Source organism: Duganella sp. CF458 (assembly GCF_900113115.1).
GTDB lineage: Bacteria > Pseudomonadota > Gammaproteobacteria > Burkholderiales > Burkholderiaceae_D > Rugamonas.
In genome coordinates this window covers 163,907-221,577 of record NZ_FOOF01000005.1, presented here as the reverse complement: position 1 = coordinate 221,577, position 57,671 = coordinate 163,907, and the positions used below count along the sequence as shown (strand labels likewise).

At 63.1% G+C, this 57,671-nt stretch carries 51 protein-coding genes (2 of these 51 running past the window's edge); 23 read left to right on the top strand and 28 right to left on the bottom strand.

Annotation, left to right across the window (positions count from 1 at the left end; translation table 11 throughout):
* The 9 genes from BM269_RS09790 to BM269_RS29395 all read right to left on the bottom strand — a co-directional run.
* Positions 1–673: the 5' portion of an ABC transporter permease gene (locus BM269_RS09790; RefSeq protein ID WP_090436833.1), read on the bottom strand. The gene continues 437 nt to the left of window position 1, outside the view; only the first 673 of its 1,110 coding nucleotides appear in the window; it begins with the start codon at positions 671–673; its stop codon lies off the left edge, out of view.
* A complete protein-coding gene (locus BM269_RS09785; protein ID WP_090436832.1) occupies positions 670–3,000 on the bottom strand; it encodes an ATP-binding cassette domain-containing protein in 2,331 nt (776 codons plus the stop codon). The genes BM269_RS09790 and BM269_RS09785 overlap by 4 nt, the downstream gene beginning before the upstream one ends.
* Positions 2,997–3,854 (bottom strand): SagB/ThcOx family dehydrogenase, encoded by an 858-nt coding sequence (locus tag BM269_RS09780; RefSeq protein WP_090436831.1) that lies wholly within the window; start codon positions 3,852–3,854, stop codon positions 2,997–2,999. Before BM269_RS09780 ends, BM269_RS09785 begins: the two co-directional genes overlap by 4 nt.
* A complete protein-coding gene (locus BM269_RS09775) occupies positions 3,851–5,179 on the bottom strand; it encodes a YcaO-like family protein (protein ID WP_090436830.1) in 1,329 nt (442 codons plus the stop codon). The genes BM269_RS09780 and BM269_RS09775 overlap by 4 nt, the downstream gene beginning before the upstream one ends.
* A 3-nt stretch (positions 5,180–5,182) precedes the next feature.
* Positions 5,183–6,157 (bottom strand): TOMM precursor leader peptide-binding protein, encoded by a 975-nt coding sequence (locus BM269_RS09770; RefSeq protein WP_090436829.1) that lies wholly within the window; start codon positions 6,155–6,157, stop codon positions 5,183–5,185.
* A 95-nt stretch (positions 6,158–6,252) separates the two neighbouring features.
* Entirely contained in the window at positions 6,253–6,390 is a 138-nt protein-coding gene (locus tag BM269_RS29400; protein WP_154668206.1) for a hypothetical protein, read from the bottom strand.
* Positions 6,391–6,546: 156 nt separating this feature from the next.
* Positions 6,547–7,410: a class I SAM-dependent methyltransferase gene (locus tag BM269_RS09765; RefSeq protein WP_090436828.1), complete on the bottom strand. Its 864-nt coding sequence runs from the start codon at positions 7,408–7,410 to the stop codon at positions 6,547–6,549.
* 6 nt (positions 7,411–7,416) lie between these two features.
* Entirely contained in the window at positions 7,417–7,776 is a 360-nt protein-coding gene (locus BM269_RS09760; RefSeq protein ID WP_090436827.1) for a hypothetical protein, read from the bottom strand.
* A gap of 67 nt (positions 7,777–7,843) precedes the next feature.
* Positions 7,844–7,981: a hypothetical protein gene (locus BM269_RS29395; RefSeq protein WP_170860333.1), complete on the bottom strand. Its 138-nt coding sequence runs from the start codon at positions 7,979–7,981 to the stop codon at positions 7,844–7,846.
* Positions 7,982–8,155: 174 nt separating this feature from the next.
* Here BM269_RS29395 and BM269_RS09755 point away from each other — a divergent pair, with 174 nt between their 5' ends.
* The gene (locus BM269_RS09755) at positions 8,156–8,341 is read left to right on the top strand and encodes a hypothetical protein (RefSeq protein WP_090436826.1); all 186 of its coding nucleotides are present in this window, start codon (positions 8,156–8,158) and stop codon (positions 8,339–8,341) included.
* Positions 8,342–8,493: 152 nt separating this feature from the next.
* On the opposite strand, the gene BM269_RS09750 is transcribed toward BM269_RS09755, so the two are convergent.
* From BM269_RS09750 to BM269_RS09720, 6 genes are all read right to left on the bottom strand, one after another.
* Entirely contained in the window at positions 8,494–10,371 is a 1,878-nt protein-coding gene (locus BM269_RS09750) for a sensor histidine kinase, YfiR-like protein-associated (protein ID WP_090436825.1), read from the bottom strand.
* Complete coding sequence (locus tag BM269_RS09745; RefSeq protein ID WP_090436824.1) at positions 10,371–10,964, bottom strand: TOL_0243 family YfiR-like periplasmic protein; 594 nt, start codon at positions 10,962–10,964, stop codon at positions 10,371–10,373. Before BM269_RS09745 ends, BM269_RS09750 begins: the two co-directional genes overlap by 1 nt.
* A 4-nt stretch (positions 10,965–10,968) precedes the next feature.
* The gene (locus tag BM269_RS09740; protein WP_090436823.1) at positions 10,969–12,888 is read right to left on the bottom strand and encodes a TOL_0244 family TonB-dependent receptor; all 1,920 of its coding nucleotides are present in this window, start codon (positions 12,886–12,888) and stop codon (positions 10,969–10,971) included.
* 294 nt (positions 12,889–13,182) lie between these two features.
* Positions 13,183–14,274, bottom strand: coding sequence for an SMP-30/gluconolactonase/LRE family protein (locus BM269_RS09730; RefSeq protein ID WP_229204571.1), 1,092 nt, complete (start codon positions 14,272–14,274; stop codon positions 13,183–13,185).
* 98 nt (positions 14,275–14,372) lie between these two features.
* Positions 14,373–18,098, bottom strand: coding sequence for a pectinesterase family protein (locus BM269_RS09725; RefSeq protein ID WP_090436820.1), 3,726 nt, complete (start codon positions 18,096–18,098; stop codon positions 14,373–14,375).
* A gap of 1 nt (position 18,099) precedes the next feature.
* Positions 18,100–21,009, bottom strand: coding sequence for a TonB-dependent receptor domain-containing protein (locus BM269_RS09720; protein WP_090436819.1), 2,910 nt, complete (start codon positions 21,007–21,009; stop codon positions 18,100–18,102).
* 172 nt (positions 21,010–21,181) lie between these two features.
* Here BM269_RS09720 and BM269_RS09715 point away from each other — a divergent pair, with 172 nt between their 5' ends.
* The 4 genes from BM269_RS09715 to BM269_RS09700 all read left to right on the top strand — a co-directional run bounded on the left by BM269_RS09715 (position 21,182) and on the right by BM269_RS09700 (position 28,725).
* Complete coding sequence (locus tag BM269_RS09715) at positions 21,182–21,838, top strand: FadR/GntR family transcriptional regulator (RefSeq protein ID WP_090436818.1); 657 nt, start codon at positions 21,182–21,184, stop codon at positions 21,836–21,838.
* Positions 21,839–21,848: 10 nt separating this feature from the next.
* Entirely contained in the window at positions 21,849–23,711 is a 1,863-nt protein-coding gene (locus BM269_RS09710) for a glycoside hydrolase family 28 protein (protein ID WP_090436817.1), read from the top strand.
* A 37-nt stretch (positions 23,712–23,748) separates the two neighbouring features.
* A complete protein-coding gene (locus BM269_RS09705) occupies positions 23,749–25,725 on the top strand; it encodes a site-specific recombinase (protein ID WP_229204570.1) in 1,977 nt (658 codons plus the stop codon).
* A gap of 138 nt (positions 25,726–25,863) precedes the next feature.
* Positions 25,864–28,725 (top strand): response regulator, encoded by a 2,862-nt coding sequence (locus BM269_RS09700; RefSeq protein WP_090436816.1) that lies wholly within the window; start codon positions 25,864–25,866, stop codon positions 28,723–28,725.
* Here BM269_RS09700 and BM269_RS09695 read toward each other — a convergent pair.
* On the bottom strand, positions 28,722–29,237 hold the full coding sequence (locus BM269_RS09695; protein WP_229204569.1) for a DUF4256 domain-containing protein: 516 nt from the start codon (positions 29,235–29,237) through the stop codon (positions 28,722–28,724). The two genes, BM269_RS09700 and BM269_RS09695, sit on opposite strands and share 4 nt — an antisense overlap.
* A gap of 239 nt (positions 29,238–29,476) precedes the next feature.
* Between BM269_RS09695 and BM269_RS09690 the strand changes: the two genes are divergently transcribed.
* Positions 29,477–30,493, top strand: coding sequence for a glycoside hydrolase family 53 protein (locus BM269_RS09690; protein ID WP_090436814.1), 1,017 nt, complete (start codon positions 29,477–29,479; stop codon positions 30,491–30,493).
* A 1-nt stretch (position 30,494) separates the two neighbouring features.
* On the opposite strand, the gene BM269_RS09685 is transcribed toward BM269_RS09690, so the two are convergent.
* Together BM269_RS09685 and BM269_RS09680 are read right to left on the bottom strand one after the other, a co-directional pair.
* Complete coding sequence (locus BM269_RS09685) at positions 30,495–31,127, bottom strand: glutathione S-transferase family protein (protein ID WP_211482678.1); 633 nt, start codon at positions 31,125–31,127, stop codon at positions 30,495–30,497.
* Between the two features lie 67 nt (positions 31,128–31,194).
* Entirely contained in the window at positions 31,195–31,713 is a 519-nt protein-coding gene (locus BM269_RS09680; protein WP_090436813.1) for a hypothetical protein, read from the bottom strand.
* A 116-nt stretch (positions 31,714–31,829) separates the two neighbouring features.
* On the opposite strand from BM269_RS09680, the gene BM269_RS09675 reads away from it, so the two are divergent.
* A complete protein-coding gene (locus BM269_RS09675) occupies positions 31,830–32,726 on the top strand; it encodes a LysR family transcriptional regulator (protein ID WP_090436812.1) in 897 nt (298 codons plus the stop codon).
* Here the strand turns inward: BM269_RS09675 and BM269_RS09670 are convergent.
* Positions 32,723–33,124 carry a thermonuclease family protein gene (locus BM269_RS09670; protein ID WP_229204568.1) on the bottom strand — a complete coding sequence of 134 codons (402 nt, stop codon included), beginning with the start codon at positions 33,122–33,124 and terminating at the stop codon, positions 32,723–32,725. The genes BM269_RS09675 and BM269_RS09670 overlap by 4 nt on opposite strands.
* A 105-nt stretch (positions 33,125–33,229) precedes the next feature.
* A complete protein-coding gene (locus BM269_RS09665; RefSeq protein ID WP_170860332.1) occupies positions 33,230–35,245 on the bottom strand; it encodes a TonB-dependent receptor plug domain-containing protein in 2,016 nt (671 codons plus the stop codon).
* Between the two features lie 161 nt (positions 35,246–35,406).
* Here BM269_RS09665 and BM269_RS09660 point away from each other — a divergent pair, with 161 nt between their 5' ends.
* Positions 35,407–36,525: a sensor histidine kinase gene (locus BM269_RS09660; protein ID WP_170860331.1), complete on the top strand. Its 1,119-nt coding sequence runs from the start codon at positions 35,407–35,409 to the stop codon at positions 36,523–36,525.
* Entirely contained in the window at positions 36,522–37,280 is a 759-nt protein-coding gene (locus BM269_RS09655; RefSeq protein WP_090436808.1) for a LytR/AlgR family response regulator transcription factor, read from the top strand. The genes BM269_RS09660 and BM269_RS09655 overlap by 4 nt, the downstream gene beginning before the upstream one ends.
* Here BM269_RS09655 and zwf read toward each other — a convergent pair.
* On the bottom strand, positions 37,264–38,727 hold the full coding sequence (gene zwf / locus BM269_RS09650) for a glucose-6-phosphate dehydrogenase (protein WP_090436807.1): 1,464 nt from the start codon (positions 38,725–38,727) through the stop codon (positions 37,264–37,266). The genes BM269_RS09655 and zwf overlap by 17 nt on opposite strands.
* 129 nt (positions 38,728–38,856) lie before the next feature.
* On the opposite strand from zwf, the gene BM269_RS29030 reads away from it, so the two are divergent.
* Positions 38,857–39,543, top strand: coding sequence for a hypothetical protein (locus tag BM269_RS29030; protein WP_139232702.1), 687 nt, complete (start codon positions 38,857–38,859; stop codon positions 39,541–39,543).
* Here BM269_RS29030 and BM269_RS09640 read toward each other — a convergent pair.
* Both BM269_RS09640 and BM269_RS09635 read right to left on the bottom strand, forming a co-directional pair.
* Positions 39,438–40,331 carry an NAD(P)/FAD-dependent oxidoreductase gene (locus tag BM269_RS09640; RefSeq protein ID WP_090436805.1) on the bottom strand — a complete coding sequence of 298 codons (894 nt, stop codon included), beginning with the start codon at positions 40,329–40,331 and terminating at the stop codon, positions 39,438–39,440. The genes BM269_RS29030 and BM269_RS09640 overlap by 106 nt on opposite strands.
* A gap of 36 nt (positions 40,332–40,367) precedes the next feature.
* Entirely contained in the window at positions 40,368–41,828 is a 1,461-nt protein-coding gene (locus BM269_RS09635) for an efflux transporter outer membrane subunit (protein ID WP_090436804.1), read from the bottom strand.
* Between the two features lie 89 nt (positions 41,829–41,917).
* Between BM269_RS09635 and BM269_RS09630 the strand changes: the two genes are divergently transcribed.
* From BM269_RS09630 to BM269_RS09600, 7 genes are all read left to right on the top strand, one after another.
* On the top strand, positions 41,918–42,535 hold the full coding sequence (locus BM269_RS09630; protein WP_090436803.1) for a TetR/AcrR family transcriptional regulator: 618 nt from the start codon (positions 41,918–41,920) through the stop codon (positions 42,533–42,535).
* A 79-nt stretch (positions 42,536–42,614) separates the two neighbouring features.
* Positions 42,615–43,733, top strand: coding sequence for an efflux RND transporter periplasmic adaptor subunit (locus BM269_RS09625; RefSeq protein ID WP_090436802.1), 1,119 nt, complete (start codon positions 42,615–42,617; stop codon positions 43,731–43,733).
* A complete protein-coding gene (locus BM269_RS09620; protein WP_090436801.1) occupies positions 43,730–46,846 on the top strand; it encodes an efflux RND transporter permease subunit in 3,117 nt (1,038 codons plus the stop codon). Before BM269_RS09625 ends, BM269_RS09620 begins: the two co-directional genes overlap by 4 nt.
* Positions 46,847–46,877: 31 nt before the next feature.
* Positions 46,878–48,200, top strand: coding sequence for an OmpP1/FadL family transporter (locus BM269_RS09615; protein WP_090436800.1), 1,323 nt, complete (start codon positions 46,878–46,880; stop codon positions 48,198–48,200).
* 16 nt (positions 48,201–48,216) lie between these two features.
* Positions 48,217–49,023 (top strand): oxidoreductase, encoded by an 807-nt coding sequence (locus BM269_RS09610; protein ID WP_090436799.1) that lies wholly within the window; start codon positions 48,217–48,219, stop codon positions 49,021–49,023.
* A gap of 83 nt (positions 49,024–49,106) precedes the next feature.
* Entirely contained in the window at positions 49,107–49,565 is a 459-nt protein-coding gene (locus BM269_RS09605) for a MarR family winged helix-turn-helix transcriptional regulator (protein WP_090436798.1), read from the top strand.
* A complete protein-coding gene (locus tag BM269_RS09600) occupies positions 49,553–50,050 on the top strand; it encodes a GNAT family N-acetyltransferase (protein ID WP_090436797.1) in 498 nt (165 codons plus the stop codon). The genes BM269_RS09605 and BM269_RS09600 overlap by 13 nt, the downstream gene beginning before the upstream one ends.
* 21 nt (positions 50,051–50,071) lie before the next feature.
* Here BM269_RS09600 and BM269_RS09595 read toward each other — a convergent pair whose 3' ends face one another.
* Genes BM269_RS09595 through BM269_RS09580 form a run of 5 tightly spaced genes read right to left on the bottom strand, consistent with a single transcriptional unit; the run spans position 50,072 to position 53,986 of the window.
* Complete coding sequence (locus BM269_RS09595; RefSeq protein ID WP_090436796.1) at positions 50,072–51,253, bottom strand: MFS transporter; 1,182 nt, start codon at positions 51,251–51,253, stop codon at positions 50,072–50,074.
* A gap of 10 nt (positions 51,254–51,263) precedes the next feature.
* The gene (locus tag BM269_RS09590) at positions 51,264–51,785 is read right to left on the bottom strand and encodes a sterol desaturase family protein (protein ID WP_229204583.1); all 522 of its coding nucleotides are present in this window, start codon (positions 51,783–51,785) and stop codon (positions 51,264–51,266) included.
* Positions 51,680–52,156, bottom strand: coding sequence for a hypothetical protein (locus BM269_RS29780; RefSeq protein ID WP_229204585.1), 477 nt, complete (start codon positions 52,154–52,156; stop codon positions 51,680–51,682). The genes BM269_RS09590 and BM269_RS29780 overlap by 106 nt, the downstream gene beginning before the upstream one ends.
* Before the next feature lie 14 nt (positions 52,157–52,170).
* On the bottom strand, positions 52,171–53,628 hold the full coding sequence (locus BM269_RS09585) for an NAD(P)-binding domain-containing protein (RefSeq protein ID WP_229204567.1): 1,458 nt from the start codon (positions 53,626–53,628) through the stop codon (positions 52,171–52,173).
* 46 nt (positions 53,629–53,674) lie between these two features.
* On the bottom strand, positions 53,675–53,986 hold the full coding sequence (locus BM269_RS09580) for an ArsR/SmtB family transcription factor (RefSeq protein ID WP_090436793.1): 312 nt from the start codon (positions 53,984–53,986) through the stop codon (positions 53,675–53,677).
* A gap of 139 nt (positions 53,987–54,125) precedes the next feature.
* On the opposite strand from BM269_RS09580, the gene BM269_RS09575 reads away from it, so the two are divergent.
* From BM269_RS09575 to BM269_RS09550, 6 genes are all read left to right on the top strand, one after another.
* Positions 54,126–54,452: an ArsR/SmtB family transcription factor gene (locus BM269_RS09575; RefSeq protein ID WP_090436792.1), complete on the top strand. Its 327-nt coding sequence runs from the start codon at positions 54,126–54,128 to the stop codon at positions 54,450–54,452.
* Positions 54,449–54,928, top strand: a complete 480-nt coding sequence (locus BM269_RS09570) for an arsenate reductase ArsC (protein WP_090436791.1) — start codon at positions 54,449–54,451, stop codon at positions 54,926–54,928. Before BM269_RS09575 ends, BM269_RS09570 begins: the two co-directional genes overlap by 4 nt.
* Positions 54,925–55,647 carry an MIP/aquaporin family protein gene (locus BM269_RS09565; RefSeq protein ID WP_090436790.1) on the top strand — a complete coding sequence of 241 codons (723 nt, stop codon included), beginning with the start codon at positions 54,925–54,927 and terminating at the stop codon, positions 55,645–55,647. The genes BM269_RS09570 and BM269_RS09565 overlap by 4 nt, the downstream gene beginning before the upstream one ends.
* 3 nt (positions 55,648–55,650) lie before the next feature.
* Positions 55,651–56,364, top strand: a complete 714-nt coding sequence (gene arsH, locus BM269_RS09560) for an arsenical resistance protein ArsH (protein WP_090436789.1) — start codon at positions 55,651–55,653, stop codon at positions 56,362–56,364.
* 289 nt (positions 56,365–56,653) lie between these two features.
* Complete coding sequence (locus BM269_RS09555; protein ID WP_090436788.1) at positions 56,654–57,253, top strand: type IV toxin-antitoxin system AbiEi family antitoxin domain-containing protein; 600 nt, start codon at positions 56,654–56,656, stop codon at positions 57,251–57,253.
* Positions 57,250–57,671: the 5' end (the start) of a nucleotidyl transferase AbiEii/AbiGii toxin family protein gene (locus tag BM269_RS09550; RefSeq protein WP_090436787.1), read on the top strand. 490 nt of this gene lie beyond the right edge of the window; the window shows 422 of its 912 coding nt (coding positions 1–422); it begins with the start codon at positions 57,250–57,252; its stop codon lies off the right edge, out of view. Before BM269_RS09555 ends, BM269_RS09550 begins: the two co-directional genes overlap by 4 nt.

Here is a 57,671-nt window from a genome sequence, read left to right as displayed (position 1 = left end):
TGATGACGAGGCGCGACAGGCACCAGGCCAGCACCACCGCGCCGGTCGGCATCGGGAACAGCTGGTACAGGCGGAACATGCCGCCTTCCCTTGCGGCGACCAGCGGGCCGGCGAAGCCCATCAGGCTGGTGGACAGGATGACCAGGCCGGCCAGGCCGCTGACCAGGAACAGGCGGTAATCGAGCGCGCCTGCAGCCGGCGCCGGCGGCGCGGGCAGTACCACGCGTGGTGAGTCCTGCAGGCCCGCCAGGTTGTATGCGTCGCTGAAGCCGCGCAGCATGCCATAGCTGGCTTCCAGCGTGGGGCCGGCGGTCAGCGTGGTGGCCAGCTTCATTTCGGTGCTGCGGCCCGCCCGCACGGCTTCGGCGAAGCCGGCGGGGATGGTGAGCTCCAGGTCCGGCTTTACGCCCAGCGCCGGCGCGACCACGCGGAATTCGACGCTATGTTGCAGGCGCAGGCCGCGCGCCAGTTCGCCGGCATAGCTCGCGCTTTCCGTGCTGCGGTCCATATCATGCAGCACCAGCGTCACCGGACCGAGCTTCGCTTCCTGCCCGAACAGGGCCATCTGCATCATCAGCATCAGCAGCGGGAAGGCAAAGGTCCAGAACAGGGCCAGGCGGCCGCGCAGGAACAGCGCCAGGTCGGCGCGCACCAGGTGCAGCAGGTTCTTCATGCGTTGTCACCTTTGGTGAGGTCGGCCAGGAAGTCTTCGATGCTCGACGCTTCCAGGCTGAAGTTGGCGATGCCGTGCTGCTCGATGAAGCGCCGGAAACCGGCATCGAAGCCTGGTTCGCCCCGAAGCTGCCAGCCCTCTTGCGTTGCTTCGGCACGCAATAGTGCCGGCAGCGCATGCATGGCTTGTGCCGCCTCGCCTCCCAGGACCTGGCCGATCCGGGCCTTGAAGCGGCCGACACGGCGCGCCAGCAGTTCATCGAGGGTGCCGCTGTCGACCAGCCTGCCCTTTTCCATGCAGAGGATGCGGTCCATGCCGAGCAGGTCGGCCGGGATGTGGGAGATCTGCAGCACGGTGGTCGGCATGCCGGCCAACAGTTCGCGCAGCGCGCGGGCGTGCCATTCGTCGAGGCCGAGCGAGGGTTCGTCGAGCAGCGCCAGCGCGGGCACGTGGGACAGCGCGAGCCAGAGCATGACGCGCTGCTTCTGGCCGCGCGAGAGCTGCTGCCAGAGTTTGCTGCGCAGTTCTTCCATGCCGAGGGCGCGCGTCACCGCCGGCTCGGTGCGGGCGTAGATCGTTTCGTGCATCGTCATGATTTCGCCGACGCGCATCTGGCCCGGCAGATCGGCGCTTTGCAGCAGGCCGCCCAGTTGTTGCCTCACCTTGGCGTTGCGCGGGTCGCCGATCGCCAGCCGGATCTTGCCGCTGTCGGGTGCGCGCAGGCCAAGCAAAGCCTCCAGCAGGATGGTCTTGCCGCTGCCATTGGGGCCGACCACGGCGACGCGCTCGCCCTGGTACAGCACCAGGTCGCCCGGTGCCAGCGTGAAGCCGGATGGCAGGCGCAGCTCGATGCCGCGCGCTTCAAGAGCGAGGGCGGCCTGCTGTGCCGGCAGCGCTGCCGGCTCGGGTGCGGATGGTGCAATGGCCACCACTTCGTCGCCGGGATCGATGTCGTTCTCGAGCAGCATTTCGCGCGCGTGGGCGCGGTACAGCGGGTGCTGCATCGCTTCGCGCAGCATGCCTGCGCCCCGGTCGCGGTCACCGCCGTAATTGGGCGGGGCGTGCAGCAGCAGCGAGGCATGGTGAATCAGCAGGTCCGGGTCGCCGGCAATCAATTCCTGCGCCTTGCCGAAGGCGTGCAAGGCGTTCTGCCCCGCCGTCGCGACCTTGATGATATTGGGCTGGGCCAGCAGGATGGCGAGGATGGCGCGCACGCCACGCCACAGCCATTGGCGGCCGGCGGGCAGGATGTCCGTGGCCTTAAGCAGGGCGTCAATGGCAGCCTCCTCTTCGGGCGCCAGCTTGGCCCCGCCATGGACGTGGAGCAGCGCCTGGTTCAGGCGGGCGCCGAGCAAGGCGTCCAGCAAGGTGGGCTGGGTGAACACCGGTTCCGCTTCGAGCAGCGCGATGCTATCGGACAGCTCCTCGGCGCGCTTGCTGCTCCAGGCGGCAAAGATGGCTTGCTGCGATTGTTCGATCAAGGCGGCATAGCCGCTGCCTGCGCCAGCACCGGGGCCCGCGTCCTGCGGGCCCGCTGCGGCGACCGGCAGGCCGCTGGCCTGCACTGCCAGCTCGGCAATCCGGGCATCCGTCGCGGCGCGCGTGACGTCGCGGAACAGCGCGACGATGGCCGCGGGGCCGCCGCGCGCGTCGACCGACTCCAACAAGTCGGCGCCAAGCCGGCATGCGGCGCGATAGGCATCGACGCCGGCGCCGGTGGACGCGCCAAACATGGCATTGCCGTCGCGGGACAGCATTGCCCGCAGCGGCGGCGACAGTTCCGGGCGCCGCGGCAATGGCGTGGCCCCGCCGAAGCGGTTGGCAAACAATTGCGCCAGGCCCTCGTCCAGCAGGCGCACGCCACAAGTCAGGAAGCAATGCGCGACTTCGTGGAATACCACGGCGCGCAGGCCGTCGGCATATCCGTCCGACTGGGTGGACAGGCGCACCATCGCCAGGCCCGGCAAGCTCTCCATCGTCAAGTGCATGTCGCGCTCGGACGGCACGCATTGCAGCAGGATGCACGGTGGCGGCAAGCCGAGGAAAGCAGCGCAGGCGCTGACCGCCTCGTCGAAATTGCGCAGCAGCGCAGGCGGCAGCTCGGTATCGCCCAGCGCATGGACGCTGCCGCAAGCGCGCCACGCGCGCCGCCCGGCCAGCATGTCCTGCAGGACCGGGTAGGCATGGAAGCGCCCACGCAGCGCGAACAGGCGCTCCAGCGCCTGTTCCGCGCCTTCGCTGTCGCCGGCCGCAGCCAGCCGCAGCACGGCGCCGGCCGCATCGCGCAGCCACAATTCGCTATCCTGCCAGCCGGGAGCGTCGTTCATTCGTCCTCGCTGGCGGCAGGTGCAGGCGGCGCTTCGCGGCCCAGCAGCATGACGGAAGCCACGGTTTCAGTCACGCCGTCGATATCGAGCAAGGCGGCAAGTTCGTCGTCATAGTAGGCGCCGTAGACCAGGGAGCCAAGCCCGAGGCCTTGCGCAGCCAGGCACAGGTTCTGCGAGGCGTGGCCCGCCTCCAGCAGCGACATGCGGTAGCCGCGCGCACCGTATTTGGCGGTGGCGCGCTGCGGCACGCTGGTCATCACGCAGACTACCGGCGCCTTGACGCCCGACTCGCCCGATTTCACTTCCGCGCTGCCGAAAGCGTCGTCCTGCTGCGGCTTCAAAACCCGCAGCAAATGGTTGCGGGCGTCGTAATGCGCGATGCAAGGCGCGACACCTTCCACCTCATTGAGGAAGAAATAGAATTCGGTCGGATACAAGCCGCCCGGCGACGGGTAGGCTCGGAAAGCCAGCTTTACGTGCGGCGCGATATCGCTCTTCGCCATGCGGCGCACGCGCAGCGAATGATGCAGCAGGCTGGAAAGCTCCTGCAGCGTCATGGCGCCGGCAAAGGCGCGCGCACTCTTGCGCTGCTCCAGCGCCTGCGCCAATTCGCCCAGCGCCAGCACCGGCTCCGGCAAATCGATCGCCGGGCAGGACGGATAGGCGTTGTAGCCGGCCGCACCGCGCGCGATGTACGCCGGGTGGCGCAGGAAGCGCACGATGTTCTTCACCTGCCCCATCAAGGTGGCGCGGTGGAACTTGGTCTGCTCGTGCAGGATCTCGGCCGGGTCGTCGATATCGAACTGGCCCGCCATGGCCTGCGGCGGCAGCAATTCCTGAAGTGTCTTGGTCATGGGAACGGATGCGGTTCGAGGTTAGGTTCAGGCACGCCCGGCAAGCCCCAGTGCGCGGCGATGGCGCGCAGGCGGCGCTCGTCGCGGCTCACCAGGCCGTCGCCGAACAGCAGCGGATGCAGGCCGGGAATGAAGGCGCGCAGCACGCAGAAGCCCAGGCTGGCCACGTCGGCGGACGTCACGTCCACCGCCAATGCGCGCAAGCCCATGACTTTCAGGCGCGCCAGCAGGTCGGCCATGCCGGACAACTGGCGCAGCGAAGCGTCGTCGGAGGAAACCGTGGCCGCGTTGGTGAACAGGAAATCCATCGCGCCCTGGCGCGAACGGTCCAGGAAGAAGGCGAAATGGTCGCCCGGATTGCGGATCGCGCTCTGCTCCGGCAGCGGCGCACCGGCCGCCAGGATCGAGCTGCCCCACACATACCCGTGGAAGGCTTCCACCACGGCCTTGTTGATGGCGGTCGCCACGTCCAGATGGGCGCTGGCGCCGAGCGACATGGTGCCGTCGTTGCGGCTGCGCGCCAGGCACAGCACCACCGGCATGCCGACGTCGGTGGTGATGTCCCACAGGTGCACGTCCAGGCTGGGATGCGCCAGCTGGCGGCGCACGCCTGGCAGCAGCCGTTCCATGGTGGACGGTGCAATCACCAGCTTGCGCGGCGCATACTTCATCTGCCACATGGCGGCGAAGGCATCACGCTCGATCACTTCAGCCAGGCCGCTCAGCAGCGCCCTGCCCTCGTCCATGCCCGTCGCCAGGCCGGTGGAGGAAGACTGCATCACGATCTCGCGCTTGTCCTTGACCTGCATGCCGAGGTAGACCATCTGCGCCGGCACATAGGTTTCGCGCGCGGGGTCCATCAGGTCGGCCGCCGGCGCCCAGGCGCGCACCACCGAGGTGTCGTCGGCCGCGAACTCAAAGCCCTCGCCGTATTGTCCGGGCGCGAACAGCACGAACTGGCCCGGGCCAACCGCCGCGTCGCCCAACTCATCCTGCGAGGCGTACATCACCTGATCGTCGAAATGCGCAGCCGCCGCATAGCGTTCCACCGCTTCGCCGAAGGCAGCCCACAGGGCCGACGTGCGGTCGAATGCCGCGCCGGAACCGGCCAGGCTGGCGCGGTCGGTATTCGGGTTATTGGCTTTGCCGCGCGCAGGGTCGATCATCATGCTCTTGATGTCCACCATCAGGGCATTGAAGACGAACAGGCCGCGCGCATCGGGGTGTTCGGTTTCCTCCAGCAGCGAGGTGATGATGCCGTGGCGCCGGTGCACCAGGGCGTCGTGTACCAGGGCCAGCTGGCCCGCGTCGGACAGGCGCTCCATGGCTCAGGCCCGACGGCGCAACAGCGCCTGCTGGAACACGCTGCCCACCGGGCGCTCGGTGCTGGCGGTACCGCACACCTGGCAACGCGGCAGGCGCAGCACGCGGGACCGCACAATTTCGCCGCTCGCGCTGTCGATCTCGCTGAACACGCTTTGCTGCAAGCCTTCCAGCGTGCCGGCCAGGAATTGCAAGGCCACGCGCGACGCTTCGGCCACGCCGAACTGCACGGCCAGGCGGCTGGGCAGCGCGTGGTACAGGATATTTTCGGACTGGCTGCGCATATCGAATTCGGCCACGAACTTGCGGGTCGAGCGCACGCGGTGGAAATAGCATTCGTAGCAGCCGGTGGCTTTCGGCAGCACCAGCGGGCCGCAATGCACGGTGTTCCAGTCGATGCCGACGAACAGCGCCGGCCAGCCGGCGGCAACCGCCTTGGCATTCATGGCGCGGAACAGCGCGATATCGTCGAAATCGGACGCCACCAGCAGCAGCGCGCGGCGTTCGCCCTTGTCCGGCAAGGGGCCGTCGCGCACCACGCGCTCGACCCGCACACCCAGTTCGGTCAGCGATGCAGCCAGCGCGTCTGCGCAGGAACCGCTGCCGGCCAGCGCCAGCACCCAGTTCGACTTGTCGTATTGCGGGCGCTGGGCCGGGCCGGACATGCCATCCTGCTCGCGGCGGTGCTGCAAATGATGGAAAGTGGCGTCGCCGCCGCTGCGGCCGTTCTGCTTCAGCAGCACGCGCGCTTCGACCAGGGCATTGACCGCCGCTTCCACCGCCTCGGGCGGGAAGCTCTCGGCGCGGTCGTCGAGCAGTTGTTTCAGCGTGACGCCTTGCGCGGCGTCCGCCAGGATGCTTTTCAGGATGCCGACCCGGTCTTCCACCGTAAAACGGCGCCCGACAACGGAAATGGCAATCTTGTCTTCGCCCAGCGTGGTCACTTCGGCCAGCGGCGAGATGTACAGGGACTCACTCATTCTGACTCACTCATTCTGTTAACCAATCTCAGAAAAAAGGCATGGCACCGGCGACGGTGCACGAGGCATCGACGCCGGTGTCCGGACTTAACCGTTTAGCAGCAGCAAGAGCAAGAGCAGGTGCAGCAGGAGACGCTCACGTCGGCCAGGGCGCCGCTCATGTCGTCCATCAGGTATTCCGGCTCGGTGGAGTCGGTGATCTGGATGTGGGTGGTTTCAATCAGAATGGTCATTTCTCTGCTTCCTTTTGAGTTTTTAAGAGAATGGACGCGCCATATGCGAAACCAGCATAAGCAAATGCGGATTCCGCATTGGGCACGACCGCTCAGGAAGGTAGCATGAAACTAAACTACAACCAGTAGAAGAAACATTCCAAAAATTATAACACTTTAGTTGCTAGCAAGCATTAAATGAGTGCCGCCGCCGAGCCGCAGATTGTCGCCACGCCCTGCAAAATAGCGGGTTTCCAGGGCGTCGCGCCCAAAATCTTGCACTGTGGAAAAACTTAAATCGCGCAGCCGTGCACACAGTTCGGCAGGATCAAAAAACGACAACCAAGGCTCGCCCTGCTCGGCATACCGGCGCGCAAAATACTCGACGCCCGCCTTTTCCATCGCATCGAGCAGCTCCGGCTTGACGCCGTAATCGAACACGATGCCGCTGCCGGACGGCAGGCTGGCCACCAGGCGCAGGGTGTCGAAAATGGCCGGCTCGCTCAGGTAGAGCGTGACGCCAAGCCAGGAGAAGAACACTGGCTGGTCCAGGCGGCAGCCGGCAGCGCGCAGCGCATCGGCCAGCGCATCGCGCTCGAAATCGACCGGCACGAAGCGCAGGCTATCCGGCACGGTGATGCTGCTGGCGGCCAGCAGCGCGCGCTTCCACGCCTGCGTGGCGGGATGGTCGACCTCGAACACCTGCAGCGCCGCGTCATGCTGGTGGCGGCAGGCAAAGGTATCGAGGCCGGCGCCCAGCACCACGTATTGCCGCACGCCGGCGGCGGCGGCGCGCGCCAGCTCGTCTTCGGCAAACCGGCTGCGCACGGCCATGGCAGCGCGCAGGATGCGGCTGAAACCCGCGTCGTAGGAACGCGCATTGGACTGCACTTGCACGCAGTCTTGCGGCCCCAGCACCGGCAGCGCCAGCGGGTCGTCGAAAATGGCAGGGGTGTCCAGCAACTGGTGGGCAGCGCGCAGGCGCGCCACCATCAGCGCGCTGCGGCTGGGCTGGCCTTCGCTGAGCAGGTGGCTGGACATGGGCGCCTACATGCCTTGCGCTTCGATGTCGGCCAGCGACTCACGGCCTTTCTCGGTAATGGCGAAACCGTCGGCGGTCGCCACGATGTGCGACTTCTTGCCGAGGAACAGTGCCACGTCCTGGTCCGCCACCGCGCCCGGTGCTTCGGCCAGCGCGCGCAGCGCCATCACGCAACGGCGCAGGAACAGCTGCTGGCGGCCGGCATCGGTCAGGATGATGGCGCCGCTGCGCTCGAATTTGATGAACTTGATGCCGGACAGGCGCTTGCTGTTGCGGCCGACGCAAGCGCTGGGCTTGCCCTTGATGCCGCGGGCAATCTCTTCCAGCGCGTTGAATTCGTCGGTGCTCAGTTTTTCGTTTTTCATTGCTCGTATTCCATGATGGTGCCTTTGCAACCCATCATGGTACGCGCCCGCACCCGGCGCGGCAAGCTTACTTGAGCGCGCGCAGCGCCAACCACACTAGCGCAAGGCCTGTCACGGCACTCGCACAGACCAGCGCCTGGATACGGCGGCTGTGCAGGTCAATACGGCGTTTGAGGTAGATCTTGTTGTGCAAGGAATTGCCCATCGCGGCCTCCGACGAAGAAAAAGCGTGTGTCGATGACCTATTATAGATAGACGATCGTGACCCGCTCGTGACAGTGCAAAATATATTCTGCTCGCACAACACTTATTTCCTTTTAGCAAGCAAGCGACAGCGGGCGTGGCGCACTGGTAGCATCGGCAACAAGGAGGGTCCGACATGGAACAGCCAGCAAAACCGCAACCTGAAAAAGGCCGCCATCTGATCGAGGAAGCCGATATCGGCAGCGGCGAAAAGACGCCGGGCGAACAGGATACCGACGAGCAGATCCGCCAGATCCCCCCGTTGCCCGAACCCGAGGTCAAGCCTGCATCGGCGGCGGTTTCGGCAGCGGTTCCTCGATAGGCGGCTCGCTCGGCCGCGGCAGGTCGTCCGGCGGCGGATCTTTTTCCGGCTCAGGCGGCGGTGTTTCCGGGTCGGGTGTGGTATGCGCTCGCATGGCATTACTCCTCGATTAACATTGCCTGTAAAAGCAGATCGGGCATTTTCCCGATATATCAAGGGCCGCTCTGGGACAGGATTTCCTGGAACTGGTCGATACTGACCGGCTTCACCAGGTGATGGTGGAAGCCCGCTTCGAACGCCTGCTGGCGGTCCTTCTGCTGGCCCCAGCCGGTCACCGCCACCAGCACCGTGTGGCGCAGCGCGGGCAAGCGCTTCAGCGCGCGCGCCAGGTCGTAGCCATTCAATTCCGGCAAGCCGATATCGAGGAAGGCGAATTCGGGCGCGAACGATTCGGCCGCCGCCAGCGCTTGCTTGCCGTCGTGCGAGATATGCACCTGGTGGCCCATCGAGCGCAGCAAGCCACCGATGCCGTTGACGAAATCCACATTGTCGTCCGCCAGCAGGATGCGGTGCAGGCGCGCATCGGCCGGCAGCGCTGCCGCCGCAGGCGCGGCGGCGCTGGCATCGGCCAGCAACGGCAGCGTGACGGTGAAGGTGCTGCCCTGCCCTTCGCCATCGCTGTCGGCGCGGATGCTGCCGCCATGCAGTTCCACCAGCTTGCGCGCCAGCGACAGGCCGACACCCAGGCCCGCCGTGCTGCGCTCGAGCGAAGAATCGGCCTGGATGAACATCTCGAAGATATCGTGCAGCAGCGCCGGCGCAATGCCGATGCCGTTGTCGCGCACGCGCAGCTCGACTTGCCCCGCGCGCAACTGCGCTTCCAGCGCGATGCTGCCGCCGCGCGCCGTGTACTTGGCGGCGTTGTGCAGCAGGTTGGAAACGACCTGCGCCAGGCGCGTCGCGTCGCCCACCAGGTAGACCGCCTGCTCCGGCACCTGCACATGCAGCGTGTGGCCCTGCGTAGCGATGAAAGGCCGCGCCAGCTCCAGCGCATCGTTGACCACGTCCTGCAGCATGAGCTGCTCGCGGCGGATGGTCAGCTTGCCGGTGTTGATGCGCGACACGTCCAGCAGGTCGTCCACCAGCCGCACCATCTGCTTCAACTGGCGCTCCATGATGGAACGGGCGCGCTCGCAGGCCACCGGATCGCTGGCATTGATGCGCATGATGTCCAGGCCGGTGCGGATCGGGGCCAGCGGGTTGCGCAATTCGTGGGCCAGCGTGGCCAGGAATTCGTCCTTGCGGCGGTCGGCCAGCAGCAGCGCGCGCTCGGCGCCCTGGCGCACGGTCATCTCATGTTCCAGCGTGCGGTTGGCGTCTTGCAGCGCGTTCGAGCGTCGCGAGATCTCGGCCAGCATGTCGTTGAAGGCATCGATCAGGGTGCCGATCTCGCCGGCGTCGCGCTCCGCGACACGCAGCGAATAGTCGCGCCGCAGCATCACGGCGCGCGCCACGTCGGTGACGGCCAGCAGTGGGCGCGTAATGGTCTGCTGCAGCCGGTGCGCTACCAGCGCTGCCAGCAACAGGCTGCCCAGCGTCACGCCAAGCAGGATCAGGGCATAGCTTTGCACGCGGTCCAGCAGGCGATAGGAGGCGCTCAGGTAGACCGTGCCGATACGCTCGCCCTCTTCCACGATCGGGTGCGTCACCACCATATGCCCGCCTTCGATCGCATAGCCGAGCGGGCCGGGCTTGGGCGGCAGGGTTGGCACTTCGGCCGGCGCGTGCACATACGAGGCAAACAGCGCGCCGTTGGCGGCATAAATGGCGCCAGCCTCGATTTGCGGCCGCACGCGCAGCAGCCCCAGGTTCTGGCGCGCCGCGCGCGGGTCGTTGAAGGAGAGCGCCGGCGCCGACGCCGTGGCGACCAGTTCGGCCTGCGTAGTCAGGTCGTCGACCCAGCCTTGCTGGAAGCTTTGCAGGTCGTACACCAGCATCGACACCGTGGTCACTACCAGCGCCACAAAAGTAGTGGCCAGTGCCGTCAGGATCAGTTTGATGCGAACCGATCCTGCCGCCTTGGCGATCATCACTGCCCGCCTTTCTGCACGTAATAGGCGACCGACAACAAGCGTGAACTGAGCCGCACATTGCAGCGCTCGGCCGCCGGCAGCGACACTTCAAAACGCACGCGCTCATCGACCAGGCGGAAATTGATGACACTACCACTTTGCAATCCACCGTCGCGCTCGGTGACGATCACCGTACCGTTCTTTTCCGCCGCGCGCTGTGCCGCTTCCGGCAAGGCCGCGTCGCCGCCGACAAACAGCAGGTTCAGGCCGCCCAGCGCATCGCCTTCGCCCAGCTTGCGCACGCTGATGCTGCGATTGCCGACGTTGCGCCCGCTGGTGATCTGCGCCAGTTCCGCCGCCACGTCGTCCGCGCCCAGCACGCCTACCGCCAGGCTTGGCCCGGGGTCGGAGGGAAACTCCATGTAGCCCAGGAATTTATACAAGAAGGCAGCTTTGACGCTGCGCTCCAGCACGGGCGTAGCGCCCTGCTGGGAGCCTACCGCCAGGCAGCTGAAGGCGAACAACATCATCGCCAACGCCGCAAGGCGGGTTCGCCAGCCGCCCGCCGTGAAAGGCGGCACGCCAAATACACCAAGGCTTGCGCTTGCCATCTCGTTAGTACCGCATCGTCAATTTCAGGACCGCGCGCCGCTCGAATACATTGCGGCCGGGGTAACCGCCCCACTCGCCATGCCGCGCATGCAGCAGGTTCTGTCCAGCGAGCGCAACGTCAATATGCGGACTGGCTTTCCACACCAGGTGCGCATCCAGCTCATGATACGACGGAACATGGGGATTCGGCATGCTGCCGTTGTAACGTAATGTCCAGTCGAGCTGCACGTGCTCGCCAATTTCGTGGGAAGAACGCAATTGCCAGTAGCTGTGCGGGTCGTTGATGACGAGGCCGACAGCGGTGACGTCCTGGCTGCCTGGCTTGAGCTCGGTGTCGACGTCCTGCACCACCAGGCCGGCATTCAGGCGCCAGCGCAGCATCGGCTGCCAGCGCGCCCAGAATTCGAGGCCGCGCGTACGCCCTTGCGCCAGGTTGCGGAATTCCAGGATGCCGCGGTAGGGGCCGGCAGTAGTATTCGGCTCCAGCGTGCGCAGCTTGTCGTAATCGGCGTACCAGGCCGTGACCGAATAGGACCAGTTCTGCACGGGTTGCGCGCGGTAGCCCAGTTCCAGCACATTGGCGACTTCCGACTCGAATTCGGGACTGGTGCCGATGCTGAAGCGCGGCACGCCGCCGATCATGACCGGCTTGGGCGGCAATACGAAGTCGCGGTCGCTGCGCGCCGGCGCGCGAACGGTGCGCGACAACGCGCTCCACACGGTATGCGTCGTATTCGGGCTCCAGGCCAGGCGCAAGGTGGGCAGCCATTCCGTGCCGGTGTAGGTGTTGTGCTCCACCTTCACGCCGCCGGTGGCGCGCAGATTTTGAGTCAGCGCCACCTCGTCCTGCGCGAACAGGTTGCCCCAATGCAGATTGCGCTCGTAAGGCCAGAAGCCGAAGCCGCCGGGCGTGTTGTCGTCGCGCGAATGGCGGTAGCCGCCGCCCCAGGACAGCTTGTGGGGGCCGAGGCGCACGTCATGCTGCCCTTCCAGTTCCACAGTGTCGAGGCGGTCGATATACGCGCCGGGCTGGTTGCGCTCGGTGTGGTCCAGCACCAGTTGCACGCGCAGCGCATTGCCGTCGGCCAGTTGGCGCATGTAACGCCCGACCAGGTTGGCGCCGGACAGGCGGATATCACGGGTGCCGATCTGCCCCAGGTTGGCCTGGTAAGCGTCGCCCGACACCGCCAAGCTGCCGTCGCGCAGGCCCCAGTCGGCGCGGAAGCCGGCCTGGCGCCGCTGCATGCCGGTCAAGGTGTCGACGCCGGCCGCGGTATCGGTGTCTTCGGCGGCCATGGTTTGCGCATAGGCGCGGTAGTAGCCGTTGTTCGACAGGCGGCCGCCAAAGCGCAGGCTGGCATCGCCCTCCCCGCTTGATGCCGCGACAGACAGCAGGGTGCCCTGGCTGTCCTTCGCATTGCGCGTGATGACGTTGATCACGCCGTTGACCGCGTTCACACCCCAGATGGTGGAGCCGGGGCCGCTGATGACCTCGATGCGTTCGATATCTTCCATCACGACCGACTGGGCGTCCCAGAACACGGCGGAGAAGAATGGCGAATAGACGCTACGGCCGTCGATCAGTACCAGCAGCTTGTTGGCGAACGGGCCGTTGAAGCCGCGCGCACTGATCGCGTAATTGCGGGCGTCGACGCGCGCCACTTCCAGGTTCGGCGCCAGGCGCAGCGCTTCCGGCAAGCTGCGCGCGCCGCTGCGGCGGATGTCGGTGGCACTGATCACGAACAGCGACGCGGCAGCATTGCTGAGCCTCTCCTCCTGCCGCGACACCGACGTGACCACAATTTCGTTGAGTTGTTCCAGCGTGAGGTCGGCGATATCACCATCCCCCAAGCCTTCAGCGCGCGCACCCGGCGCAATGGACAGCACGGCCAGCAACAGCAAGGGAGTAGGTTTCCGGTACATGGCTAGGAGGCGAATTGTCGTAGGGAATTATAAACACAACTGCCAAGCGCACGATGCACGTTGTGTGTGTTGGCAACATCAAGTGCTTGCAAACTTGCCAAGACTCCCCATATGTGCCCAAGTCCTCCAAGGAGATGCCATGTTCCCCAAACCGCCCCGCCCTGAACCGCCGCGCAAAGCGGTCGCCATGCAAGTTGTGCAGCAGCGCGTCGCAGGCGCAGTCGATACCACGACGATCGTGCTCCCGGTTCAGGCAGCGCCGGCGCCGTCGCCGGCGGCGGACCTGCCGCTGGATCAGGGCCGGGGCAGCCAGCCGATATAGGCGGCGTGCAGGCTCTGGACGTAGAGACGATCGGGGGTTTCCAGGACTGCCGTGGTTTCCGGATAGGCACCGGAAGGGTCTTGCAGGTCGGCCAGCACTGTTCCGTCTTCGCTGAAAGCGAACACGTGGCCGTACGCTTTCGGCACCGGCCACAAGACGCGCGGTAGGCGCAGCGTAAGCTTGCGCATGAAAGGCTTTTGCGCCAGCTGGTCGATGGTGGGATTGCGCGGCTTGACCAGGCCCACCCAGATCTTGCCGTCACGCCCGCGCATCAGGTTATCGGGATAGCCCGGCAGGTTGTCGAACAGGACCTCGCGCTTACCGCTCTGCGCGTCGATCTTCCAAATGCGGTAACGGCCAGTCTCGTTGACGAACAAGGTGCGCCCATCGCCGGACAATGCAATGCCGTTGGCGAACGACAGGCCGCCGGCGAGAACGCGTGTCGTGCCGTTCGCCGGGTCGTAGGCCAGCACGCGGCCGGTCGACGACTGCTCGAGAATGTCCAGCACGCTGGCTTCGAAGGTACCGCCCCATTCGGCGGGAGCGAAGCGGGTCGAGGCATCGGTGAAGTAGATCATGCCGCCGGGCGCCACCACAACGCCATCGGCATAGCGAATCGGATCGCCCGGCGCGACTTGCGCAGTCAGTACTGTGACGTTGCCGTCCGCAGCGATCGCCAGCAGGCCTTTCATCGCATCGGCTGCAATCAGGCGCCCGTTGGCGTCGAAGTCGAAACCAAGCACGCGGCCACCGGTGCTGGCGAACACTTCGCGCTGGCTGCCGTCTGGCGCCATGCGCAGGATCTTTCCGCTGGCGACAGCGGCGTACAGTTTGCCGTCCGGGCCCAGGGCCAGGTGCTCAGGTCCCTGCTCGGTACCGATGTCGATTTTCCGCAGGCCGGCCAGCTTGGTGTTGGGCGCGTGCGCGCCGGCATATCCCGGCGCCTGTTGCGGCATCCACGAGACCGGTTCGGCAGGTACCGGCCACAGGAGCAGGTAAGCCAATAATCCAGCCAGCGTCAGGCCGGCGCCCGCTGCGATCTTATGTCCCTTCGAGCTTTCCAAGCGCATCTCCCCACGAGAAAGTTTGCCGACATTTTTAACTAATTATTAACTTTCGTCGAGCAATTTCGCTGCGGGCCCGCCGCCTCCACCGGAGAGTTTCACGGCACCCTGATCAGGCGCAAAGCCATGTAGGGGCGTGCGGGCAGCGTGATGCTGCGGCCGTCCTTGTCGGCAAAGCTGTAATTGTCACGCTTGCGGATCTCGAACACGCCCGCCATCGGCGCGACCGTCATATTCCAGGTATCTATCACCTCGGCCCTGAATCTCATGCCATCCGCCAGTCCAGGCGTGGCGAGCACGAAGGGCCAGCTGGCGGGCGCCTGGCGGCCGAAGTAGCCCAGGTAGTACTGGCCCGGTTTGCCGGCGAAGGGATTTCCCTGCCATTTATCGATCGGTTCCAGCCCCTCGGCCGGACTTTCGGACAGAATCCTGCGGAAGAACGCCAGCCGCGCCGGGCTCTCGCCGCGCATGGTCCCACCCTTGCCCAACCAGGACATATCGCCAGGATCCTGGAAGATCTCGCTATGGCCGACATAAGTGCCGGCGATCGCCCCCATCCAGAAGCGCAGCACCATTTCCTGCCCCGACAACTGGCCCCAGCGGCGCTCGATATTGCCCTCGTATTTCACTTCATCGTAGACCACCGGCTTCGCATACACATCGCGCAACAGAACGGCGCGTTCGAAGTCCTCGGCAATGGCGCCGCTTTGCACGCTGACATGGGTTACCCAGGGCTTGGTATGGTTGTACAACACCATGGCGTTGTGGATCGAGCGCAGGTGCTGGTAGGGATCGCGCGCCTGGACGATTTCGAAGTAGCGGTCCCACTCCGCCATCTGTTTTTTGGTCAAGTAATCGAATTCGTTCGCCATCGACCACCACACATTGCGGTAGGACGCGAGCCGCGCCACCACATAGCGCAGATAGCGTTCATTGACTTCGGCCGGCATCTGGTCGAATCCCCAGTATCCTTTGTCGTAAGGGTGGAACAGGATGACGTCGGCCTCGATGCCAAGTTCGCGCAGGTCGCCAACCCGCTGCTCAAGATGGCGGAAGAATTCGGGATCGAAGCGCGTGAAGTCCCATGCCTTGGGCGTTGCGCCTTCGAAGGGGAAGCGCGGCGGCTGGTGCTTGACGTCCTGGTTCGGGAACACCAGCATGCGGATCTTGTTGAACGGCCCGGCCGCGAGCGTCGCCAGGGTCTGGCGTTCGATAGCTTCCGGCTGGTGGGTCCAGCCATAACTGGTGGTGCCGACCTGCCAGAACGGCGTTCCGTCAGCATAGGCAAAATGATGCACGCCCTTCACGCGTACCGGGCCATGATTGCCGGGCATCGCAGCAATCACCATGAACTTGCCGCGCTTGCCGTCCAGTGCTGCGCGATTGCTGTGGGTCTCGTACTCCCACTCGCCCACCGTGTCGGGCATGAATCGTAGTTTGTACTGGCCTGCTCCGTCGTAAAAACCGTCTACCGCCAAGGTACGCGCGCCCTGGCGAAAAGTAGCCGAGAGCTCCACCTCGGTGAAAGGATTGCCGTCGCGCGGCCCGGCCAGGGTGATCTCCTTGCTGCCCCAGCGCTCGACAGGATCGTGATCGTGCGCCAGGGCTGGCTGAGGATTCCATCCTCTCCCGTTTGCGAATTGCGCGAATACCTTGGCGCGGCTGTCGTAGCGCGCGGCCTCGGCCGGCGCGAGCAAGCGCCCTGCCACGCGCTGCGACAGGTCAAGTGACTTGCCCGCCGGGTCAGTGCTGCCGCCCTCTTCCCAGCCTTTGCCGTCACGCGGCTTGCCGTGCCAACCCTGCGCACTGATGTGCGGGCCGACGCTGCAATTGATGTAGCGGACGTTATCCCATGCCGTCACGACACCCGGCCGCGCGAGGAAGCTCGCGCCCGGCGCCACGTCGTTGCCTGCGGGGCCGGGGCCGTGCGTCAGGCGGCTGTTCAGGAAGACGAAGCCGGGATCGTCTTCGGCCACGGTGCGCGCCTGCACCAGGTAGCCTCCGCTCGCTGGGTTGGCACTATCGCCGACAGAACGGATCTCGGACTCCTCAAACAGGGCCGCGCGGTTGTAGCCCCAGATGAAATCCACATTGCCCGCGACCAGGCTGCGGTAGAACCAGGCATAGCCCTTGACCTGGATGGTGTCCTGCTCGCTGAAGAAATCGACTTCATTGGCGATGAGGCGGCCTTCGCTGCTGAAATTGAGCGCTTCGGCCTGCGCGCCGATGGTCTTGCTGCGCCAAGTGGTGTTGATCAGGGTGAGCGTATCGAGGCGCAGCAGGTCGGCGTTTTCGACCAGGAATACCGAGCGGCCACCGGTGGCGCCGGGAGCAAACGGTAACTGGCCGGCGCCGCTGCCCGGGTTGATGCCGTCGCTGTTTTCGCCCGTGATTTGGGCGCCATGACGGCTGTCGCCGCGCAAAGTCACATTGTCTTTGCCACGCAGGTAAAGCAAGCCTTCGTAGCGGCCGTCGGCGAGACGGATGGTCACCGGCTGTTCACGCGGGACCTCCCGCATCGCGTGGTTCAAGGCGCCCTGCACCGTGCGGAAGTCGGCCTTTCCTGCCACCGCCACGCGCAGCGTCGCGCCGCGCGGTGCCCGCTCACGGATACGGAACGCCCAGGCGGTCCGCGTTCCGATACCATTAAACCGCGCACCACCCAGCGTGGCGCCAGCGAACAGATGACCGTCGACCAGAACGTAATAGTCGGTGCCATATGTCAGCTTGCCATCGTGCGGGCGGATTGTCGCTGCGGTGCCGTCGACCGAAATTGCCTTATAGCGGACGACGCGCTTGACGCCATCCCGCGTAGCGCCGATTTCATCCAGCTCCATGCCGGGCCGGATCACGTCGACCGTCACATTGTCTTTCGCGCGGACGATGCGTACCGAGCCGTTCTCGCCGATGGTTGGCGCCTGGTCGAAGCGAATTTCCAGGCGCGCGTCGACAGGGACGTCACGCTCATTCGCCGCCGGCGAGACCCTGCCAGCTGTCAAAGGCACGCTGCCTGGCGGCGCGGCGAACGCCGGTCCGACGCGCACCGCCAGCGTCACCGCCACGTTCGGATCTTCAGCGCTGATGAGCGTGACTGCCGCGTTGCCGATGCCACGCGGCGCCAGCAGAAGCTCGCCGCCATCCACACTGGCTTCCACCACGGATGCATCGCTCGAGCTGGCGGAGAAAGGCAAGGCTCGCACCTCGCCCCGGCTGGATGCGCGAACCGCAAACCGCTGCGGCGCATCGCCAAGCTGCAAGCTTAGCTGCTTATGCCTATGGACCAGCCCCATGCTGGTGGGCGCTTGCGTGATGTCTCCGACACGCAAGCCGTTGATCTCAAACCGGCCGCCTTGCGCCAGTATGCCGATGCGCGGCGGCAGCGCAGTGGGCTCGTCGACGCCAATCAGGCGCGTGCCATTGAGATAGGCCGTGAGGGCCGCACCATCCACGTCGAGGCGAATCGTATAGAACGCATCGCCTGGATCGGGATCAATCCTTACCTGCTTGAGGAACCTCGGCTCGCCATCGACCAGGCGAACGATATTGACTGCCAGCTTGCCGGCTGCGGCGACATCGAGGCCGAAGCCAAGCCAGTTGCGGTCATCACGGTACCGGACAATGACAAGGCCCTGCCCTGCACCGCCGGACACCGCGCGCATGCGCGCTTCGACGAAGTACGGGCCGGAACTCGCGGCGGCGGCTTCCGCCGCCGGCACGAGTTTCACCGCCTCCGACGGCGCTGACGGCTCAGCATACGCCCCTGCTGTCGACATCAGCAGGAAGCAGGCCAGCAGCAGAGGGGGCAGCAGGCGGTGCAGCAGCATCTTAGAACTTGTACTCCACCGAGAAGCGATAGACACGGCCCAGCATATCGGCCATCGACGTCACATAGCCGCCGCTGTAGGTGCTGTTGGAGGTCAGTGGCGGCCATTCCCCGGTCAGGTTGTTGACGCCGAAGCTGATGGTCGTGTTCTTGAAACCGGTGTAGTTCACGTTCAGGTTGTACTGCTTATAGGCTTCCACTTCGGTCAGGGTCGAACCGGCACGCGGGGTGACGTCGGTCACGCTGGAGTTGTAGCGCTGCGACAGCGTGCCGGCCCAGGCGCCGTTGGTGTAGGTAACCGAGGCGGTATGTTTCCAGCGCGGGTTGATCTGCGGCAGTCCGGCCAGGCCGGCGTTCGGGCCTGCGCTACCGTAGCGGCCATCGTTGGTGATGATGCCCACGTTGCTCAGCCAAGGGCCGCTCTTCTCGGACTGGAACTCATACTTGTCCATATAGGTGCCGTCCAGCTTCGCATCGAAGGTACCAAAGCTGGTTTTCGGGAAGCGGTAGCTGGCCGACAGGTCCAGGCCGCGGATGCGGGTCTGGCCGCGGTTGGCCTGGCTTGCCACGATATGGTCGATGGTACCGTCCGCATTGCGCACGAAGTTCACTTCGTACTTGGCCGGATTCTGCTGGATCTCGGCGATGGTCACGGCGCCCAGCACGTCGCGCAGTTTCAGGCCCCAGTAGTCGACGGTGATCGACAGGTCCTTGACCGGCTCCAGCGCGAAACCAAAGGAGAAGCCACGCGATTTTTCCGGTTTCAGGAAGTCGTTGTTCGGCGATTTGGTCCAGTAGTTGGTGGCGACGTTGCAGACCTGGTCAAAGGTGTAGCCGGACTTTGGCGTGCCGGTGCCGGCCACCAGCGGCTGCGAGCTCGGGCACAGGACCGGATCGTCCATCACCTGGTTGCGCACTTCCGGCGTCGGGTTCTGGATGTCGATGATCGACGGCGCGCGGAAGCCGGTATTCACGTTGCCGCGCAGGACCAGTTGCTGGAACGGCTGCCAGCGCGCGGCCAGCTTTGGATTGACTGTGGTCTGTTTCAGGTCGTAGTAACGGTCGGCGCGCACCGCGGCGTTGAGCAGGAACTTGTCGGTGATCGGGGCTTCCGCTTCCATCAGCAGCGAAGCGATGGTGCGGTGGATCTTCTTGGCCACGCCTTGCGGGGTTTCGCCTACCAGGTCGGACTGCACGACGTTGCCGGCGGCGTCGATGTGGTAGCTGCCGTCAGCCTTTTTCAGCACATAGTCCAGCGGCGCATTGAAGGTCTGCGCGCCGTCGCGGCGCAGTTCGCCGGAAACCGCCAGGGTCAGCGGACCGCCCGGCAGCTCCCACAGGCCTTTGGACAGCGTCACGTCCACGCTCTGGTTGTAGGCCTTGTTCAGGCGGTAGGTATAGTCTTCCGCCTGGATGCTTTGCAGGTAGGCCAGGCCGGCCGCGTCCTGCAGGCCGAAGGGATTCAAGGTGCCATTGTTGAAGCCTTCCTGCGCCTTGCTGTAAAGGATATACCCCTCACCGGCGCGGGTGTCGCGCTTCGATTCGCCGTAATTCAGGCCGGCGCGGTAGTCCCAACCCAGCACTTCGCCTTCTGCGGTCAGCACGATGCGGTCGTTCGACTGCTTGTCGTCGCGGTACGCCGGGCCAAGTTCGGCGGGCCCCCACTGGAAGTAAATGGTCCGGTTGTTCATATTCAGGTCGCTGACCGTGCCCGGCGTTTTGCCCGGGTCGATGAACATGGTCGGCGTGTTGCTGCCGGTATTGCTGCCCACCACCGGCACCGCCGGGGTGATGCCTTTGCCTGGATAGTATTTGCTGCTCGCCGGCAGCGAATAGGTGGTGAACGGCTGGGTGGTCCCGGGTACCTGCATGCCGCGATACTTCTGGACCGTGAATTCGGAATGCAGGATGTCCAGGTCCAGCTTGTGGCCGCCCGACAGGTTCAAGCTCGCGCGGCCGCTGACGTTGATGATTTCGCTGCCGTCCGTCACCGCATTCCAGAACAGCGGATTGCGCACGCAGCCTGGCGCGTAGACCGGGGTTGCGGCAGTGCTGTTGTTGCCGAGGGTCGGCGTGGCGTATGGCGCCAGGCAGCCGGTGGCGAAAGTCGGGTTGTAGTTCGAATTGGCGTTGCGCGCAAAGCCGAAGTTGGCAACCGGGGTCGGGTTGCGCGCATCGGGCGTAATGCCAAGGCCCAAGGTGCGCAGGACGGCCGGATCATGCTGCTGCGGGCGGTCGCCCTGGAACAGTGCATCCTTCTTCTGGTAATCGATCGCGAGGTAGGCATTCCAGCCGTCGCGCGACAGGTTGCCGGTACCCAGGATTGCGCCGACGCTGGTCGAATCCGCCCCGCCCTTTTGCGTCGGCGCGTACTCGGCCTTGACGGAGACGCCTTCGAAACCGCGCTTGGTCAGGAAGTTCTGCACGCCGCCGATGGCATCCGCACCGTAGATCGAAGCGGCGCCGCCGTTCAGGGTTTCCACCCGGTCCAGCGCCATGCGCGGCATCACGTTGACGGAGACATACTGGTCCTGCAACGGCTCGTTGGCCAGGCGGCGGCCGTTCAACAGGGTCAGTGTCCGCATCGGGCCGAGGCCGCGCAGGTTGATGATCGGACCGGCCGCACCGCTATTGGTGCCCAGCGACAGCGATTGGGGCATCTCCAGTACCAGGTCTTTCAGCTCGGTGTTGCCGCGCGCCTGGAGCTCGCTCGACTTGATGGTGACCAGCGGGGTGGCGCCCTCATTGGCAACCCGGCGGATCAGGGAACCGGTGACTACCACGGCAGTCATCGCTTCCTCCGCCGGGGCTGCGGTTTGTGCGGCTGCCTGGTTCGCCATTTGCAAAACGGCTGCTGCTACAGCTGCGGCCAATACGGCGCGCTTGGTCTGGGGGCCTGCAAGGTAATTCATGAGTCTCCTCCATGTGCGATCAAATTGGTTTGATCGATCTTCAGTTTTGGTATAACCAAAGACTAAAGTGGTTAGGCCAATTTAACAAGAAAAAATTCCAACCTTGTGCAAAAAAGCCACTTTTGGCCAGTCCACATTGTTGTTTTGGCCTGACCAAATTAGAATTGACCAGATGGAGACCAGACTATATAAACAGGTGGCGGACAAGATCCAGGCGATGATCGCCACCGAAGGATTTGCCTGCGGCGATCGCCTGCCGTCGGAACGCGAGCTGGCGGCCAAGCTGGAAGTGAGCCGCGCTTCCCTGCGCGAGGGGCTGATTGCGCTGGAGTTGACCGGCGTGGTCGAGGTACGCAGCAATTCAGGCGTCTATATATGCGACCGCCCCGGCCACGCGCCCCTGCCGGAAGTCGGACCCGGGCCATTCGAGGTACTGTCCGCACGGCGCGTCATCGAGTCCGAGATCGCGGCGATCGCAGCGCAGTTGGCCACCGACCGCGCCATCGACGCCATCCTCGTCGCGGTGGAGGCCATGGAGCGCGACCACGACGACGTAGCCACCAATGAACAGGCGGACCGCAACTTCCACATGGCGATCGCCAATGCCACCGGCAACAGCGCACTGGTGGGCGTAATGAACCACCTGTGGGACCAGCGCGGCCATCTTTGGCATAAGCTCAAGGAACACTTCCAGACCGAAGAGCTGCGCAAGGAAACCCTGGGCGACCACCGCGCCATCCTGCAGGCCATTGCCAGCCACGACCCGGCCGCCGCGCGCAAGGCGATGCGCGTGCATCTGGGCCGCGTTACCCGAACCTTCTCTGCCTAGGAGACTTACCTTGACCGCATCCCGACAACTGCGCCGCCGCAGCCTGCTGCAAGCCGGCGCCGCCGCCCTCCTCGCGTCCCAATGGCCGGCGCTCGGCGCGGCGCGTTCCGGCGGCGCTGCCGCGCGTGCCGCAGCCTGGCGCCGCGCCGACGCCATCGTTGCCGCGCTGCGCGCGCCCGTCAGTTTCCGCAAGGAGGACTTCCCGGTCACGAACTTCGGCGCCCGGCCATGCGCCACCAGGCAAGTCAAGGCCTGGGTCACCCACGACGACCAGCAACTGGTGCCGAGCCAGGCCGACGACGCCCACGACTGCTACGCCGCCTTCAAGGCAGCCATCGACGCCTGCGCTGCGGCAGGCGGTGGCCGCGTCGTGATCCCACAAGGCTATTGGTACTGCGCCGGCCCGCTGGTGCTGCGCTCCAACGTCCACGTCCACCTGCAAGCCGGCGCCCACATCCTGTTCTCGCAAAACCCCGAGCACTACGCCCGCTATGGCGAATTCGATTGCGGCGCCAACGGCATGCTCACGCTCTCGCGCTGGCAAAGCAACGACTGCCTGAACTACTCGCCAATGGTCTACGCGCTCAACGCCAGGAATATCGCGCTGACCGGCGAAGACTGGACCTCGAAACTGGACGGCCAGGGCGGCGTCGCCTTCAAGGAAGCCGGCGACTGCTGGTGGTCCTGGAAAGGCCGCAACCGCACCATGAACGCCGTTTCGCAGACCACCGCGCCCGGCTACAAGGAAGGCCAGCCGACGCAAGTGGTGCCCAATCCGCTCAACAAGCCGCTGTCGGAAATCGCCCCGGGCCTGAACCCCGCGCAGCGCATGCTGATCGAGGGCGACGGCGACAAATGGCGCAGCGACGAGCGCTACCTGCCGGCCCTGTCCGAAGCCGGCGTACCGGTCGAACAGCGCGTGTTCGGCAAAGGCCACTACCTGCGCCCGCCGATGATCCACTTCATCAACTGCACCAACGTGCTGCTTCAGGGCTACCATGTGCAGAACACCCCGTTCTGGCAGCACCACCCGGTCAACTGCCGCAACCTTGTGATCCGCAGAGTCCATGCCGAAAGCCGTGGCCCGAACAGCGACGGCTTCGACCCTGAAGCCTGCGACCACGTACTGGTGGAGGATTGCGTCTTCGATTCCGGCGACGACTGCATCGCCATCAAGGCGGGCAAGAACCGCGACATCCAGTACGGCCCGACGCGCAATATCGTGATCCAGGGCTGCACCATGCACAGCGGCCATGGCGCCGTCACGCTCGGCTCCGAAATGGCCGGCGGCATCGAACATGTCTACGCCCGCGACCTGGTGTTCGAGAACGTGCACTGGGAAACCGACCCGCTGAATATCGCGATCCGCCTCAAGACCAATATGAACCGCGGCGGCTACCTGCGCCAATTCTACGTCAAGAACATCAGGATCCCGAACGGCGTGCAGCTTAGCGCCTCGCATTACGCCTTGCTGCCCGGCTCCCCGATCGACACCAAGGGCCTGGCCACGGCCGCGGGCACCGTGGTCTCTTTCGACTGCGACTACCAGCCATCGGCCGACAGCGTGCGCATACGGCCGCCGGAGGTGTCCGACGTCCACATCGAGAACGTCACCGTCGGCAACGTCAGCAAAGGCGGCACCACCGGCTCCTGCTACCAGGCCGTCGCCATCCTCGGCCCGGTGGCCAGCGACTACAACGGGCCGCAGCCCGCGCCGCCTGTGCTGCCGGTACGCCGCGTCACCATCAGCAACTGCGACTTCGGCAACCCCGTCAACGCCGCCCAGCCGATCTGGCTGTACAACGTGTCCGACCTCACACTGGAAAATGTCACCATCGGCGGCAAGGTCCTTAAGGCTACGCTAAGGTCCTGATTGGACAATCGTAGCGAACGCCAGTATGCTTTCGCGAATGATGATGGACAGCATACTGGCGCGCATCCAGGCTACGGCCCCCTCGCGCGATACGTCCCTGCTGCAGGAACTGATTGGCGCGGTACGTCCCCAGCATGCCAACGACCTGCAACAGGCTACCAACCGCCTGCGCGCCCTCGCGCACCTGCTTGCAACGCGGCCCGATTGGGCCCAAGCCCTGCGCGACTATCTTGCCGAAGTGATCGGACAGCGCAAGCTGGTGCACCTGCTTACCGATACGGGCGTCCTGCAGAACCAAGGCTTCTTCGGCGAGTTATGGCGCCGCCTGAATCACAAGTGGCTGCCGCCGACCGTCAACGACGCCTACCTGAAAGACGTCTTCGGCCAGGTCTTCAATCACCAGGACGATCACGAGTGGGTCAACGGCATCGAACCCGCGGTCTGGCTGGACTTGCTCAATGCCCTCCAACTGCCTCCGCATGGATGGTTGCAAGGCCAGGTGCTGGGTGAGCTGCTGGAAGCCGTACAGGTGCTCTCCTACCGCATCAGCGCCATTGGCCTGGAGCCTGAATTGGTGCGCATCCATCCGGACATCGAACGCTTCGAGTCGCCCTTCCTGCGGCAGAACGCCGAAGTGGTGCAGCTGACCGAAGCCTGGCGCAGCCGCCTGGTCGACGCGCAAGCCGAAGTGCCGGACGCCCGCCACCTCGACGTGCTCCTCAGCCAGTGCGAGGAAATCATCGGCCGCGTGCGCAAGACGGCATCCGTGCAAGGGGTGTCGGTCAGCTTGACCCGCCTGCTGTTGCGCTTGACGCAAGGCATCGACCGCCTGCGCATCCTGCTGGACCTGCTGGAAGCGCCTTCGCTGCAGGAAGCCCTGCCTACCGCGCTCGGCCTGTTCCGGCAACTGGTGGAAGCGGACAACCGCAAACTGAGCCTGGTCGACCTGTTCCAGACCAATACCGAATTGCTGGCATTGCAGGTAACCGAACACGCCGGCCGCTCGGGCGAGCACTACGTGGCAAGCTCGCGCGCCGAATGGCTGTCGATGATGCGTTCCGCCGCCGGCGCCGGGTTCATCGTCGGCTTCATGGCAACGCTCAAAATACTGATGGCCCGCCTGCTGCTTGCCCCGGTCGGCTATGCGGCGCTGTATAGCCTGAACTACTCGCTCGGCTTCATGCTGATCCACGTGCTGCACTTCACCGTGGCCACCAAGCAGCCGGCGATGACGGCGGCGCGCATTGCCGCCGCCATCGACGAAGGCCAGAAGAAGCTGGACGAACTGGCGGAGCTGGTCGTCAAGGTGTTGCGCTCGCAATTCGTGGCCATCGTCGGCAACGTGGCGCTGGCGATGCCGACCGCCTTCGTCATCGCGCTGGCCTGGCAGGCCGCTTTCGGCCAGCATCTTACCGGCGCGGAAAAGGCGCAACACCTGCTGCACGATATCGATCCGCTCCATAGCCTGGCATTGCCGCATGCCGCCATTGCCGGCGTATGCCTGTTCCTCTCCGGCCTGATTTCGGGCTATTACGACAACAAGGCGGCCTATAACGATATAGCCCCGCGCTTGCGGCAACTACGCTGGCTGCGCCGGCTGCTGGGCGAACAGCGGCTGGCACGCGTCACCGACTACATCGGCCGCAATCTTGGCGCGCTGGCAGGCAATTTCTTCTTCGGCATCATGCTGGGCACCATCGGCACCCTTGGTTTCGTCCTGGGCTTGCCGATCGATATCCGCCATGTCACCTTCTCCAGCGCCAACTTCGCCTTCGCGCTGGTCGGGCTGGACTACCAGCTCACCACGGAGCAATGGCTGCTGTCGCTGGCGGGTATCGTGCTGATCGCGCTGACCAACCTGGCGGTAAGCTTCACATTGGCCCTCATGGTCGCGCTGCGCTCGCGCCGCGTCAGCTTCGTTCGCGGCCGCGCCTTGGCTGGCTTGGTATGGCAGCGTTTCCGCCTGTCGCCGCGCAGCTTCTTCCTTCCGCCGCGCGAGGTGGAGCCCGGTTGAGCCCCAGGCGATGCGCGTACGGGCGCACAGACTTTCCTGACAACTGTACAATGCCATGACCGACTTACCACTCGCCCATCTGAAGGAAGATGCGACTTGGCTCGACCCAGGCAACCAAGGCGGCCTACCCTGCGCCGCATGCTGTTCGCACTCGTGCTGGCATGCACTTTGCCAGCGACTGTCGGCTTCGGCCTGCTGATCCAGCACTTCTATACCCGCGAACGCGCCCAGGTTGAGCGAGACTCCCTGTTCGTGGTCCGTTCCATGATGCAGGCGGTCGACCGCGACCTTGATCTCGGCGTCGTCGCGGCGCGGGCACTGGCCATGTCGGCGGAGCTTGACCACGGCGACCTGGCAGGCTTCCATCGCAAGGCGGTTGGCATTGTCAATGCCGGTTTTCCGGGCTCGAATATCGTCCTCAGCACACGCGACTCGGTCCAGCTGCTGAATACCCTGCGCCCGTTCGGCGCACCGATTGCCGATCCCGGCAGCCGCGAGCGCATCCAGCGCGTGTTCGAAACGGGACAGGTGGTGGTGTCCGACGTGTTCATCGGCGGTGTCACCGGCAGGCCGCTGGTCGCGGTGCACGTGCCCGTCATACGGGGCGGCCAGGTCGTCTACTGCCTATCGGTCGGCTACCAGCCGGCCCATCTCGGCCGCGTGCTCGCCTCCGGGACCTTGCCCAAGGACCGCGTGATCGCCATCTTCGACCGCAATGGCACAATCATCGCCCGCACCCATGAATCGGAGCGTTTTGTCGGAAAGCCCGGTTCTGCAAGCCTGGTGAAACGCTTGGCTGAAGTGGATGAAGACGTGTTCGAATCCACCACACTGGAAGGCATTCCCGTCTATACGGTTTTCACCCGCTCCAGCCGCAGCGGTTGGGCGGTTGCCGTTGGCGTGCCGCGCGCGACCATCCTGCAGGAACTGCTGGCATCGGTCACCTGGCTTACCTGGATCGTGCTGGCATTGCTGCTGGCGGGCTTCGGCCTGGCATGGTTCATCAGCGGCAAAATCCGCCAGCTGGAAGGCCTGATCCACGAGCGCACCGACCAGCTCGAGGATGCCAACCTGCGCGTCAGCACCGTGGTCGACAGCGTTGGCGAGGGCATCGTCACCATCAACGAAAAAGGCCAGGTCGAGACCTTCAACCGCGCGGCCAGCCAGATTTTCGGCTATTCGGCGGAAGAGGTCATCGGAGCCGGCATCGAGATGCTGATGCCGGAGTCCATGCGTTCTGCGCACCAGCATGGCATGCAGCGCTTCCTCTCCGGCGGGGCGCCGCACGTGATCGGCAAGGGAGCGGTCGAACTGCCGGCCCTGCGCAAGGATGGCAGCGAGTTCACCGTCGAATTGACCATCAGCGCCATCATCGACGAAGGCCAGTACCGCTTTGTCGGCGTACTGCGCGATGTGACCGAGTTGAAAAAGTCGCAGGCTGCCTTGCGCGAGGCCGTCAAGGAAGCACAGGCGGCCAACGCGGCAAAGAGCTCGTTCCTGGCCAATATGAGCCACGAACTGCGCACGCCGATGAACGCCGTGCTGGGCATGGCGCACCTGATGACCACCACCCCGCTGTCGCTGGAACAGCGGCGCTACCTGACCATGCTGCGCACCTCGGGACAATCGCTGCTGGCATTGTTGAACGACATCCTCGATTTCTCCAAGATCGAAGCGGGCAAGATACAGCTCAACGCCACCCGCTTCGAGCTCGATTCGGTATTGCACTCCGTGTCGACCATCATGAGCGTGAACGCGGGCGAGAAAGAACTGGAACTGGCCATCGGCGTGGAGCCGGACGTTCCGCGCATGCTGGTCGGCGACCCGCTGCGCCTGCAGCAGATACTGGTCAACCTCACCAGCAACGCCATCAAGTTCACGGCACGCGGTGAAGTCAGCCTCAAGGTCGAATGCGCGGAGTGCACCGAAGAGCTCAGCGTCATGCGTTTCATCGTGCGCGATACCGGCATCGGCATTTCGCTGGAACAGAAGGTCAATCTGTTCGCGCCCTTTGTCCAGGCCGACGAATCGGTCACCCGCAAGTACGGCGGCACCGGGCTTGGCCTGGTGATTTGCCAGCGCCTGGTCGAACTGCAAGGCGGCAGCATCGCGCTCGACAGCAGTCCCGGTGAAGGCAGCACGTTTACCGTCACCCTGCCGTTCGGTACCGTGCCGGAGCTACAGCAGCAAGCGCCAACCGGTGCCGGCTCGCGGCCGTTACGCGTGCTGGTGGTCGACGACCATTTCACCAGCCGCGTCTACCTGTCCAAGACGTTGCAAGCCTGGGGCTGGAGCGTCGATGTGGCTTCCTCCGCAGTCGAAGCGGAAAAGATGCTGGCCCTGGCCGGCCAGCGCGCCCTGCCTTATGACGTGATACTCGCCGACTGGAGCATGCCCGACGAGGACCGGCGCTATATCGATTCGCTGCGCCACGCGGAACAGGCGACGGCCCCCGTGATACTCATGGTCAGCGCTTATGAACGCAGCAAGATGCTGGAAGAAGACGCCGACCGCAAAGGGCTGGTCACCAAGCCGATCACCGCTTCCACGCTGTTCGATACGGTGCATGAAGTGCTGGACAGGGCCGACATTCTTGAGGTGCACGCCGACGCGCCGCCGGCTCCGCGCCTCAGCGGCCGCTTGCTGCTGGTGGAAGACAATGCCATGAACCAGCTGGTTGCCGTCGGCATCCTGGAACGTGCCGGCGCAACCATCGAGGTTGCCAACAACGGCGAAGAAGCCGTGCGCATCTTGCGCGGCGCGCCCGATGCCTACCGCCTGGTCCTGATGGACGTGCAGATGCCGGTCATGGATGGCTATACGGCGACCCGCGTCATCCGACGGGAATTGGGCCTGACACTGCCGATCATCGCGATGACCGCCGGCGTGATGGAGTCCGAGCGTGCCGATTGCCTGGCAGCCGGGATGGACGACTTCATCCCCAAGCCGCTCGATATCGACGAGATGATGCAGACTTTGGAACGCTACCTGCCGCCTTAAACCCGCAAGATGCCCCGGAAGCCGCGCGCCGCGTAATACGAATCGGCGCCGTTGTGGTACAGGAAAACGTGGCCATAGCGGCGATCGCAGAACAAGGCGCCGCCCTGCTTGCGGATATCGGCCGGGGTCTGCACCCAGCTCGACGTCTTGCGATCGAACTCGCCCAGCGTCTGAAGGTGGCGGTATTCGGCCTCCGTAAGCAGGCTGACGCCCAAGGTCCGCGCGACTTCCAGTGCGCTGCCGGACGGTTTGTTTTCCTTGCGCCCATCGAGCGCAAACTGATCGAAGCACAGGCTGCGGCGCCCCGCCGGGCTTTCAGGAGAACAATCGCAGAACACCACTTCGCCTGTCGACGGGTCCACGCCGACGACGTCCGGCTCGCCGCCGCTACGCTCCATCTCCGCCAGCACTTCCAGCTTGCCCTCATCGAGCCTTGCCCGTACCGTTTCCCACGCCAGCCCGGCATGGCGCTGCATATTCCGGCTAAACCGTTGTTCAAGGATTGCAAGCATTTTGACACCTCCCCGTTGAATCACCCGCATGGCCCTGCCCATAATTTGCGCACGGATTTTTTTCTCAATCAGATCATGCAGTTAGCTGAGCAATCGAGTCATTGTTAACAGAGTTTTCCACAGAATCCGTTAACAACTTCCGGCAGCAATATTAAATCGTCATGCGCCACGCTCAAATCCACATACCTTCCCGGTCTGGCCCGGCGCTAGCATCGTGTTTTAAGCAATGGACAGAATATATGAAGAAAAAACTTGCTGCGCTGCTGGCGGCGCTTATCGTGTTCGCGGTACCTGCCAGGGCCGGATCTTTCGCCAAAGGCGCCGACATCGGCTGGCTGCAACAGATGGAGGCCAGCGGCTACAAGTTCTACAATGACCACGGAAAGCAGGAAGACGCGCTGCAGATCCTTAAGGACCACGGCATCAACACGGTACGCCTGCGCACCTGGGTGAATCCTTCGGACGACAGGACCAATGGCCACAATAGCAAGGAGCAAACAGTGGCAATGGCGGTCCGCGCGCAAGGCATGGGCATGCGCGTGATGATCAATTTCCACTACAGCGATAGCTGGGCCGACCCGCAGCAGCAGCGCAAGCCCGCGGCCTGGCAAGGACATGACTTCCCCCGCCTGCTGGAGGATGTGTACAGCTATACCTACGACGTGATGAGCGCCCTGAAGGCGGCGGGAGTGACGCCGGAATGGGTCCAGGTGGGGAATGAAACCCCGGGCGGCATGATCTATCCCGAAGGCAGCACCGACAACTGGCCGCAACTGGCGCAGTTGATCAACAAGGGCTATGACGCCATCAAGGCCGTCAGCCCGTCATCCAGGGTAGTACTGCACCTTGACCGCGGCAACGACAGCAAGCGTTTCAGGACCTGGTTCGACAACGCGCAGGCCAACGGCGCACGCTTCGACGTGATCGGCATGTCGTACTACCCATACTGGTTGCCCGGCAAGCCGGACTACAAACAATCGATTGACGCCCTGGCCCGCAATATGAACGACATGGCCACGCGCTACGGCAAGGAAGTCATGGTGGTGGAAGTGGGCGGCGAGGACAGCCGCCCACAGAACACCTACGACATGCTGGTCGCCGTGCAGCGCAAAGTCAGGGCGGTGCCAAACCGGAAGGGCCTGGGCGTCATCTATTGGGAGCCATTAGGCGCGCGGAGCTGGAGCCAATACCCGCTCAGCGCCTGGGGCGATGACGGCAAGCCGACCAAGGCAATGAAAGCCTTCCTCGCCGAGTGATTCAGAACGTCTTCTTGCCCGGCATCAGGTCATGCGGATGGCGCCAGCCGGGCATGTCGCTGATGCGTTCCTTCCACGCCGCGATGTGCGGGAATTCAGCCATGTCGATGCCGGTTTCTTCCGGCATGAAGACATAGCCCGCCAGGGAGAGGTCGGCAATGGTCAGGCGGTCGCCAACCAGGAAGTTGGCGCCGGCCAGGTGTTTGTCGACGATGCGATAGGCTCCAATCGCACGCTCCCGCAGGAACTGGGTGACCGGAGTGTCGCCCGTCTTCTGCAGGCCGTACATGAAGCGCAAGGTGGCGTAATAGCTGGTGAATTTGTGATTGTCGAACAGGATCCAGCGCCAGATGTCGCGCTTTTCTTCGTCGTTGCGCGGTCCGAAGTGGCCGGTTGCCTCGGCCAGGTAGTCGAGGATCACGCCGGACTGGCAGATCTTCAGGCCCTGGTGTTCCAGTACCGGGATCTCGCCCATGTCGTTCAGCTTATCGCGCCAGCTCTCACTGCGTGTCTCGCCGCCGAAATAGTCGACCACCACAGGCTCCCAGTCGGCATTGGCCAAGGCCAGGAACAGGGCAACCTTGTACGAGTTGCCGGAAGCTGCAAAGCAGTGCAATTTGAATTCCGCCATCATGGTCCTTTTGAGTTGGGTGTAGTCAGCTGGAGCATAGTAAAGCAGTTTGACGGCGGCTGCAGGCGCCCTACTTCGCCAGGACCTTGTCGGTACGGCGCAGCCAGGCTTCATGCAGGACGTTCCAGGTCACGCCACCGTCGGTGGTGGAATCCCACACATGGTGCACGCCGTCTGGGACGGGCTTCCATACCGTGCGATGGAACTCCCGCTCGCCCTTGTCGTTGATGAAGTAGCCGGTCATTAGCATGCGGTCGCCCTGCCAGCCGCCGTCGATCGGCGCAAAATTGCCGCGCGCGCTGGCCCAGACGTGGCGCCAAAGCTTGTGTTTGCGGTCATACATGCTGAGGCTTGTGCCGGCGCCGTTTTCCGCGCCGTTCCCGCGCCACCACTCCTGCAATACGCAGCCCTGCTCGATTTTCTCGATCAGCGTATGGCCAAGCAGCTTGCCATTGCGGTCGAAGGCTTCCCAGTTACCGACCCAGAAGTCGAATTGTTTATATTCAGGTGCGCTGCAGGCGGGATGTTCGGCCCCTTGCGCAGAAGCTGCGATGAACATGGCAATGGCTATCAGGAGCTTGCGAATCATTTTCGTTCCTTTGAACAGTGGTTGAATGGCTCCATTCTCGCCACTGGCGCCACTTGGCGACAGGCATCGAATGAACAACGCGCTTTCAAAAATGAACAACGCGATAGAATGCGGCGATGAGCAAATTCCTGACCAGCCGACTCGCCTGGAACGACTACCAGGTGATCCTTGCCGTGGCCCGCCATGGTTCCCTGTCCAAAGCCGCCGAAGCCTTGGGTTCCAGCCATCCAACCTTGTTTCGCCGCATCCGGGATATCGAGGCGGGGCTCGGCACGACCTTGTTCGAGCGCAGCCGCCAGGGATACCAGCCAACGGCGGCCGCGACGGAATTGCTGGCGCTCGCCGAAGAATTCGACCAGCGCCTGCGCGACCTGGAGCGGGACGCCGGGCTGGGAAGCGCCGGCCGCCTGACCCTGGCCACGACCGAAGTGCTGATGCCCCGCATCGTGCCGCCCCTGCTGACGCGCTGCCGGCGCGACTTGCCGGACATCACGATCAACCTGCAAATCGGCGAAAGCCTGGCAAACGTGCGCCAACGCGAAGCCGATATCGCCTTGCGCTCCGGCGGCGAACCGGATGGGGAGTTGATCGGTCGAGTGATATGCAATATCGAGGTGGCCGTCTACGCCCCGGCGGGCTGGCCAAACGTATCTGAAGAAAACCTGCACGAGCAGGCGTGGGTCACCGTCGACGAATCGCTGGGACACCTGGCATCATCGAAATGGCTTGAAGCGGAAGGTTTGATGTGGCGCGCAGTGGTGCGCTGCTCCAGCACCCTTGCTGTATGCCGATTGCTGGAGGAAGGTTTGGGAGTAGGCATTTTGCCTTGCCACCTGGGCGATGCCAATCCGCGTTTGCGCCGCGTTTCGCCGCTGTTGACAGACTTCCGTTCGCAACTCTGGCTGCTGACGCCGCGCCAGCTGCGTGGCGTGCCGAAGGTGTCGGCAACGGTCGAATGCCTGACCGCCGGCCTGCGCGAGATGAAAGACCTGTTCGAAGGCCGACGCGCCTAATTCGGGTAGCTGCTGCGCGCCTTGCGCTCCTTGCGGAACAGCCAGGGTTCAAGCGGGTCGCGCTCCGACCACAAACCGACCCGGGAATGGCGCGCCGCGGCTTCGACAGCCGGCAGCGATGGATCATGGTTGTATTGAGGGTAGACCCAGGCCATTCCTTTGCGAACTTGCGCCACATTGGCGTTGACGTCACCGCAATGGACGACAGCCACCGTGCGGCCGTAGCGGTCCTGCTTCCCCGAAGCGAGCGTCGCGTCGCGGCCAAAGCACAGGTCCGACAGCGACTGCTTCGAGCGCGCACCGTAAGGCTGCTTTTTTTCGGGGGCATCGATGTTCGCGAGGCGAACCTTTACCGGCCGGCCTTTACTCAGCACAGTCAGCGTATCGCCGTCGGCCACGCCGATGACCGGGTCTGCGTAAGATTGATTGCAAATCAGTGCAAAGATCAGTGCAAGCTTCTTAATTTCCCAACTCCACTTGTTCAGAAGGCCGCAATTGTATCGTCACAATGCGACTTCCGCAGCAAGCTTGATCGTGCGCTGCCCACTGCGCGTCGTCTCACGCCAGGCATCGTGGCGGCCGTCCTCGAATAATTGCGTACTGCGCGTTTCCGGCTTCATTGCATTGCTTGCCGTGGCGCGCAAGGTCAGGCCCGGCCGCAACAGCCAGGCGGCGTGCAGATCCAGGCGGCGCTCGGTGCCCCTCCCACTCCATTGCAAGACCGAGGAGCGCACCAGGCTGCCCTGCTGCAGATTCCAGTTGAAGCCTGCCGTCGTTCCCTGGCCCAGGCGGAAATCAATGCCCGCATTGATGGTCAGCGGCACTTGCTCGCCAAGACGGTTGCCCGGCGCCGGCACCGAATCCATATGCGACCAGTTGCGCGCCATTCCCAATCGCGCCGTGGTCCCTCCGCCCAGAGCCAGGCGGGCGTCAAACTCCAGGCCCTGGACAACGGCGCCGCCAATGTTGCCCGGTGTGGCCACCCATTTCCCCTTGTCCTCGAAGAGCACTGACTGGATAACATTGTCGATGCGCCGGTGATAGGCAGCCACGCTGAACATGCTCTCCTTGCTGAAATAGCTTTCGTAAGCGGCATCGATTCCCCACGCCAGTTCCGGATGCAAGGACGGATTGCCTTGCACGTCCGGATTTGCCGGACCGTTGCCATTGTTGACGGTGAAGCGGCGCGGCACCAAGTCGCGCGTATTGGGCGCCTTGTAGCTGCGCGCGAGGCCAAGCCGCAGCTGATCGCGCGAATCGGGCAAGCGCCAAAGCAGATGGGCCACCGGACTCCAGACGCTGGAATTGCTGCTGACGCCGGCCAGGCCACGTCCATTGGTCAAGGTGCGCAAGCCTTCCCAGCGCAGGCCGAGGTATGCATCGACCCCGGGCGATACCGTCCATTCGTCTTGCGCGTACACGGCGAAGCGCCGCACGCGGGCGATGTAGCGCTGGTCAAGCTCGCCAAGCGGTTCGCCGGCCGCACTGGAGTCTTCCTGGCGGCGCCATTCGGCACGTCGCGCCAGCGAGCCGTCCCACCCCGCTGCCAACACGTGCCCGCCGCTGTCGCCAAGGCGTAAGGTCCCGCTGCTGCTGGCGCCATCGTCCGCCGCGCTTGAGATGACGTGCCGCAGCCAGAGCGCATCGCCCGCCGCGTTGCCGCCATTGAAAACATAGTCGCTCTTGCGCCGGTTGCGCGTCATGCCGGCCTTCCAGTCGACGCGGCTTGTCTCCCCCAGGCGATGGCTGGCCTCGATGTCGCTGCGGGCGGTGTCCGTACGGGCATTCGCGCTGTATGCACTCATGGGAAATTCGCTCGAATCGCCTGACAAGGTCGTTTCCTGGGCAGTTCCCCGGTTGCGATTGCGGGCATGATCCAGCAGTCCTTGCCAGGCCAGCTTTGTTCCGCCGTCGAATTTCCAGCTCAAGCGCGGAACCAACCCTATACGCTCAGTGGCCGAAAGATTTTCTTCCGCAGTGAGGCGCCTGGCCGAAAATGAGCTCTCGGCGACACTACCGGCCACGGCACTCTTTCCGCGCGCGACCTGCATTGCCACATTGCCGGAATAATCGTCACCAGGGCGCGACAGGTCGAACGACGCTTCCGGTGACCAGCCGGCGCCCGACTCGTTGCCGGCCAGTGTGGCCAGCGACCTGGCACGTGCCGAGCTTCGGCGCAAAACGATGTTGATGCTGCCGGCAATGCCTTGGGTACTGCTGTCGGCACTTGCGCTGCGCAGGATTTCTATGCGTTCGATAAGCTCCGGCGCCAGGCTGTCGGGCGAAAATCCCGGCGGCGCCGGTTCTCCATTGAGCAGGAATTGGGTACGCCCGCCGCCCAGTCCCCGCAACTGCACCTGCCCGCCGTTCACCGTCACCCCAGGCTGGCGCCGCAAGGTGTCGGCCAAGCTGGAATCGCCGTAGCGCAAAAGTTCTTCGCGTGCAACGATAACCCGGCCGGCGCTATCGTCGCGGCGTTGTTGCAAGGTGCCGGCCGCCTTGACCTCGACGCGCGCCATGTCGTTTTGGGCGCTGGCGCAAAGCGGAATTAAAAACAGGGGAAGCAGGATTCGCATGGTAATGGGCGGTTTGTGAAAGAACGATGCGCATTGTTGGCGAGAGTTCCGGAAAAGCGATGCGGATTGTGATGAACACCCGGCCCGCCGGGACGAATGCCCAAATGCGGCTGATATACTGCCGCGCCATGGACCGACTACTTTCAATGCCGCCCTGGCTGCGCGCCTTGCTGGCCAACTTTGCGCTGTGGACGCTGGTCTGCGCGCTTGCCGGCATCACCACCTACGGCGACCGGATCGACAGCGGCGACACCCGCAGCTATTGGCAAATGACTGCCGGCTGGTGGTTCGGCTACTCGGTGATGATGGTGCAAAGCTATTTGCTGTACATGGCCTACCGCCGTCGCCCCGGATGGCTCGCCAGCCTGCGCCGCGTCGGCCTGGGCTACCTCACCTATCTCGCAGCGTGCTGGCCGACCGCGATGCTTGGATTGGCGTACCGGCGCTGCGTCAAATTCGACATCGAACCGACTTTGGGCAATGCCTGGAACTACGTGGTCACGATGGACAAGCTCGAATGGTTCGTCGAGTATGTGCTGTTGACGATGGCCTTTGGCGTTGTCCTGGCGATCCTGCTGTGGCGCCAGCGTCGGCAGCAAGACCGGCAACTGGCCGACGCCCTGCTGTCTATTGAGCGCCAGCGCCTTGCCGCACTGCGCGGCCAGCTTGAACCACACTTCATCTTCAATACGCTAAGCGCCATCGGCGCCCTGGTGCGCATGGACGACAAGGCGCTCGCGCTGGACGGGCTGTCCCGCCTCGGCGACCTTCTGGAAAATGCCCTGGCAAGCAGCGAGTGCGATTGGGTGGAGGCAGGGAAGGAAGTAAAGTTCGTCAGGAATTACCTGGACTTGCAGCGCCTGCGCTTCGGCGAACGCCTGCAGGTCCGCATCGAAGGCACCCATGTCCTGGATGACGGCATCGATTGCCCGCCGATGCTGCTGCAACCGCTGGTTGAAAATGCCTTGCGCCACGACCTTGAATGCCATGAAGGTGCAAGCGATATCGAAGTGGTCTTTGCGCGGCACGGCGACCGGCTCAACGTACAGGTCTCGAACCCTGCCAGCCTTCACGCAGCGCCTTCCGCCGGCCTGGGAATCGGCCTGCGCGGGATCCGGGCGCGCTTGCAGCTGGCATACGGAAACGCAGCCACTTTGGCGACCACGCGCATCGGCAACCGCTTCGTGGCGGAGCTATCGCTACCCTGGACGGCGCAGCAATGAAAGTACTGATCGTCGACGACGAAGCCCATGCCCGCACCAACCTACGCTTCGCACTGCAGGCATTGGCAGGATGGGACGTGGCGGCGGAATGCGCCAGCGCATCGGCGGCGCGAGCCTACCTTGCAACCGGCATTGCCGATATCGTGCTGCTCGACGTGCAGATGCCCAGGGAATCCGGGCTGGAGTTCGCTCGTGAACTGAGCCGCCGCGAGCTGCCGCCGCCGATCATCTTTGTGACCGCGCACCGCGGCCATGCGCTGGAAGCGTTCAATGTGCACGCGCTGGACTATATCGTCAAGCCGGTGGACGAAGACCGGCTGCGGCAAGCGCTGGAGCGCGCCGGCAAACTGCTCGACCAGCGCGCGGCGTATACCCGGGTCTTGCGCGGATTCGTCGATCCCGATCCCGGCTACTGGACGGAGCTCGCTGTGCGATCGGTCGGCAGGATCGACCGGGTCAGCCTGACGGACGTGCTATGGATTGAATCGGCGGGCAACTATATTGAACTGCACCTGCCACAGCGTACCTTCCTGCACCGCAGCACCTTGACGGAACTTGAGCGCTACCTGGACCCGGCGCAATTCCTGCGCATCCACCGCCGCATCCTGGTGCGCAGCGGCCAGATGTTGGCCATTCGCCAGCTCCAGGAGGGCAGCCACGAATTGACGTTGGCCGGCGGTGTGCAGCTGCCGGTCAGCGAACGTTATGCCGCGTCGGTGAAAGCGCGCCTCGCGCGGCCTACTCTACCCAGCTGAAACCATCGCGCGCCAGCAGGGCGAACGATTCGGACGGTCCCCACGTGCCCGCAGCATAAGGGTTCGGCTTTTCGGCCAGCGCACTCCAGCCGTTGATGATCGGATCTGCCCATTCCCAGGCCGCCTCCAGCTCGTCGCGGCGCATGAAGTGGGTCAGCCGGCCGCGCACCACGTCGATCAGCAAGCGCTCGTAAGCCTCGGCCCGGCGCTGCGAAAATGCCGACTGCAGGTCGAGATTCAGCGCCACCTGCTGCATCTGCATGCCGCTGCCAGGCTGCTTGGCCATCAGCTGCAGCTTGATGGCCTCCTCCGGTTGCAGCTCGATCACCAGCCGGTTGGCCACGCCGCCCGGAGTCTCCGGGAACAATGGGAAAGGTGGGTTTGCGAACTCAATCACGATCTTCGACGAGCGGCGCGCCATGCGCTTGCCGGTACGTAGGTAGAACGGCACCTTGGACCAGCGCCAGGTATCGACATAAGCGCGCATCGCCACGAAGGTCTCGGTGCTGCTACCCTCAGGCACATTACGCTCTTCCAGGTATCCGGGAACTTCCTGGTTGCCGCTCACGCCGCGCACGTACTGCCCGCGAACGGTGTCGCGTGCAATGGAGGCCAGGCTGAATCGGCGCAGCGAGCGCAGGACCTTAAGCTTCTCGTCACGCACAGCATCCGGCGCCAGCGAAGCAGGCGGTTCCATCGCGACGATACACAGCAATTGCAGCAAGTGATTCTGCACCATGTCGCGCATGGCGCCGGCACTGTCGTAGAAGCCCGCGCGGCTGCCCACGCCCACTTCTTCGGCAACGGTGATCTGCACGCTGGTGATGTTCGGCGCGCGCCACAGGGGTTCCAGGATCGAGTTACCAAAGCGCAGCACCATCAGGTTCTGCACGGTCTCCTTGCCCAAGTAGTGGTCGATACGGTAGATCTGGTACTCTTCGAAATGCTTGCCGACCGCCTCATTGATCTCCACCGCCGACGCCAGGTCGCGGCCAAGCGGTTTCTCGAGCACCACGCGCGCGTTGCGGTCAACCAGTCCCGCTTCGGCCAGCTTGTCGCAAATGGTGGTGAACAAGGACGGAGCCGTAGCCAGGTAGAACACGCGCTCCGCGCCGGAACGTGAAGCCTTGGCCAACGGCGTCATGCCATCTTTTTCAATGTCGATGCGCACGAACTCGAGCAGTTGCAGGAAACTGCGCCAGGCCTCTTCCGTGAAGTTTTCGCCGCTGATGAAGGGACGCGAGTGCTCTTCCACGAAGCCCAGGTATGCCGCGCGATCATACTCCTGGCGGCCCGTGGAGATGATGCGGGTGCCCGGTGGCAGGTTGCCGTGCAGGTGAGCCATATAGAGCGCCGGCAGCAGCTTGCGCATGGCGAGGTCGCCCACTCCGCCAAAGATGATCATGTCGAGGGGCAGGCTTGAATCGAATTGTGGCGTAGTGGTCATGTCGAGGCTCAAAATGCGTTGGCGGTAGCGGGTCAGAATGACAATAATACCCAAACTCCCGGTAAATGGCAGGGAGACGATAAAGGAGAAAGTTTGTCCGTGCTTCTACGATCAGCAATTGGGGGCGCTTTGCTCGCCCTGCCCTTCGCTGCCTCGGCAGGCGGTGTGCTCTGCGAACCTCCGTACAATTTCGGCATCAAGAATGGCCCTGATCCGGTGCTCTGCGCAATTCAGGCGACCGCCAAGCGCTTTCTCGACCAGCGCAATGTCGCAGACAAGACCGATTGGCGCCCGCTCGGCCCTGACTACCGCAGTTGGGTTCCTCCTTGCCGGGTTCCGATGAAAGCCGCATGGGCCACTAATGAACCGCGTAAAAGCGTATTGGTAAGCTGCCGCCGAACCATTGCATCGGCCCACGAACGCAATTGGGAAATCGCCGTATCGGTCTACAGCGATAGCGAACAACGCCTCTACGATATTCACCTGGCCGCGGAGGGCTTTGTTCGGAGCGAAAGCCGGACGGGCAAGCTGCATCGGGAGGCAGGATATCCGCGGAATGAGACGCTGGTGCCCAAATGCGCCGTCCCCTTTGCCGTCAACTGGCGGGACGGCACAAAGAACAGCGTCGACGTCGTCTGCGCCAAAACGGTCCAAACCACCTGGGGCAAAGGTAAATGGCGTGTTGCTGTTCCCATCGAGCCGGCGCCAGCTCAAACCAGCATCGATTGCTGGGCGAAGATACCCGCCATCGCGCCCTGCGATGATGCCTGGGTGACCGAAGGCAGGAAGGGCGTGGCGAGGTCTCCGGCGGCGTAGATGCCGGGCACGCTCGTTTGGCGCCGCTCGTCGACCTTGAGGACGATGCCGGTGGGCGTGTCCACGGTGGCGAGGCCCAGTGATTCATGCAGGCTTGCGGACGGCTTGTTGCGCGGATGGGCAAACAGGACGTCGACTGCGATATTGCGGCGGGTATCGAGATTGACAGTGGTGATGTGGCCCTCGTGATGGGCGATCTCGACGATCCGACCTTCGATGACAGGCACGTTGCGGTGCGCCAGATCGGCCTGGATATCGGGCGCAATGTCATGGCCATCGGCGAAGATGGTCAACTTGTCGGTCCAATGTTGGAACAGTTTGACAGACTGGTGCGACTGCGGACTGGACCAGAGGACGCCCCAATGCCGGCCAGCGACTTCGAAGCCGTCGCAATAGGGGCACGGCACGATGGACGTGCCCCAGCTTTCGGCGAAGCCCGGAACATCAGGCATCTGGTCGGCGACGCCATAGCTCAGGATCAGGCGGCGTGCCCCAAGGCTTTCGCCATCGCCAGTGCGGACGGAGAAATGGTCAATGGCGCCGGAGACGCTGTCGGCCCGTGCATTGACCAGCCTGACCGTGGGATAACGCACCAACTGCTGCCGTGCCGCGGCCAAGATGTCCTGCGGTGGCTTGTGATCGTGGCCGAGCAGGCCATGCGAGTGGCCGGCGAAGCGATTGCGCGGCAGGCCGGTATCGAGAACGGTGACCTTGCGGCGGGCACGGCCAAGCTGAAGTGCGGCGGCGAGACCGGCAAAGCTGCCGCCGATGATGATGACGTCATCCATGATGGTGGGCTCCTTGTTGTGGATAAAAGGGGGGGGTTAACGCATTGCCATTACACCGGCGTCGCCAGCTTGCCAGCCGCCACCGAGCGCCCGGAAGGTGGCAACCGCAGCGCGCGCCGATTCGGTTTGCGCCTGCACCCGGGCATCCGAGGCACGCAGCAGGTTCTCGTCCGCTTGCAGGACTTCGACCAGACTGACGACTCCTTTCTGGTATGCGGCAAAGGATGCTTCCCGTGCACGGCCGAGCGAGCTGACGCCTTGTTCCAGAACTGCCGCCTGCTGTTCGCGTTTCACCAATGCCGAGAACGCGTTCTCGACGTCTTCGCTCGCGCGCAGCGCTGCCAGCCTGTAGGCTGCCAGCATTTCCGCCTCCTGTCCCTTGGCTTGCGCGATCTGCGCATCGACCCGGGCGAAATCGAACAGGCGCCAGCGCAAGCCCAGGACGCCGGCGGCCTGGGTGGCGGCATTCGTGAACAGGTTGCCGGCTGATACCGAAGTTGCACTGCCAAGCATCCCGCTCAATGAAAACTTGGGGTAATACTCGGCGATGGCGACACCGATGCGGGCATTGGAAGCGGCCAGACGGCGTTCGGCCACGATCAGGTCAGGCCTGCGCCGCAACAGTTCGCGCGGCGAGCCGCTTGCCGCAATCTGCGGGGCAAGCGGGATGCCGGTCGTTTCCGCCAGCTCGGCGTGATGCGTGCCGGGCGGCGCAGCCAGCATCACGTCCAGCGCATTCAGGGCGGTGTCCAGTCCCGCCTCCAGCACTGGTATCGATGCCTGCACCTGGGCCAGCGCACCCTCGGCCTGCCTTACCTGCAATTCCGCCGCCAGGCCTTTTCCGTATAAGAGATTGATGGTCGCGACCAGGGCTTGCTGCGTCTGTACTTGCGTGCGGGCGACCTCCAGGCGCGCCTGCAAGCCGCGCACGGTAATATAGATGTCGGCGGTTTGTGCCGCCACAGCCAGCCGTGCCGCTGCCGCCCCGGCTTCCGAAGCCTGGTATTCCGCCAGCGCCGCCTCGCGGCCCCGGCGCAAGCCGCCAAACAGGTCGAGCTCCCAGTTCGCGCCGAGGTTGACTTCATAAGCGTTGCCGTAGCGGTCGAAACCCGGAGCGGAATTGAGTACCCGCCCCGACGGCGTTTCGACGGACTGGTAAGCCCTGGCGGCCTGCCCGTTGATATTCCCGGAGGGCAGCAAGGCCGCATTGGCCGCGCCCAGGCCGGCACGCGCCTGCACCACGCGCGCCGCCGCCTGTGCAAGATCGAGATTCTGTTCCAACGCCAGTGCCACGTAGCGGCTCAATTGCGGATCGCCAAAACCAGTCCACCATTGGGCAAGGTCGGCACTGGCGGCGGCCTGGCGCTGTTCAATAGCTGCCAGGCCGTGGAATTGTTTCGCCAGCACCGGCTCCGGCTTGGCGTAATCGGGGCCAACAGCGCAGCCCGTTGACAAGGTGGCAACGACCAGCGCCGCCAGGGTTTGCTTGCTTAGCATCGGACGTCTTTCGCAAAGAAATGATGGTGACCATAATACCAAATGGTCACAAGTTGTCCAATCTTTTCGTTTGGCTTAAACTTGAGTACATGAAAAATCAAAGTTCCTCTCCTGCCCCGGCCAGGGGGCCGGCCGACCATGAAGTGCGCAACCAGATCGTTGCCGTAGCCATTGATCATTTCAGCCACTATGGCTATGAAAAGACCACGGTGTCCGACCTTGCCAAGTCGATCGGCTTCTCCAAGGCATATATCTACAAGTTCTTTGAGTCGAAACAGGCCATCGGCGAAGTGATCTGCGCGAATTGCATGCAACAGATCGAAACCGAAGTCAGCGCGGCAATTGCCGAAGCCAATTCCCCGCCCGAAAAGCTGCGCCGTATGTTCAAGGCCTTTACTGAAGCCAGCCTTCGCCTGCTTTTCAACGAGCGCAAGCTTTACGACATTGCAGCGACAGCCGCATCGAATCGCTGGCAGGTCGTGCTCGACTATGAAGTTCGGATCCAGAAATTGCTGCACGATGTGCTGCAGGAAGGCCGCCAGGCCGGCGACTTCGAACGCAAGACTCCCCTGGACGAGACGGTGACTGCGATCTACCTGGTCATGCGCCCTTACCTCAATCCGCTGCTGCTGCAACATAGCTTCGATTACACAGAAGATGCGCCGTCGCATCTTTCCAGCCTGGTACTTCGGAGCCTGTCTCCATAAATAATAGCTTGTGACCATTGACTAAATTAGTCACCAGAACCATAATGAAAGTCCCGAACACCTTATCCATGGGACTTTCATGCGCCTGCTTCGCTCAACTCCGTCTGCAGTCTTCGCTGCCGTGCTGCCGTTTGCGGTGGTGGCTTGCGGCGAAAAACCTCCAACCGATCCACGTACCGAAGCGCCGCTGGTGCGCGCCGCGGTCGTCCAGGGGGTAGCCCCCCTCTCCCGCTCTTACACCGGCGTTGTCGCCGCACGTGTGCAGAGCGACCTTGGCTTCCGCGTTCCCGGCAAAGTGCTGGAGCGCCTGGTCGATACCGGGCAAACCGTCAAGCGCGGCCAGCCGCTGATGCGGATCGACGCGGTCGACCTGAAACTGGCAGCACATGCACAGCAGGAAGCAGTCGCCGCGGCACGCGCCCGGGCGAAGCAGGCGGCCGACGACGAGGCCCGCTTCCGCGACCTGCGCCCCAGCGGCGCGGTTTCCGCTTCCGCCTATGACCAGGCCAAGGCTGCCGCCGATGCCGCCCGCGCCCAGCTCAGCGCAGCCGAGGCGCAAGCCGGCGTTGCACTGAATGCCAGCCGCTACACCGAGCTGGTGGCGGACGGCGACGGCGTCGTCACCGAAACGCTGGCCGAGCCCGGCCAGGTGGTCAACGCGGGGCAGGTGGTGGTGCGCCTGGCCCATGCCGGCCGCCGCGAAGCTGTGATCCAGCTGCCCGAGACTGTGCGTCCTGCAGTGGGCTCCATCGCCCAGGCGACGCTGTTCGGCAAGGAAGGCCTGCGCGTTCCTGCCAAGCTGCGCCAGCTGTCGGATGCGGCGGACCGTCTCACCCGCACGTTCGAAGCGCGCTATGTGCTGGAGGGCGAACTGGCCAATGCTCCCTTGGGCAGCACGGTAACGATCCTGGTGGCGGACGGCCAACCGGCAAACCAAGGCGGTTTGCAGGTGCCGATCGGCGCACTGTTCGATGCCGGCAAGGGGCCAGGGGTGTGGGTCATCGACGGCAATCCGGCCAAGGTCTCCTGGCGTCCGGTCTCGGTGCAGCGTCTCGATGACGACCGCGCCGGCATCGACGGCCAGCTCAAGCAAGGCGACCGTATCGTCGCACTCGGCGCGCACCTGTTGCGCGATGGCGCCAACGTACGGGTGGATGTCCAGCCCGCCGGCGCAGCAGCCGAAGGAGCACGTCCGTGAAAACCAGCCGCTTCAACTTGTCGGCCCTCGCGGTACGCGAGCGCTCCGTCACCCTGTTCCTGATTTGCCTGATTTCGCTGGCCGGGGTCATTTCGTTCTTCAAACTGGGCCGCGCCGAAGACCCGGCCTTCACGGTCAAGGTGATGACGATCGTCACCGCCTGGCCGGGCGCCACCGCGCAGGAAATGCAGGACCAGGTGGCGGAAAAGATCGAAAAGCGCATGCAGGAACTGCGCTGGTACGACCGCACCGAGACTTACACCCGGCCCGGCCTGGCCTTCACCACCTTGACACTGCTGGACAGCACACCGCCGTCGGAAGTGATAGAGGAGTTTTACCAGGCTCGCAAGAAGGTCGGCGACGAGATCGGTAACCTGCCGCCTGGCGTGATCGGCCCCATGGTCAATGACGAATACGCCGACGTCACCTTCGCCCTCTTTGCGCTGAAGGCCAAGGGTGAGCAACAGCGCTTGCTGGTGCGTGACGCCGAATCACTGCGCCAGCGCCTGCTGCACGTGCCTGGCGTGAAGAAGGTCAACATCGTAGGCGAGCAGCAGGAACGCATCTATATCGAGTTCTCGCACGAGCGCCTGGCGACGCTCGGCATTGGTCCGCAGGAAGTGTTCGCCGCGCTGAACAGCCAGAATGCGCTGGCGGCCGCCGGCTCCGTGGAAACCAAGGGGCCGCAAGTGTTCATCCGCCTGGATGGCGCCTTCGACACGCTGCAGAAAATCCGTGATACCCCGGTGGTGGCCCAGGGCCGCACGCTGAAGCTGTCCGACATTGCCAAGGTCGAACGTGGCTATGAGGATCCTTCCACCTTCATGATCCGCAACGGCGGCGAGCCTGCGCTCCTGCTGGGCATTGTCATGCGCGACGGCTGGAATGGTCTTGACCTGGGCAAGTCGCTGGACAGCGAAGTGGGCGCCATCAACGCCAGCCTGCCCCTGGGCATGAGCCTGGCCAAGGTGACCGACCAGGCAGTCAACATCAGCGCCTCGGTCGACGAATTCATGCTCAAGTTCTTCGCTGCCCTGGTGGTGGTGATGCTGGTGAGCTTTATCAGCATGGGCTGGCGTGTCGGCGTGGTGGTTGCCGCTGCCGTTCCGTTGACGCTGGCCATGGTCTTTGTCGTGATGGCGGCGACCGGCAAGAACTTCGACCGCATTACCTTGGGCTCGCTGATCCTGGCATTGGGCCTGCTGGTGGACGACGCCATTATCGCCATTGAAATGATGGCGGTGAAGATGGAAGAAGGTTTCGACCGCATCGCCGCGTCGGCTTACGCCTGGAGCCATACGGCCGCGCCGATGCTGTCGGGTACCCTGGTGACGGCTGTTGGCTTCATGCCGAACGGTTTCGCCCGCTCGAGCGCCGGCGAATATACCAGCAATATGTTCTGGATTGTCGGCATTGCCCTGATCGCGTCCTGGGTCGTAGCGGTGGTGTTTACACCCTATATGGGCGTCAAGCTGCTGCCCGATTTCAAAAAGGTCGAGGGCGGCCACGAAGCAATCTACGATACCCCGCGCTATAACCGCTTCCGCCACCTGCTGGCACGCGTCATCGCCCGCAAGTGGCTGGTGGCCGGCTCCGTAGTGGGCCTGTTCGTGTTGTCTGTACTGGGTATGGCGGTAGTCAAGAAGCAGTTCTTCCCGATCTCGGACCGCCCCGAAGTGCTGGTCGAGGTGCAAATGCCTTATGGTACGTCGATCAACCAGACCAGTGCCGCCACCGCGAAAGTGGAAGCCTGGCTGGCCGGGCAAAAGGAAGCAAAGATCGTCACGGCCTACATCGGCCAGGGCGCGCCGCGCTTCTACCTGGCCATGGGGCCGGAATTGCCCGATCCATCGTTTGCCAAGATCGTGATCCGCACCGACAGCCAGCAAGAGCGCGATGCGTTGAAGCAGCGCTTGCGTGAAGCAATCGGCGGCGGCCTGGCTTCCGAAGCGCGCGTTCGCGTCACACAGTTGGTGTTCGGCCCTTACTCGCCGTTCCCGGTTGCCTACCGCGTCACCGGCCCGGATCCGGAAAAGCTGCGCAGCATCGCAGCGGACGTGCGCCAGCTCATGGAGACCAGCCCAATGATGCGTACCGTGAATGCCGATTGGGGCACACGCGCACCGACGCTGCATTTCATCTTGCAGCAAGACCGGCTGCAGGCAGTAGGCCTGTCCTCCAACGCCGTGGCGCAGCAATTGCAGTTCCTGCTGAACGGCGTCCCCGTGACGGCCGTCCGCGAAGACATCCGCACCGTGCAGGTGGTGGCGCGCGCTGCCGGCGACATCCGCCTCAACCCGGCCCGGATCGGCGACTTCACGCTGGCCGGCGCCAACGGGCAGCGCATCCCGCTGTCGCAAGTGGGCAAGATTGAAGTGCGGATGGAGGAACCCATTGAGCGCCGCCGCGACCGGATGCCAACCATCACCGTGCGCGGCGATATCGCCGACGGCCTGCAGCCGCCGGACGTTTCGGCAGCCATCACCAAGCAACTTCGACCACTGATCGCCAAGCTGCCGACCGGCTATACCATCGAAGAATCAGGCTCCATCGAGGAATCAGGTAAGGCGACCAAGGCGATGCTGCCGCTGTTCCCGATCATGCTGGCGATCACGCTGCTGATCATCATCTTCCAGGTGCGTTCGATTTCGGCAATGGTGATGGTATTCCTGACCAGTCCCCTGGGCCTGATCGGCGTGGTCCCGACCCTGATCCTGTTCGGGCAACCATTCGGCATCAATGCGCTGGTCGGGCTGATCGCGCTCTCCGGCATCCTGATGCGCAACACGCTGATCCTGATCGGCCAGATCCACCATAACAAGGAAGCCGGCATGGAGCCGTTCAAAGCGGTGGTTGAAGCCACCGTGCAGCGCGCCCGCCCGGTGATCCTGACTGCGCTGGCAGCGATCTTCGCATTCATGCCGCTGACGCATTCGGTGTTCTGGGGCACGCTGGCTTACACCCTGATCGGCGGCACCCTTGCCGGCACCGTCCTGACATTGGTGTTCCTGCCGGCGATGTATTCGATCTGGTTCAAGATCCGGCCAGCCGACGCGCGGCCGGCTGCGCACGAGGGCGACGCGGCAGCGCCGCAACTGATGACCGGCAGCTGAACATACAAGATTCTTAGAAGAGGAGAAGTTGATGTCGAAGCATAAGTATTCGAAGTCCCTGCTGGCTGCGGCAGCCGGCATGCTGCTGGCGAGCCAGAGCCAGGGGGCGGCATTTGAACTCAAGGAGAAAAGCGCCAAGGCACAAGGCCGGGCCACCGCAGGCTCGATCAGCGCGCCAGGGGACGCATCGGCGATCGCCGAAAACCCTGCCGCAATGCGCGGCCTGGGTGGCAACGTTTTCCAGGCCGACCTGACCACGGTCGACTATTCGGTCAAATTCAACGGCGATGGTGAAGACGCGCTCGGTCGGCCTTTAGCGGGCAGTAACGGCGGCGAGGCGGGCGCCACGAAACCGATTCCGGCCATGTACTTTCACACGCCTCTGGGCGAGCGCACCCACCTTGGCTTGTCGCTGACGGCGCCATTCGGCTTCACCACCGACTACGAGGCGCAATGGAAGGGCCGCTACCAGGGCCAGAAGACCGAGCTCAAGGCAGTCAACCTTGGCCTCGCCCTGTCGTATGACTTGAATGAGCAGCTCTCGTTCGGCGGCTCGCTCTTCTTCGAGCGTGCGCAAGCGAAGTTGACGACCGCCCTGGACTTTGGCGCCATCATGGCTGCCGCGCGCGTGCCGGGCTACGCTCCCACCAGCGCCGACGGCCGCATTGCGCTCGACGGCAGCGACAATGCTTTCGGTTTCACGCTCGGCATGCTGTATAGCCCGACCCGGAAAACCCACATCGGCGCAGCCTACCGCTCCGGTGTCAATCATAAGCTGAGCGACGCATCGATCCAGTTCGACGTGCCGCAAGGGCCCAAGGCGATACTCGCGGCAACGCGCCCCGGCTGGTTCACCGACACCAACGCGTCGACCGAACTGCGCATGCCTTCCTCCTGGACGCTCAGTGTGACGCACCAGCTCAACGAACGCTGGTCCGTCATGGCCGACGTGCACCGGACCAAATGGAGCAGGTTCAAGGATGTGATGCTGGACTTCGACTCGCCGCAGGCAGCACAGGCGATCTCCTTCGACTACCGCAACACCCTGTTCGGCGCGCTGGGCGCCGAATACGCGCTCAATCCGGACCTGACCCTGCGAGCCGGCGTGGCTTACGACCAGACGCCGGTTCGCGCCGCTTCCCGCGACGTACGGGTGCCCGACGTGGACCGCAAGTGGCTGTCGTTCGGCGCCACCTGGCGCGCCAGCCAAAGCCTCGAATGGAGCGCAGGCTATACCCACCTGTTCCTCGCAGATGCCGGCGTCTCCATGCATGCGTCGACCGGGAGCACCCTGCGCGGCACGTACAAGCTGGCGAGCGATATTTTCGCCGTTTCGCTGGCTTATCGCTTCTGAACCCTGGAGAAAAAACATGAAGGATTCGCCGATCGTATTGATTACCGGTGTCTCATCCGGCATCGGGCGCAGCGCAGCGGAGAAATTCGCCACGCAGGGATGCCGCGTGTTTGGCACCGTACGCAGCATTGCCAAAACGTCGCCCCTATCCGGTGTCGAATTGATTGAAATGGACATCCGCGATGACGCATCCGTGGAAGTTGGCGTCCAGGCCGTGATCGAGCGCGCCGGCCGCATCGATATCCTGGTCAACAATGCGGGCATGAATATGGTCGGCGCGGTGGAGGAAACGTCGATCACGGAGGCCGCCGCCCTGTTCGACACCAATGTGTTCGGTGTCTTGCGCATGGTACGCGCGGTGCTGCCGCATATGCGCGCGCAGCGCCGCGGCCGGATCGTGAATGTCAGTTCCGTGCTTGGCTTCCTGCCGGCGCCGTATATGGGCCTGTACTCCGCCTCGAAGCACGCGGTAGAGGGCCTGTCCGAAACACTGGACCACGAGGTGCGCCGCCTCGGCATCCGCGTCACGCTGGTCCAGCCGTCGTACACCAAGACCAACCTGGAGGCCAACTCGCCCCAAACCGCCTTACGGATCGGCGACTACGACAACGACCGCGCCACAGCGACCCGCTCTGTCGTCAACAGCATCGACAGCGCTCCCGGCCCGGATGGCGTGGCAAACACGATTGTCGAAGCGGCGCTTGGCACATGGCGCATGCGCCGCACGCCTGCGGGACAGGCCTCGCTGCTGAGCAAATTGCGCCGCTTCATGCCGGCAGGCCCGGTCGACGCCAGCTTGCGAAAATCGCTGGGATTGGTCTGATTTCCCCCCCCGGGTGTTAGTTGTCATTGACAATCACATTGCACAGAAACTAAAATTGGTTGACTAACACAACAAAATTTAACATGGGCACTACCGAAAACACGGCGCAGCTATTTCGCGACGTCGTACGTCTGTTCGTTCGCGATCAACGCGAAAACGCAGGGTGTATGGACAGTGGACTGACAGTACGCTGCCACATACTCAATGAATTGCTGCGCGATGCGCCTCTGCCACAACAAGCATTGGTCGATCGACTCGGTCTGGACAAAGCGTGGATCAGCCGGGCAGTGGACGGCCTTTGCATGGAGGGATGCGTGTCAAAGGAGCCGAACCAGCTCGATAAACGAAGTGTCCTGTTGTCGCTCACACCCGAAGGCAAGACCCGCGCCACTTCCTTGAATCTCCAATTGAATCACCACGTGGGAGAGTTGCTCGCGCATGTCCCACCAGCACAAAGAGCCGCGCTGCACAATGCTTTGCAATCGTTGCACTCCGCCCTGAACGCCCCTAACGAACGATCGAGGATCAAATGCCGGAAATGAAGCTGCGCTCCATGCGCCCTGAGGATTGGCCTGAAGTCCGCCGCATCTATCTCGAAGGTATTGCCAGCGGCAATTCAACTTTTCAGACCGAAGCGCCAACCTGGGAACAATGGGATGCCAACCACTTGCAGGCCTGCCGCCTGGTTGCCGTACAAGGCGATTCAGTCGTCGGCTGGGCAGTCCTTGCAGCGATATCGGCTCGCCCGGTCTACCGCGGCGTGGCTGAAGTCAGCGTCTACGTAACGCCCGCGGTTCATGGACAAGGCATGGGAAAGGCGCTAATGCGGGAGTTGGTATCGGCTTCGGAACAACACGGTTTCTGGACTTTGCAAGCTGGTATTTTCCCCGAGAATGTCGCAAGCCTGGCTGTGCATGCAGGGGCCGGCTTCCGCCAGGTCGGCCGACGGGAAAGAATGGGGCAATTGCACGGAGTCTGGCGCGATGTAGTGCTGGTCGAACGTCGCGTGACCGCCGATGTTCCCTGAGTGGCCGGCATGCCCGTGGCCCTAGCCTGCTGTCACTGGATGACTGGCGCGTTTCCGGATGGCCTGCGTGAATACAAACAGCGAAATAAACGACATCGCGAGCAGGAGGAGCAGCACTTGACGGGCGCCGATCACATCGAACGTGATCGCGAACATTAGCGGCCCGCTGGCTTTGGCCAGCAACGCCGGTGCCGCGAGCGCCCCGGATATCGCCCCGTAATGCCGACGGCCGAACATCGCCGCCGGCAACGTCCCTCGCAGTATTGTAAGCACCCCATTGCTAAGTCCATACAATAGGCAGAAAGCAGCAACACCCCAGGCATGACTGCCAAACGTAGCAATGGCGAACAGCGCCACCGGCAGCCCGGCAAACGTATACAGCCCTACTATCGTCGGCGCCTTTCCGTTACCCCAGGTACGCTCAATGAGCCGTCCTACCACCTGCATTGGCCCAATCAACGCCGCCAGCATCAACGCAAACTCCATCGAATGTCCCAAGGCCCGCACGACACGGATCAGGTGTACGGAAATCGCAGCAAAGATAAATGCGTTGACCGCAAAAGCGGTGGCCAGAAGCCAGAAATGCGGCTGTCGTATGGCGTGCTGGAGCGTGGCGCCGGCGTGATGCGATGCAGCCGCTTTCCTCTGGTGCACGCCGTCAAGATGGAAATGCAATGGCGCACAAAACAGCAATTGGATCAACGCGTAGATAGTCAACGTATCGCGCCAGCCTAATCGAACCGTCAAAGCCTCGGTCAGTGGCCAGAATGCGGTACTGGCAAGGCCGCCGAGCAAGGTTACGGTCGAAATGGCCCTTGCGGCGTCGTGGGAAAGGGAACCATTCAGCGTTGCGAAAGCCGCCTCGTACAATGTCAGCGACATTGCGGTTCCAATCAAGGTCCAGGCGGCCATATAAGTGATGTACGACCCGGCAGCCGCAAGGCACCAAAGCCCCAATGCGGCGACCAAGGATCCCGCCACCATAATCCAGCGACCTCCATGCCTGTCAATCGCAATGCCGGCCGGTGTTGCAGCCAGCCCCGCCACCAGCACGCTCCAGGAGAATGCTCCGAAAGTCTGGCTCGCCGTCAGCGCCAGGTCGGCCTGGATTCGGCTGGCTAGAACGCCGAAGGCGTAATACAACATCCCCCATGAAATCACCTGCGTTATCGCCAACACTGCAACGGGCTTCCGTATTTGCATGTCACCTCCTTCAGAACGCAGCCCGGCAGCAGCCTGGCAAGAACATGGACCACACCTGCCTCGCGAAAGACGCCTTGGCAGGATAGCTTGTCGGCTGGTACAGGCCCACAGCGACAGGGTCGTTGCCTTCTGCACGATAGCGGTAGGTGCCAAACGCCATGTCCCAGAGCACTAAAGCACGGCCAAAATTCCTGTCGCCGTCTTTGGGGTTGTCAGCGTGGTGCCAACGGTGGACTTCATTGGTACTAAACACATAATTCAGCCAGCCACTGCGTAACGGCAGGTTCGCGTGTTGCAACATCAGTACCGGATAAGTCAGGGCCAGGTAGCCAAGCACCACGTCCGGCGGAGTGCCAATCAACAAGAGCGGTGCAAAGCCCAGCACATAATTGATGGCATGGTTCAAAGGGTGAATGCGGAAGTTATTCAGCCAATACAAGCGCTCGCTACCGTGGTGCAGGGCGTGCAGCCACCACAGCGAGGGCAGCCTGTGATGCAGGCGGTGCGACCAATAGCTGGTGAACTCGGCCAACAAGGCGGCAAGCAAGACTTGTAAGGCGAAGGGCAAGCGGTCGGGAAGATCGAAGCCCCAACCTCCATCACCCGCGGGCCGACCAGCGCCAGCACCAGTACCGGCAGCAACCATTTCAACAGCGGATCGACGAAGGCGAACAATAGCCCCGCGCTGGTGATGTCTGTACTTAGGTCGCCCTGCCCTGCTTTCCAATCAGAGCGATAAGCCAAGCGTCGCTCCGCAGACCCTGCCGAGAGAAGAATCAGCACGCTCGGCATCAGGACTGCAAGCTCAAGGTTCCCATCGAACTGCCTCGTGACCAAGAACACGCCGACATTCAACGCCAGCGCCATTGGCAGGAAGAAGCGCACGAACAAAAGCTTCAACATAGCCGCCTCCTGAACTATGCGCAGCATGCGCTTGCTTTCGGGCGCGGCGTGCAAGCGGACAGTGAAGAACATCCCGACTGCCCTTTCGCTTTTTCCGCCTCGTCCAATGCGCAGCATGCCGCGCTGGCATCGACAGCAGGCCCGCCACAGCAACCCTTGTCTTCTTTGGCCTCGCCGTCATACGCCAAGCGCGTGTTGCACACACCGGTCTCCGGCAAGTCCAGTTGAACGGAATCGGCAGCCGCCATGTCGCCGACCAGGCTCGCGACAACGGAACGCACCTGTTCATATCCCGTTGCCATCAAGAAGTTCGGGGCACGGCCATAACTCTTCGCGCCAACCGCGAAGTATCCCGGTTCGGGATGGGCCAGTTCGCGGTGACCATGTGGCCGCACGGTACCGCAGCTATGCTCGTTTGGATCAATCAGCGGCGCCAGCGCATCCGTGCTCTCCAGCCATGGGTCATGGCGGACTCGCATTTCACGGGTCAACTCCAGGTTTGGGCGCGCACCGGTGGCAGCGACGATGCGGTCAACCCCGCTAATCACATCTTGCTGGCCATCCGGGTGCTCGCCGACAACGCGGATACCACTCGCCTCCTGTTGCAACCCGGTCACGCGGAAATTGGTATGCAGCTCCAGTTTGCAGGAATCGCGCAATGCTTTGAGCCGCAGGCCCAGCTGGCCGCGTGCCGGAAGCCCATCGGCTTCGCCGCCACCAAAGACCCGGGCCAACTGATCGCCCCGTGTCGCCCAGACGATGGAAGTGCCTGCCACCGATTCCGCCAGCTCCGCCAGCGCCAGCAAGGTACCGGCTGCCGAATGCCCGGCGCCGACAACCAAGGTCCGCCTGCCTGCATATTGGGCCCGCTGGGTACCAGCCACATCCGGCATGCCATAGACAATGCGATCGCCCAGCTCTCGCTCGCCAAGGGCTGCAACTCCGTAGGCGCCGAGGGGATTCGGGTTCGACCAGGTACCGCTCGCATCAATCACGGCCCGCGCAAGGTAGTCTCGTTCGCCGTCCGGTCCCGCCACGCGGAGAACGAACGGCGCCAATTCGCGTCCCCGGCTTTTGACCTTGTCAAAGCCCTGGCGCGTGATCTGCACGACTGTATGCCGCAGCTTCAATGCACCTTCCAGTTCAGGCAATTTGGACAGTGGAGAAAGGTATGAGTCCAGCAGCTCGCCAGCGGTCGGCAAGCCATCATTCGCCGGCGCCTGCCAGCCATTGCACTCCAGCCGTTGGCGCGCGGCCTTGTCGATGTTGTACTGCCAAGGCGAGAACAATCGCACATGCCTGTAGGTTTCCAGATTGGCACCCACTCCGACGCCGCGCTCAAAAATGATTGGGCGCAGCCCGCGTTGCAGAAGATGTGCAGCTGCAGCCAAACCGACTGGCCCGGCGCCGAGTACGGCAACAGGTAGTTCATTCAATGTCTTCATGGTGCGGTCCTTTCGAAGTGGAGTCATGATTCATTCCTAATTCGTCGAATTACGAATTAGCACGCAAATTTTTTTACAAACTGCCGATCAGCTGCTTGAACTGCTCCAGCCGCTCGGGATTGACGCAATAACAGACTCGCTGCTCATCGGCCGAACCTAGAATCAGCCCCGCCTGCTTGAGGATCGTGACGTGCTGGGAAATGGTCGATGGCGCCAACGGCAACACATCGGTCAAGCTGCCAAAGTAGCAGGCACCATAAGCCGCCAGGTAACGCAGCAACTGCACGCGCGCCGGATGCGCCAACGCCTTGCAGAGCATGGCCACCTCGTCGACATCCAGTTCTGGCAGGTCGGGCTTTGGGTCTGGGGTACAGCAACTAATCATATTCACTATGCAATTCGTCAATCGACGAACGAAGATTAGCGCTCATGTCATCGTGCTGTCAATATATTTCGATATTCTTTGAAACGTCGTATCGTTATGCCATAATCAGGTCCAACAAGGAATTACCCAGGAAAACCCAATGAAAACGAAAGCCGTATTGGCCGCGTTGGCGGCACTGGCACAGGAATCCCGACTCAATACATTCCGGCTGCTGGTCCAAACCGGACCGCAAGGTCTGGCCGCAAGCAAGATCGGCGAGCAGTTGGACATCGCCCCATCCTCCCTGTCGTTTCACCTGAAAGAGCTGACCAATGCCGGCTTGATCGAACCGCGACAGGAAGGCCGCTTCATCATTTACAGCGCCAACTTCGACACTATGAACGGTGTGCTTTCCTTCTTGACCGAGAACTGCTGCGGCGGCCAAAGCTGCGCCCCATCCACCAACATCAACTCCTGCAAACCATGAACGTCCTGATCCTCTGCACTGGTAACTCCTGCCGCTCCATTCTCGGCGAAGCCACCTTCAACCACCTGGCGCCGGCTGGCTGGCATGCGGTCAGCGCCGGCAGCAAGCCTGCCGGTTACGTCCATCCACGTTCGCTGGCATTGCTGGAGCGCGAAGGCATCTCGACCGAGGGCTATCACAGCAAGTCCTGGGACGACCTGCCAGTCACCCCAGACATTGTGATCACCGTCTGCGGCAGCGCCGCCGGCGAAATCTGCCCTGCCTACCTTGGCCCAGTCACGCGCGCCCACTGGGGTGTTGAAGACCCTGCACACGCGACCGGCTCCGACGAAGAAATCGACGCAGCGTTCATGAAGGCATACCGCATCCTCCGCCACCGTATCGAAACCCTCTTCGCGCTGCCGCTGGAAGAATTGAAAAAAGACCCGGCACGCATGAAGGCAGAACTCGAACGCATTGGCGGGGTCCAGCCGTGACCTTATCCCGACGCCTGGTCGCCGAGGCGCTAGGCACCGCTCTCCTGCTGGCTGTAGTGGTCGGCTCCGGAATCATGGCCGAACGGCTTGCGGGCGGCAATGTCGCCATCGCGCTGCTGGCCAACACTATCGCAACTGGTGCGGGACTGGTGGCCTTGATCCTGATGTTCGGCACCATCTCAGGCGCGCACTTCAATCCTGCGGTAACACTGTCGGAAGCCTGGCAGCGCAATATTCCGATGTCGGAAGTCCTGCCTTATATCGCCGTGCAAATGATTGGCGCATTTGCAGGCGTCGCCGCAGCCCACGGCATGTTCGGCGAGGCGCTGTTTTTCGCATCCGAGCATGTGCGCTCAGGTCCTGCGCAATGGTGGAGCGAGTTTATCGCCACGTTCGGCCTGATCGGCGTAATCATCGGCTGCTCCCGCAGCCGCCCCGCCATCACGCCATTTGCGGTGGCCGCATACATCACATCCGCCTACTGGTTCACGTCCTCGACCTCGTTCGCCAATCCCGCCGTAACCCTGGCTCGTGCAGCGAGCAACACCTTCGCCGGCATTCGGCCTGGCGATGCGCCAGGCTTCATCCTGGCGCAGTTGACGGGTATGGGAGCGGCAACGATCTTGTTCTGCTGGCTGTACCCGGCGCCGCCGGCCGACGCGACCGTCTGTGGCACTGTGGCACCTGGCGATTTTGCAGACCCTCTGGAAAAGCACTGAAGCATGAGCATCCCCGATCTTCCGAACATCAAAGCAGAACTTCTCGACCTGCCAAGCTTGGATATGTTGGCGCCGCAAGGCGACATGAACCACCCGCCCCGCATCCTGATGCTGTATGGCTCCTTGCGCGAGCGGTCATTCAGCCGTTTCCTAACCTTTGAGGCGGCCCGGATCCTGGAGCACTTCGGCGCCGAAGTCAAAATCTTCGACCCGATGGAATTGCCGATGGTTGGCAGCGTGCCCGAAACACACCCCAAAGTTGTGGAACTAAGGGAGCTTTGCCTTTGGTCGGAAGGCCAGGTCTGGTGCAGCCCTGAGCGGCATGGCGCGATCACCGCCGTAATGAAAAACCAGATCGACTGGATTCCGCTGGAACAAGGCGCGCTACGCCCAAGCCAGGGGCGCACACTGGCAGTCATGCAGGTGTGCGGAGGCTCGCAGTCATTCAACGTGGTGAACACGTTGCGCCTGCTGGGCCGCTGGATGCGCATGTTCACCATTCCGAACCAATCTTCAGTGCCGATGGCGTACAAGGAATTCGATGATGCGGGCAGGATGCGTCCTTCCGCCTACTATGACCGCGTTGTGGACGTGATGGAAGAATTGTTCAAACTGACCTTGCTGATGCGCGGGCGAAGCGATTACCTGACCAACCGTTACAGCGAAAGGAACGAACGGGCACGGGCCGCTATCGACCGTCAAATCGAAAAGCTTTGAGCTGCGGGGCAATTCAGATGCCCTAAAGCGAAAAAGCCCTCGATTGCTCGAGGGCTTTTTCAGTGTTCTGGCGGAGAGGGTGTCTGTAGCACTAAGAGTGAAAATCCGCTCAACAGTGCTCTATCCACCTTTCTATCTACCTTTTCCAAGCCCCGGAAAAACGCTTATTCTTCCGCCCCTACAACCCACACTGTACTCCGACATCGATTGAAATGTCCTCGATAGGCCATTGTTCCAAAATATCGGTACAAATTGACAATTACCTATATTTAGGAACACAATCATCGATATGGAAAACTTCGGCGAACAAATTCTACAAATGGCCAAGCTGCATGGCCTAATCAGGTCACGCGACTTGGTCGCCAATGGTTTCCCTCGCATAGCGCTAACGCGGCTGGTCCAGCAAGGCAAGCTGCAGCGAGTTGACCGAGGACTCTATGCCCTGCCATCCCGCCATATATCGGAACATGGCACGCTGGCCGAAGTCGCGAAAAAATATCCCCAGTCCGTAATATGCCTTCTATCAGCACTTCAAGTCCATCAGCTGACAACACAAGCACCATTTGAAGTTTGGCTAGGGATTCCGAACAAAGCGCATGCGCCACAACCAAGCTATCCGCCGCTTCGTATCGTCCGCCTATCCGATACAGCCCTGGAACAAGGTATCGAAGTTCGCCAGATAGATGGCATACCAGTGCGCATCACCACAATTGAGCGCACATTGGTCGACTGCTTCAAGTTTCGCAACAAGATTGGCCTGGACGTAGCACTGGAAGCGCTGACAGAGGCCTGGCGCGCTAAACGCATCAATATGGACGACCTCTGGCGCCACGCGTCCAAATTCCGAATGTCGAACGTCATGCGCCCATACATTGAAAGCTTGGTATGAGTGAACGAAACGTTCCTGCGTCCGTGCGGGCGCGCTTACTGAAAATCGCAAAGGAGCGTAACCAGGACTTCAACCTGGTACTGACCCGCTACGCTTTGGAGCGACTGCTTTACCGGATAAGCGTCTCACAACACGCCGCACAATTTCTGCTGAAAGGTGCACTGCTCTTCGACCTGTGGTTCGATCTGCCTCATCGCCCAACCCGCGATGCGGACTTCCTTGGTTTCGGGCCCGCCGATCTACCGCACCTTGAAAGCGCATTCAAGGATATCTGTGAGATCGAGGAACCGGATGGAATTACCTTTGATTCGTCCACAGTGCGAGCAGTCGATATACGCAAGGAAGCAAATTATGCCGGGGTGCGCGTTACATTCAGCGGAAGCATCGACGGCGCCCGTTGCCCGATCCAGCTGGATAT

Bases quoted from the DNA above. Each gene is read 5' to 3' on its own strand.
- BM269_RS09765 (WP_090436828.1), bottom strand. From the start codon at position 7,410: ATGTCCAGCCACCTGCTCAGCGAAGGCCAGCCCAGCCGCAGCGCGCTG.
- BM269_RS09610 (WP_090436799.1), top strand. From the start codon at position 48,217: ATGAAGGATTCGCCGATCGTATTGATTACCGGTGTCTCATCCGGCATC.
- BM269_RS09600 (WP_090436797.1), top strand. From the start codon at position 49,553: ATGCCGGAAATGAAGCTGCGCTCCATGCGCCCTGAGGATTGGCCTGAA.
- BM269_RS09770 (WP_090436829.1), bottom strand. From the start codon at position 6,157: ATGAGTGAGTCCCTGTACATCTCGCCGCTGGCCGAAGTGACCACGCTG.
- BM269_RS09780 (WP_090436831.1), bottom strand. From the start codon at position 3,854: ATGACCAAGACACTTCAGGAATTGCTGCCGCCGCAGGCCATGGCGGGC.
- BM269_RS09760 (WP_090436827.1), bottom strand. From the start codon at position 7,776: ATGAAAAACGAAAAACTGAGCACCGACGAATTCAACGCGCTGGAAGAG.
- BM269_RS09630 (WP_090436803.1), top strand. From the start codon at position 41,918: ATGAAAAATCAAAGTTCCTCTCCTGCCCCGGCCAGGGGGCCGGCCGAC.
- BM269_RS09785 (WP_090436832.1), bottom strand. From the start codon at position 3,000: ATGAACGACGCTCCCGGCTGGCAGGATAGCGAATTGTGGCTGCGCGAT.
- BM269_RS09615 (WP_090436800.1), top strand. From the start codon at position 46,878: ATGTCGAAGCATAAGTATTCGAAGTCCCTGCTGGCTGCGGCAGCCGGC.
- BM269_RS09655 (WP_090436808.1), top strand. From the start codon at position 36,522: ATGAAAGTACTGATCGTCGACGACGAAGCCCATGCCCGCACCAACCTA.
- BM269_RS09700 (WP_090436816.1), top strand. From the start codon at position 25,864: ATGCTGTTCGCACTCGTGCTGGCATGCACTTTGCCAGCGACTGTCGGC.
- BM269_RS09750 (WP_090436825.1), bottom strand. From the start codon at position 10,371: ATGATCGCCAAGGCGGCAGGATCGGTTCGCATCAAACTGATCCTGACG.
- BM269_RS09660 (WP_170860331.1), top strand. From the start codon at position 35,407: ATGCGGCTGATATACTGCCGCGCCATGGACCGACTACTTTCAATGCCG.
- zwf (WP_090436807.1), bottom strand. From the start codon at position 38,727: ATGACCACTACGCCACAATTCGATTCAAGCCTGCCCCTCGACATGATC.
- BM269_RS09585 (WP_229204567.1), bottom strand. From the start codon at position 53,628: ATGACTCCACTTCGAAAGGACCGCACCATGAAGACATTGAATGAACTA.
- arsH (WP_090436789.1), top strand. From the start codon at position 55,651: ATGAGCATCCCCGATCTTCCGAACATCAAAGCAGAACTTCTCGACCTG.
- BM269_RS09665 (WP_170860332.1), bottom strand. From the start codon at position 35,245: ATGGCGCGCGTCGAGGTCAAGGCGGCCGGCACCTTGCAACAACGCCGC.
- BM269_RS09695 (WP_229204569.1), bottom strand. From the start codon at position 29,237: ATGCTTGCAATCCTTGAACAACGGTTTAGCCGGAATATGCAGCGCCAT.
- BM269_RS09775 (WP_090436830.1), bottom strand. From the start codon at position 5,179: ATGGAGCGCCTGTCCGACGCGGGCCAGCTGGCCCTGGTACACGACGCC.
- BM269_RS09685 (WP_211482678.1), bottom strand. From the start codon at position 31,127: ATGATGGCGGAATTCAAATTGCACTGCTTTGCAGCTTCCGGCAACTCG.
- BM269_RS09745 (WP_090436824.1), bottom strand. From the start codon at position 10,964: ATGGCAAGCGCAAGCCTTGGTGTATTTGGCGTGCCGCCTTTCACGGCG.
- BM269_RS09640 (WP_090436805.1), bottom strand. From the start codon at position 40,331: ATGGATGACGTCATCATCATCGGCGGCAGCTTTGCCGGTCTCGCCGCC.
- BM269_RS09740 (WP_090436823.1), bottom strand. From the start codon at position 12,888: ATGTACCGGAAACCTACTCCCTTGCTGTTGCTGGCCGTGCTGTCCATT.
- BM269_RS29400 (WP_154668206.1), bottom strand. From the start codon at position 6,390: ATGACCATTCTGATTGAAACCACCCACATCCAGATCACCGACTCCACC.
- BM269_RS09690 (WP_090436814.1), top strand. From the start codon at position 29,477: ATGAAGAAAAAACTTGCTGCGCTGCTGGCGGCGCTTATCGTGTTCGCG.
- BM269_RS09680 (WP_090436813.1), bottom strand. From the start codon at position 31,713: ATGATTCGCAAGCTCCTGATAGCCATTGCCATGTTCATCGCAGCTTCT.
- BM269_RS29395 (WP_170860333.1), bottom strand. From the start codon at position 7,981: ATGGGCAATTCCTTGCACAACAAGATCTACCTCAAACGCCGTATTGAC.
- BM269_RS29780 (WP_229204585.1), bottom strand. From the start codon at position 52,156: ATGTTGAAGCTTTTGTTCGTGCGCTTCTTCCTGCCAATGGCGCTGGCG.
- BM269_RS09715 (WP_090436818.1), top strand. From the start codon at position 21,182: ATGGAGACCAGACTATATAAACAGGTGGCGGACAAGATCCAGGCGATG.
- BM269_RS09580 (WP_090436793.1), bottom strand. From the start codon at position 53,986: ATGATTAGTTGCTGTACCCCAGACCCAAAGCCCGACCTGCCAGAACTG.
- BM269_RS09755 (WP_090436826.1), top strand. From the start codon at position 8,156: ATGGAACAGCCAGCAAAACCGCAACCTGAAAAAGGCCGCCATCTGATC.
- BM269_RS09705 (WP_229204570.1), top strand. From the start codon at position 23,749: ATGATGATGGACAGCATACTGGCGCGCATCCAGGCTACGGCCCCCTCG.
- BM269_RS09635 (WP_090436804.1), bottom strand. From the start codon at position 41,828: ATGCTAAGCAAGCAAACCCTGGCGGCGCTGGTCGTTGCCACCTTGTCA.
- BM269_RS09720 (WP_090436819.1), bottom strand. From the start codon at position 21,009: ATGAATTACCTTGCAGGCCCCCAGACCAAGCGCGCCGTATTGGCCGCA.
- BM269_RS09570 (WP_090436791.1), top strand. From the start codon at position 54,449: ATGAACGTCCTGATCCTCTGCACTGGTAACTCCTGCCGCTCCATTCTC.
- BM269_RS09625 (WP_090436802.1), top strand. From the start codon at position 42,615: ATGCGCCTGCTTCGCTCAACTCCGTCTGCAGTCTTCGCTGCCGTGCTG.
- BM269_RS09605 (WP_090436798.1), top strand. From the start codon at position 49,107: ATGGGCACTACCGAAAACACGGCGCAGCTATTTCGCGACGTCGTACGT.
- BM269_RS09575 (WP_090436792.1), top strand. From the start codon at position 54,126: ATGAAAACGAAAGCCGTATTGGCCGCGTTGGCGGCACTGGCACAGGAA.
- BM269_RS09675 (WP_090436812.1), top strand. From the start codon at position 31,830: ATGAGCAAATTCCTGACCAGCCGACTCGCCTGGAACGACTACCAGGTG.
- BM269_RS09595 (WP_090436796.1), bottom strand. From the start codon at position 51,253: ATGCAAATACGGAAGCCCGTTGCAGTGTTGGCGATAACGCAGGTGATT.
- BM269_RS09725 (WP_090436820.1), bottom strand. From the start codon at position 18,098: ATGCTGCTGCACCGCCTGCTGCCCCCTCTGCTGCTGGCCTGCTTCCTG.
- BM269_RS09555 (WP_090436788.1), top strand. From the start codon at position 56,654: ATGGAAAACTTCGGCGAACAAATTCTACAAATGGCCAAGCTGCATGGC.